General features: G+C 68.3%; 53 protein-coding genes and 1 pseudogene (1 of these 54 running past the window's edge). 25 read left to right on the plus strand and 29 right to left on the minus strand.

Translation table 11 applies throughout. From position 1 onward, the window contains the following. Positions 1-501: 501 nt before the first annotated feature. The 9 genes from HCN56_RS00005 (at position 502) to HCN56_RS00045 (ending at position 6,839) form a co-directional block, all read left to right on the plus strand. Positions 502-1,134 carry a hypothetical protein gene (locus HCN56_RS00005; protein ID WP_167967310.1) on the plus strand — a complete coding sequence of 211 codons (633 nt, stop codon included), beginning with the start codon at positions 502-504 and terminating at the stop codon, positions 1,132-1,134. A 562-nt stretch (positions 1,135-1,696) separates the two neighbouring features. Further along, the gene (locus HCN56_RS00010; protein ID WP_167967311.1) at positions 1,697-2,119 is read left to right on the plus strand and encodes a DUF6409 family protein; all 423 of its coding nucleotides are present in this window, start codon (positions 1,697-1,699) and stop codon (positions 2,117-2,119) included. A 330-nt stretch (positions 2,120-2,449) separates the two neighbouring features. Next, on the plus strand, positions 2,450-3,460 hold the full coding sequence (locus HCN56_RS00015; RefSeq protein WP_312870963.1) for a DUF3560 domain-containing protein: 1,011 nt from the start codon (positions 2,450-2,452) through the stop codon (positions 3,458-3,460). 69 nt (positions 3,461-3,529) lie between these two features. Next, entirely contained in the window at positions 3,530-4,174 is a 645-nt protein-coding gene (locus HCN56_RS00020; protein WP_167967312.1) for a hypothetical protein, read from the plus strand. A gap of 58 nt (positions 4,175-4,232) precedes the next feature. Further along, entirely contained in the window at positions 4,233-4,643 is a 411-nt protein-coding gene (locus HCN56_RS00025) for a DUF6197 family protein (protein WP_167967313.1), read from the plus strand. Positions 4,644-4,687: 44 nt separating this feature from the next. Continuing rightward, positions 4,688-5,086, plus strand: coding sequence for a DUF6181 family protein (locus HCN56_RS00030; RefSeq protein ID WP_167967314.1), 399 nt, complete (start codon positions 4,688-4,690; stop codon positions 5,084-5,086). After that, positions 5,083-5,688 (plus strand): DUF6349 family protein, encoded by a 606-nt coding sequence (locus tag HCN56_RS00035; protein ID WP_167967309.1) that lies wholly within the window; start codon positions 5,083-5,085, stop codon positions 5,686-5,688. Before HCN56_RS00030 ends, HCN56_RS00035 begins: the two co-directional genes overlap by 4 nt. A 176-nt stretch (positions 5,689-5,864) precedes the next feature. Further along, positions 5,865-6,143: a DUF6211 family protein gene (locus tag HCN56_RS00040; protein WP_167967315.1), complete on the plus strand. Its 279-nt coding sequence runs from the start codon at positions 5,865-5,867 to the stop codon at positions 6,141-6,143. A 42-nt stretch (positions 6,144-6,185) separates the two neighbouring features. Continuing rightward, positions 6,186-6,839, plus strand: coding sequence for a hypothetical protein (locus HCN56_RS00045; RefSeq protein ID WP_167967316.1), 654 nt, complete (start codon positions 6,186-6,188; stop codon positions 6,837-6,839). Between the two features lie 254 nt (positions 6,840-7,093). On the opposite strand, the gene HCN56_RS00050 is transcribed toward HCN56_RS00045, so the two are convergent. Both HCN56_RS00050 and HCN56_RS00055 read right to left on the minus strand, forming a co-directional pair. Then, positions 7,094-7,300 carry a hypothetical protein gene (locus HCN56_RS00050; protein ID WP_167967317.1) on the minus strand — a complete coding sequence of 69 codons (207 nt, stop codon included), beginning with the start codon at positions 7,298-7,300 and terminating at the stop codon, positions 7,094-7,096. 592 nt (positions 7,301-7,892) lie between these two features. After that, positions 7,893-8,888 (minus strand): DUF3800 domain-containing protein, encoded by a 996-nt coding sequence (locus HCN56_RS00055; protein ID WP_167967318.1) that lies wholly within the window; start codon positions 8,886-8,888, stop codon positions 7,893-7,895. Positions 8,889-9,640: 752 nt separating this feature from the next. Between HCN56_RS00055 and mobF the strand changes: the two genes are divergently transcribed. Further along, a complete protein-coding gene (mobF, locus tag HCN56_RS00060; protein ID WP_312870964.1) occupies positions 9,641-14,092 on the plus strand; it encodes a MobF family relaxase in 4,452 nt (1,483 codons plus the stop codon). A gap of 265 nt (positions 14,093-14,357) precedes the next feature. Here mobF and HCN56_RS00065 read toward each other — a convergent pair whose 3' ends face one another. Further along, positions 14,358-15,161, minus strand: a complete 804-nt coding sequence (locus HCN56_RS00065; RefSeq protein ID WP_167967319.1) for an SAM-dependent methyltransferase — start codon at positions 15,159-15,161, stop codon at positions 14,358-14,360. Between the two features lie 224 nt (positions 15,162-15,385). Further along, positions 15,386-15,988 carry a 3'-5' exonuclease gene (locus tag HCN56_RS00070; RefSeq protein WP_167967320.1) on the minus strand — a complete coding sequence of 201 codons (603 nt, stop codon included), beginning with the start codon at positions 15,986-15,988 and terminating at the stop codon, positions 15,386-15,388. 400 nt (positions 15,989-16,388) lie between these two features. Between HCN56_RS00070 and hisH the strand changes: the two genes are divergently transcribed. Beyond that, a complete protein-coding gene (gene hisH, locus HCN56_RS00075; protein WP_167967321.1) occupies positions 16,389-17,039 on the plus strand; it encodes an imidazole glycerol phosphate synthase subunit HisH in 651 nt (216 codons plus the stop codon). Next, positions 17,036-17,842, plus strand: a complete 807-nt coding sequence (hisF, locus tag HCN56_RS00080) for an imidazole glycerol phosphate synthase subunit HisF (RefSeq protein ID WP_167967387.1) — start codon at positions 17,036-17,038, stop codon at positions 17,840-17,842. The genes hisH and hisF overlap by 4 nt, the downstream gene beginning before the upstream one ends. A gap of 94 nt (positions 17,843-17,936) precedes the next feature. Here the strand turns inward: hisF and HCN56_RS00085 are convergent, their stop codons facing one another. The 8 genes from HCN56_RS00085 to HCN56_RS00120 all read right to left on the minus strand — a co-directional run bounded on the left by HCN56_RS00085 (position 17,937) and on the right by HCN56_RS00120 (position 27,798). Beyond that, entirely contained in the window at positions 17,937-18,722 is a 786-nt protein-coding gene (locus HCN56_RS00085; RefSeq protein ID WP_167967322.1) for a class I SAM-dependent methyltransferase, read from the minus strand. Then, the gene (locus tag HCN56_RS00090) at positions 18,719-19,501 is read right to left on the minus strand and encodes a HisA/HisF-related TIM barrel protein (protein WP_167967323.1); all 783 of its coding nucleotides are present in this window, start codon (positions 19,499-19,501) and stop codon (positions 18,719-18,721) included. The genes HCN56_RS00085 and HCN56_RS00090 overlap by 4 nt, the downstream gene beginning before the upstream one ends. A gap of 15 nt (positions 19,502-19,516) precedes the next feature. Then, on the minus strand, positions 19,517-20,647 hold the full coding sequence (locus HCN56_RS00095; RefSeq protein WP_167967324.1) for a phosphoribosyltransferase: 1,131 nt from the start codon (positions 20,645-20,647) through the stop codon (positions 19,517-19,519). 191 nt (positions 20,648-20,838) lie between these two features. Then, complete coding sequence (locus HCN56_RS00100; RefSeq protein WP_167967325.1) at positions 20,839-21,624, minus strand: HAD family hydrolase; 786 nt, start codon at positions 21,622-21,624, stop codon at positions 20,839-20,841. Beyond that, positions 21,621-24,593, minus strand: a complete 2,973-nt coding sequence (locus HCN56_RS00105) for a methyltransferase domain-containing protein (protein WP_167967326.1) — start codon at positions 24,591-24,593, stop codon at positions 21,621-21,623. Before HCN56_RS00105 ends, HCN56_RS00100 begins: the two co-directional genes overlap by 4 nt. Further along, positions 24,487-25,122: a phosphoribosyltransferase family protein gene (locus tag HCN56_RS00110; RefSeq protein ID WP_167967327.1), complete on the minus strand. Its 636-nt coding sequence runs from the start codon at positions 25,120-25,122 to the stop codon at positions 24,487-24,489. The genes HCN56_RS00105 and HCN56_RS00110 overlap by 107 nt, the downstream gene beginning before the upstream one ends. Positions 25,123-25,228: 106 nt before the next feature. Continuing rightward, positions 25,229-26,677, minus strand: a complete 1,449-nt coding sequence (locus HCN56_RS00115) for a hypothetical protein (RefSeq protein WP_167967328.1) — start codon at positions 26,675-26,677, stop codon at positions 25,229-25,231. Further along, positions 26,674-27,798 (minus strand): DegT/DnrJ/EryC1/StrS family aminotransferase, encoded by a 1,125-nt coding sequence (locus HCN56_RS00120; RefSeq protein WP_167967329.1) that lies wholly within the window; start codon positions 27,796-27,798, stop codon positions 26,674-26,676. The genes HCN56_RS00115 and HCN56_RS00120 overlap by 4 nt, the downstream gene beginning before the upstream one ends. Before the next feature lie 335 nt (positions 27,799-28,133). Here HCN56_RS00120 and HCN56_RS00125 point away from each other — a divergent pair, with 335 nt between their 5' ends. After that, positions 28,134-29,576, plus strand: a complete 1,443-nt coding sequence (locus HCN56_RS00125; RefSeq protein WP_312870965.1) for an NsdA family TPR-like regulatory protein — start codon at positions 28,134-28,136, stop codon at positions 29,574-29,576. Continuing rightward, positions 29,573-30,085, plus strand: a complete 513-nt coding sequence (locus HCN56_RS00130; protein WP_167967330.1) for a GNAT family N-acetyltransferase — start codon at positions 29,573-29,575, stop codon at positions 30,083-30,085. Before HCN56_RS00125 ends, HCN56_RS00130 begins: the two co-directional genes overlap by 4 nt. A gap of 337 nt (positions 30,086-30,422) precedes the next feature. On the opposite strand, the gene HCN56_RS00135 is transcribed toward HCN56_RS00130, so the two are convergent. Further along, positions 30,423-30,644, minus strand: a complete 222-nt coding sequence (locus tag HCN56_RS00135) for a DUF397 domain-containing protein (protein ID WP_167967331.1) — start codon at positions 30,642-30,644, stop codon at positions 30,423-30,425. Then, positions 30,637-31,512 (minus strand): helix-turn-helix domain-containing protein, encoded by an 876-nt coding sequence (locus HCN56_RS00140; RefSeq protein WP_167967332.1) that lies wholly within the window; start codon positions 31,510-31,512, stop codon positions 30,637-30,639. Before HCN56_RS00140 ends, HCN56_RS00135 begins: the two co-directional genes overlap by 8 nt. A gap of 238 nt (positions 31,513-31,750) precedes the next feature. Here HCN56_RS00140 and HCN56_RS00145 point away from each other — a divergent pair, with 238 nt between their 5' ends. The 9 genes from HCN56_RS00145 (at position 31,751) to HCN56_RS00185 (ending at position 38,396) form a co-directional block, all read left to right on the plus strand. Beyond that, positions 31,751-32,200, plus strand: a complete 450-nt coding sequence (locus HCN56_RS00145; RefSeq protein WP_167967333.1) for an ATP-binding protein — start codon at positions 31,751-31,753, stop codon at positions 32,198-32,200. 661 nt (positions 32,201-32,861) lie between these two features. After that, complete coding sequence (locus tag HCN56_RS00150; protein ID WP_167967334.1) at positions 32,862-33,275, plus strand: hypothetical protein; 414 nt, start codon at positions 32,862-32,864, stop codon at positions 33,273-33,275. A 244-nt stretch (positions 33,276-33,519) separates the two neighbouring features. Beyond that, a complete protein-coding gene (locus HCN56_RS00155) occupies positions 33,520-33,996 on the plus strand; it encodes a hypothetical protein (RefSeq protein WP_167967335.1) in 477 nt (158 codons plus the stop codon). 101 nt (positions 33,997-34,097) lie between these two features. Beyond that, the gene (locus HCN56_RS00160) at positions 34,098-34,565 is read left to right on the plus strand and encodes an NUDIX hydrolase (RefSeq protein ID WP_167967336.1); all 468 of its coding nucleotides are present in this window, start codon (positions 34,098-34,100) and stop codon (positions 34,563-34,565) included. 38 nt (positions 34,566-34,603) lie between these two features. After that, the gene (locus HCN56_RS00165) at positions 34,604-35,398 is read left to right on the plus strand and encodes an SAM-dependent methyltransferase (RefSeq protein WP_167967337.1); all 795 of its coding nucleotides are present in this window, start codon (positions 34,604-34,606) and stop codon (positions 35,396-35,398) included. Positions 35,399-35,489: 91 nt separating this feature from the next. Next, a complete protein-coding gene (locus HCN56_RS00170) occupies positions 35,490-36,593 on the plus strand; it encodes a radical SAM protein (protein WP_167967338.1) in 1,104 nt (367 codons plus the stop codon). A 17-nt stretch (positions 36,594-36,610) separates the two neighbouring features. Further along, the gene (tmk, locus tag HCN56_RS00175) at positions 36,611-37,207 is read left to right on the plus strand and encodes a dTMP kinase (protein ID WP_312870966.1); all 597 of its coding nucleotides are present in this window, start codon (positions 36,611-36,613) and stop codon (positions 37,205-37,207) included. Continuing rightward, positions 37,204-38,031 (plus strand): endonuclease/exonuclease/phosphatase family protein, encoded by an 828-nt coding sequence (locus HCN56_RS00180; protein ID WP_245245766.1) that lies wholly within the window; start codon positions 37,204-37,206, stop codon positions 38,029-38,031. Before tmk ends, HCN56_RS00180 begins: the two co-directional genes overlap by 4 nt. 32 nt (positions 38,032-38,063) lie before the next feature. Then, on the plus strand, positions 38,064-38,396 hold the full coding sequence (locus HCN56_RS00185; RefSeq protein ID WP_167967340.1) for a MazG-like family protein: 333 nt from the start codon (positions 38,064-38,066) through the stop codon (positions 38,394-38,396). 107 nt (positions 38,397-38,503) lie between these two features. Here the strand turns inward: HCN56_RS00185 and HCN56_RS00190 are convergent, their stop codons facing one another. From HCN56_RS00190 to HCN56_RS00255, 14 genes are all read right to left on the minus strand, one after another. Next, positions 38,504-40,441 carry an AAA family ATPase gene (locus HCN56_RS00190; protein ID WP_167967341.1) on the minus strand — a complete coding sequence of 646 codons (1,938 nt, stop codon included), beginning with the start codon at positions 40,439-40,441 and terminating at the stop codon, positions 38,504-38,506. Beyond that, a complete protein-coding gene (locus HCN56_RS00195; protein ID WP_167967342.1) occupies positions 40,441-41,013 on the minus strand; it encodes a hypothetical protein in 573 nt (190 codons plus the stop codon). Before HCN56_RS00195 ends, HCN56_RS00190 begins: the two co-directional genes overlap by 1 nt. Further along, positions 41,010-42,368 carry a dsDNA nuclease domain-containing protein gene (locus tag HCN56_RS00200; protein ID WP_167967343.1) on the minus strand — a complete coding sequence of 453 codons (1,359 nt, stop codon included), beginning with the start codon at positions 42,366-42,368 and terminating at the stop codon, positions 41,010-41,012. The genes HCN56_RS00195 and HCN56_RS00200 overlap by 4 nt, the downstream gene beginning before the upstream one ends. Positions 42,369-42,510: 142 nt before the next feature. Further along, the gene (locus tag HCN56_RS25675; RefSeq protein WP_209312175.1) at positions 42,511-42,948 is read right to left on the minus strand and encodes a hypothetical protein; all 438 of its coding nucleotides are present in this window, start codon (positions 42,946-42,948) and stop codon (positions 42,511-42,513) included. After that, complete coding sequence (locus tag HCN56_RS00210) at positions 42,948-43,463, minus strand: hypothetical protein (protein ID WP_245245767.1); 516 nt, start codon at positions 43,461-43,463, stop codon at positions 42,948-42,950. Before HCN56_RS00210 ends, HCN56_RS25675 begins: the two co-directional genes overlap by 1 nt. Next, positions 43,460-44,908, minus strand: a complete 1,449-nt coding sequence (locus HCN56_RS00215; RefSeq protein WP_167967344.1) for a type IV secretory system conjugative DNA transfer family protein — start codon at positions 44,906-44,908, stop codon at positions 43,460-43,462. The genes HCN56_RS00210 and HCN56_RS00215 overlap by 4 nt, the downstream gene beginning before the upstream one ends. A 46-nt stretch (positions 44,909-44,954) precedes the next feature. Beyond that, on the minus strand, positions 44,955-45,173 hold the full coding sequence (locus HCN56_RS00220; protein ID WP_167967345.1) for a hypothetical protein: 219 nt from the start codon (positions 45,171-45,173) through the stop codon (positions 44,955-44,957). Then, on the minus strand, positions 45,170-45,538 hold the full coding sequence (locus HCN56_RS00225) for a DUF6238 family protein (protein WP_280923204.1): 369 nt from the start codon (positions 45,536-45,538) through the stop codon (positions 45,170-45,172). Before HCN56_RS00225 ends, HCN56_RS00220 begins: the two co-directional genes overlap by 4 nt. Then, the gene (locus HCN56_RS00230; RefSeq protein ID WP_167967346.1) at positions 45,535-46,968 is read right to left on the minus strand and encodes a putative type IV secretion/conjugal transfer ATPase; all 1,434 of its coding nucleotides are present in this window, start codon (positions 46,966-46,968) and stop codon (positions 45,535-45,537) included. The genes HCN56_RS00225 and HCN56_RS00230 overlap by 4 nt, the downstream gene beginning before the upstream one ends. Then, the gene (locus tag HCN56_RS00235) at positions 46,965-48,491 is read right to left on the minus strand and encodes an SCO6880 family protein (RefSeq protein ID WP_167967347.1); all 1,527 of its coding nucleotides are present in this window, start codon (positions 48,489-48,491) and stop codon (positions 46,965-46,967) included. Before HCN56_RS00235 ends, HCN56_RS00230 begins: the two co-directional genes overlap by 4 nt. Further along, on the minus strand, positions 48,488-50,074 hold the full coding sequence (locus HCN56_RS00240; RefSeq protein ID WP_245245769.1) for a TrbL/VirB6 family protein: 1,587 nt from the start codon (positions 50,072-50,074) through the stop codon (positions 48,488-48,490). The genes HCN56_RS00235 and HCN56_RS00240 overlap by 4 nt, the downstream gene beginning before the upstream one ends. Continuing rightward, a complete protein-coding gene (locus tag HCN56_RS00245) occupies positions 50,055-51,137 on the minus strand; it encodes a hypothetical protein (RefSeq protein ID WP_209312176.1) in 1,083 nt (360 codons plus the stop codon). The genes HCN56_RS00240 and HCN56_RS00245 overlap by 20 nt, the downstream gene beginning before the upstream one ends. 228 nt (positions 51,138-51,365) lie before the next feature. Beyond that, positions 51,366-51,704, minus strand: coding sequence for a DUF8827 family protein (locus HCN56_RS00250; RefSeq protein ID WP_167967349.1), 339 nt, complete (start codon positions 51,702-51,704; stop codon positions 51,366-51,368). A 38-nt stretch (positions 51,705-51,742) separates the two neighbouring features. Further along, positions 51,743-52,723 (minus strand): C40 family peptidase, encoded by a 981-nt coding sequence (locus tag HCN56_RS00255; protein WP_167967350.1) that lies wholly within the window; start codon positions 52,721-52,723, stop codon positions 51,743-51,745. Between the two features lie 1,173 nt (positions 52,724-53,896). On the opposite strand from HCN56_RS00255, the gene HCN56_RS00260 reads away from it, so the two are divergent. Further along, positions 53,897-54,808 (plus strand): hypothetical protein, encoded by a 912-nt coding sequence (locus HCN56_RS00260; protein WP_167967351.1) that lies wholly within the window; start codon positions 53,897-53,899, stop codon positions 54,806-54,808. Between the two features lie 226 nt (positions 54,809-55,034). Continuing rightward, a pseudogene (locus HCN56_RS00265) lies at positions 55,035-55,783 on the plus strand (transposase). Here the strand turns inward: HCN56_RS00265 and HCN56_RS00270 are convergent. Then, positions 55,774-56,603 carry the 3' portion of a DUF2637 domain-containing protein gene (locus tag HCN56_RS00270; RefSeq protein WP_167967352.1) on the minus strand. 154 nt of this gene lie beyond the right edge of the window, so the window shows 830 of its 984 coding nt (coding positions 155-984); the start codon falls outside the window, past its right edge; the stop codon is at positions 55,774-55,776. The pseudogene HCN56_RS00265 and the gene HCN56_RS00270 sit on opposite strands and share 10 nt — an antisense overlap.

Below are 56,603 nucleotides of genomic sequence, written 5' to 3' on the forward strand. Positions count from 1 at the left end.
GCGCGCACCGTAGCCACAGGCCGGCGGACATCTCGAACCATCCGCCGGTGGGGTGCCGGCGTTAGTGATGTGTGCCTCCGGCGGGTCCTCTCTCGGAGGGGGAGGGGGCTGGTTGGTGGGGTGCGGGTGCGTTGTGGTGGGGGTGAGGGCGGGGTTCCCTCCTCGGCCGGTCACCCGGGGGGCGTACCAGGAACCCGGGCTCGGCGTCCAGGCCGGGCCGCTTCGCGGTCGCTGCGCGAGCCAGGACACCGAGCCCGGAACCCTGGTACGGCGGAGCTGTCCGACCGAGGAGGGAACCCCGCCCAGGTGTGTTGTGGGCTTGGCCCGGCGGGGCGGGTGCGGGGCGGTGGTGTGTGAAAAGGCAGGTCAGAGCGCCTATCAGGGTTGACCCAACCCCTAGAACATGGTTTAATTAAGCATGCCGGAAGGGGAGGGCAACCCCCGACCGGTGGCCCCGGGCGAACGACCCGGCGGAACCCCCTCTCACCAGGAGAACCAACGATGGAAACCCCCTCTGCTGTTGCCGAACTGGCTCATCCGATCGCTGTCCAGCTCGGCGGGAACTGGCGACCGCGGCAGGCGTACCACGGCGCCCGGGAGCTGGATTACGCCGCTCTCTTCACGCACCTCGACGGCCGACAGCTCCACCTCTCCGAGCGGTTCGACGACCCCGGTCGCCTGCACATCCGGGGCGCATTCCCCGCTACTGACTATCCTTTCCGCAGGGGCGAGCGTGACAGTATCCGAGTCGCCATGAACACCGGCGTGGCGGAAATTGCGGAACTCATCAAGTCCGACCTGATTCCGGTGCACCGTGACGTGCACAGCCGCGTGAAGGAGCACAACCGCAAGCAAGGTGAGATACGGCGGAATGTCGAAGAGACCGCACGTGATCTCTCCTCCAGGCTCCCCGGCGCCCAAGCGCGAATCGACGGATCAAACGCCTACATCTACATGAATCTTGAGCCCGGAGAGGTTCGCATCGGGCTCGACGGAGACACGGTGAACATCGCTCTCAACGATGCACCCCGTGTCATCGCCGACGCCGTCGTTTACGCCGTAAGTCGATTCCTGCCGCACGTCCAAACCCCCGAGGAAGAGTACGGCGAATGCTTCCACGGGCGCGACCTCTAGGTGCCGGTCCCATGGGCGGCGCGCTCTCGCGGCGCGCCGCCCCCCACGCACACACAAGAACCGAAAGGCCATGTGATGAGCGCCGACGTATTCGTCATTCAGCCCCGATGGACCGTCCAGGCCCCGCATTTGCGTTGCACCCTCAAGCGCGCGCTTGCCCTTCAAGCCACGCAAAATGTGTGGTCAAGTACCGAGCACATCAATAATGCTGTGGAGATGACCTACGGTGATCAACTCCCCGACTCTGGGCGGTGGGAACTCACCCGCTCTCAACTCCGCACTCTCAAGATCGCTATCGAATGGCGCAGGGCAAGGCGTTCGGCCAGTGACGGGAGGGTCGCCCCTCACGTCCTCGAACACTGGGCGGAAATAGAAGAGGAGGTGATCGTCGCATATCGAGCCGCGAGTCATGCGGAAGGAATTGACTGGGTCTAAGGGGTTGCTGACCAGTCAGGAACATGGTTTAATTAATGATGTCGCAAGGGGGAGGGCAACCCTCCGACCGACACCCCGTCGGGGCCCACCGGCTCCGACGGAACCTCTCACCAGACAGGGAAACGACATGCTCACCACGCCCCACAAGCGCACCGTCCAGGACTTCCCCACGGCGACGCTCGCACTGGCCGCGCCGTGGTTCCGTGCCCACCAGCTCGACACCCGCCCCGCTCTCGTCGTCGGCCCGTTCGGCGGACCGGAGTGTGCCGACGAGGCCACTATGGCGGTCGTCTGGTTCTTCACCATGGGCGCCCCGGAGCCCGGCGGCAGCCTCCAGGCGATGTTCCCCCACGAGCTGACACCGATCGACGACACGCTGACCACGATGCACGAGGACACGTTCCGCGACATCGTCCGCAGCCTGCGCCGGGGGCGGTTCGCCTACGACGACGGCGGCGCGCTCTGTGACGCCGTCCGCCGGGCGTGGCGCGAGCGGGCCGGACTGGCCGACGCCGACTCGGCAGCGCGGCACACACGCCGCCACAACTGACCACCAGGACCACCGGTCCGGAGGAGGGCAACACCTCCGGACCGGCTGGCCTCCACGCCGAAGCGGACACCCCTTCGGGGCGGCAGGACAGGTCCGGTGCGTTCACCGCCGTCGGCCGACTCCGCCGCAGACGGCTCCGCCGACCGCCGGCGGGCACCGGACCGACAAGGACGCGCCCCGCGGGGGCGCGGCAGCCCCTGCCGTCGCGCAGGCGCGACGGCCCCGCGACCCGCTCGTCCCTCACGGCCCGCGCCGGTGGTGCAGCGCCGCTGCCAACGCACGGTCCGTCCTGCGGCCGGACCACACACTCTCACCAGAAAGACCAGCTCAGTGACTATCGAGATCACCCACACCCGGCGAGAAGGAACCCTGATCGAGGGCACGAGCCGAGGCGACGGATCGGCCGAGATCCTGCGGCTCCGCGAGTATGGCCGCACCCAGCGCCAGCCCTTCCGCTGGAGCCGAAACCTCGACTGCTGGTACCTCCCCCACAGCCGCGACCACGCCACGTACACCCCCTCACTCGAACTCCTCGCGCAGCGACTCCGCGACGCAGGCTTCGAGGTCACGCTGACCATCGACAACGCCGACCGCCGATCGTTCTCCGACGCCGAGCACGACCGGGAGGAAAAGGCCCAAGCCAGGGCCGAACGGTTCGGCAACTACGCCGAGGCCGCCGCCCGGAACTCCGAGGCAGCGTGGAAGAAGAGCCACGACATATCCGAGCGGTTCGCTGGTGGCCAGCCCATCCTCATCGGACACAACTCCGAGCGCCGAGCCCGCCGCGACCACGAGCGGATGGACGGGGCGATGCGAAAGAGCATCGGCGAACGCGACCGCGCCGACCACTGGAGCGGCCGGGCGCAGGCCGCCGCCGACTACGAGCAGTTCAAGAAGAGCCCCGGCCGCACACTCCGCCGCCTCGACAAGCTGCGGGCCGACCTCCGCGCGGTCGAGAAGTGGCAGCGCGGCGAGCGCGCCAAGGGCTACTCCCGCAACCCCGACGACCCCGAGCTGGCCATCCGCCACGAGGAACTGACCGAAGAGATCGAGCACTGGCAACAGGCCATCAAGGATGCCGAGGCTCAGGGCGTCAAGGTCTGGTCGAAGGCGGACTTCTCCCGCGGCGACTTCGTCCTCTACCGCGGCACCTGGTACGAGGTGCTGCGCGTCAACCCGAAGTCGCTCACCATCCCGCACATCCACAACGGCACCGGCCGGCACATCGTCCGCGCCACCGGCAACCAGCACGACTGGACCTGGACAGCCCCCTACGACGACGTGTCGGGACGCATGGGCGCAGACGAGATGCAGCAGCCGCCCCCGGCCGAGGCCGAGTAGCCACCTCCCCGCCCGCTCCGGCGGCCGAGCCCCGGCGCGGGCCGCTCCTCACCAGAACAGGACCCCACCATGACCACGCGACTCCTCGCACGACCTGCCACTGCCCCCGACACCGAAGCGAGCAGGCTCACCGCGCTCGCGACCGAGGGCAGCACCACCGTTCCGCCGTACCGCGTCGGCGCTCCCGACATCCAGTGCCGGTACCCCGTGATCATCGGCGAGAACCAAGTCATCGGCCGCGCCTACCGGTGGCACCGCGACTGGCTTGTCCTCACCACCGAGGGCGAACGCAACCTCCGCCGCCCACCCAAGGGGACACCCGGTACCGAGATGGCAGCCGCCCACCTCGCCCAGCAGTACGCCGCCGGTCAGATCGGCTCCGTCCCCCTGCACCAGGTCCTCGCCGACTCGCCCGCACCGCTCTGTGGCCCGGTACCCCTCCTCCACCCCCGGATGCCGGTCAACGACCGCAACACCGAGAGCGCCGAGACCGCCTTCGGGGGACTCGCCGCCCACCACTGGCGGGCCGTCCTCACCGGATTCCCCGGCAGCGACAACCACTGGTACCTCTCCTGCGAGCTGTGCCCGTGGGAAGGCCCGAAGTTCTGGTCGCACCTGCGTGGCCGCAACGGCCAGCCGCCGAGCCCACGCCGCCACAAGGGCGGGTGCATCGGAGAGGACGAAGTCCGCCGACTGATCCCCGCCTACCAGTAAGAGCCCGACCGGGGCGGCGGCACCGCGCCGCCGCCCCGCTCTCCCGAAGGACAGCACCATGCAGAACAAGCACACCCCCGAAAGCATCGTCATCCCCGACACCCCGGCCGCGATCCTGGAATGGGCCGCCCGCCACATCGAACACGTCGGCATCTACCAGGGACCTCGCCTGTTCGCAGGCCCCGGCCGCACGGCAACACTGCCCTGCTGGCCCCGTGGCGCCATCGAAGTCGCCGCCGGCCACGGGCGCGGAACCGCCGGCCGGACCTACGACTGGAACCGCATCGACCGAGCCCGCAACCAGGCGTTCGCCATCCTCGCGGAAACCCTCACCGGACACCCCCTCGAAACCACGTCCCTGCACCGCGACGCCATCGACCGCTGGAGCGCCGAGCCCGGCCGCACCGCCGCCGACGCCGCCCACGCGTTCCGCGCCGCAGCCGCCCGCGCCGAACACGCACTGTTCTAACCCCCGCCGCCCAACCGCATCACCAGCCACCGAAGGCGCACACGATGGACGAGACGACAGACCACCGCACCCCCACCCGAACACCGAGCCGCCGAGGAGCCGCCACACCCAGCCGAGACGGCATCCACCGGCTCACCGTCCCCCTCCACCCCCGGCTCAGCGCCACCGAGCTCATCCGCGTACTCCTCGCAGCCCCCGGAGAAACCGACCTCACCGCCCTCGACCCCGTAGCCGTCCGCGCCCTCATAGCCGACGTCCTCACCCGGCACGGCGACGCCGTACTCGACCGGTCCCAATACCACCCGGAGCTCGACCACCACCAGGACGCCCGCCGCGCGGTACGCCGCGCGTACGGGCCGCGGTTCCTCGACGCCCCCGACGAACAGGCCGTACTCGCCGACCCGCTCAGAGAAGTCCTCGCCGCCACGAGCAGGACGCCGTGACCGCCACCGACGCCGAGCCGACCGGAGCACGAGCACGGCAGACGTACTACTGGCGAGTGCGCAACGCGCGGACGCGCCACCGTCCCGAGAGCTCAGCGCACCGGTGGCACATCCAGCCCGGACACCCCGGCGGCGCGTACAGCGACCTCGGCCACGAGCTGGAACCGCCGGCACACCACGCCCCAACTCTCCTCTCCCGCAGCCGGCCGAAGCCCCGTGGACACGAGCAGCAGTTCCGGGGCGGATGCCTCACCTGCGCCTGGGAAGGCCCCGTCTACCCCGGCAGTGGGCACGGGGACGGCGACAACTCCGCGATCGAGGACGCCCACGACCACGCCTTCCCCGGCTGGAGAGAGTTGCCCCCGATCACCCGCGCGAGAGACAGACGGCAGACCCAGAGGAACCTGACCCGCTGGACTCAGCTGACCTCTCAGTACCCGCTCGGCTGGGTGGACCAAGGCGCCCCGATCCTGGTCTGGTCCCGACACCGCCGCGAACCCCATCTCCCACCACACAGGGGAAGCCCCCGCTACGAACTCCGCGTCGACCGGCCACCCACCCACCGGGACAAGCGGGCGACCGACCAGGACTCGCTCTTCTGACGGCCGGGACCCCGAAGCAAAGGTGGTTTAATTAGTCCGCCGCGAGCGGACCAGGGCAACCTCCGACCGGCACGAACGTCGAACCCGACGCAGCACACCAGGCAGCAAATGACGGCCAGCGCACAAGGGCAACAAGGCGCTGGCCGTCGCGTTCTCTCACCAGAAAGAACTCCACCATGCTATGCGACCGACACCCCGACCATCCCCAGCCCGGCGACATCACCCAGCTCAAGCCCGGTAACAGCATCGGCGCTGCCCCCAGCGACAGCTTCGTCATCGTCGAGGATTTCCCGCCCAGCGGCCGGCACCTCGTCCTCAACCTCCCCGCCGGCCACCCCCGCCAGGAGGACTGGGCCGCCGCCATCGCCCTGGCCGACATAGCCACACTCACCAGGCTCGAACCGGCAGGCAGCCGCACATGGACGCCGATACGAGACCCGGACGACGCCCCGTGACCCCGCAGAACGGTCACGGCCCACGAAGAACAGGAGACGACCGTGCCCCGCAAGACCGGCCGCGCGCTCTACTCACGCGCGGACCTGCGCCAGGTCCACCGAATCAGCGAATCGACCCTCCAGAACCTCTGGACCGACCGGGAGCGCAACGGCCACCCACCCGTCGCTGACACCATCGACGGCGTCATGCACTGGGACGGCGACGCATGGGCGACGTGGCACCACGAACTTCAGCGACAGCGCGCTGCGGCCAGCACCACCAACCCACCGAAGCTCGACGGCGACCCCGAAGAGATGGTCGGCCCCGCCGAGGCCGCGAAGGTCTGCGGCTTCTCCGACTCCGCCACCGTCTCCCACTACGTCAAGAACCCGCCCGCCAGGTGGCCCGAGCCGGACGACTGGGACGAACTCCCGACCCGGCGCCGCCCCAAGTGGAAGCGCTGGCGACTGTGGCAGTACCTCGCGGAGCGCAAAGGCCGCGGCCACGCCGGCGGACGCCCCAAGGGGCGCCGCGGACTGGCCTACCCCTACCAGGGCGACGAACGGCTGACGCTCGCCCGGCAGGCCCTCGCGGAGAACCCCGGGGCCAAGAACGCCGAGTTGATCACGCTGCTCCAAGGGCAGACGGAGAAGACCTACTCCCGGCCGACCTGGAACCTCATCCTCAAGTCCGCCCGCGAACACCCCGAGGAGTAACCCGTGCCCGACACCCCCTGCCCCCGCTGCGGCGGCCCGCTTGGTGAGCATCCGGCGCGCACCCGGCTGACCCTCGACCGGGACGTTCGGATCTGCACGCCGTGCGGAACGGACGAAGCGACGCGCATCGCCCGAGGCGAGCCACCGATCCCCTTCGGGGACTGGCCCATCCGAGCCAGCTGACCACTGCGCCGCGGGCGATGCCGAGCTGAAGCTGCGAGAGGAGGGGGGGGCCGACGGCCCCCCCCTCCTCGTCACTGCTCCACGTCTCGCGGGAGAAGCAGCGCATACACCCCGAGCGCCAGGGTCATCGTGGTCACGAAGGCACCGGCACCGGTGCCCAGAGCGACGAGCGCGCTCCCGTCGACGGCGTAGAGGAGGAACGCCGCTGCGAGCGCGATCACGAGGGAAAACTGCACGGCGATGACGACGAGCAGCAGTCGTGTCCTGAAGGTTGGCATGCGGGTCTGAACCCATTCCGACTAGCGGAGGCCGGGAGCGGCGCAAGGCAGCCTCAGCCCGACCACCTGACAACAGTGGCCATGAGCTGAGGACGCGCCGACGTTTCACATCCGCACGGAGCCGACCCGCAACTACCGGCTATGACCTCCCGATCTCTATCCGCCCCGGGGTTGGTGTGTGAAGTAGTTGGCTCTCCACGGCACGTCGACCCGTGGGGAGCCGAGACCGAGGTTGAAGTAGTGCCAGTACACTCTCGGCCTCGTGCTCGTAATGCGTAAGCATGCGCATCATGGCACAACCGGCCAGTGGGCAGAGGCCCTTCCGGAGGGGTAGAGAGTGGCGTCACTGTTCCAACAACATCAACGCCGCTCGCGGGGTAGGACGCGCGAGACGGATGACTCGGTCGCGTCAGCAAGGCGACCGTGAACGGCGACGTCTGGTCCAGCCGCACGAGTTGTGGGCGTTGAACCAGCAGGTGGCCTTTCGCCTCAGGGGCACTCGGGGGACGAGCTGCTCGTGTGAGGGCCATCGGTTCCGCCTTCAGGGGCACCTGTGCAGACCCTGCAGGCACCCCTCAGCGCCATCATGAGACTAAGCGTTTGCGGGACGCGGCCAGATGCCGTCGATGAGCCAGGGACGGACAATCTGCTCCAGGCCGCTCAAGCACTGGTCCTCGCTGCCAGCTATCAACTGCAGCGCCCACTGGCGCGTTGCGCCAGCGGCCCAGTCCGCCACCTGGAGCTGCGGGTGGTCCTTGCTGTCCGCGAACTCAATGGTGCCCATGACGGGGGCTATGGACTCGCCCGGCCGTGCCGGATTGGGAAAGAAGTGCGCGGTGTGCAGGAGAGTGGTGTTGCGGTCGACCACCTTCGATGCGTCGTGCACCAGGCGGAACCTGCCCAGGGTCTGACCAAACGTGGTGGCGAGGCAGTACAGGCTTGGGATCGCCGGATCTAGCTCGTCCTGATGCCCCTGGGATGCGATCTCCGCTGTGGTCTCGTCAGCGACGGGTCGGCAGTATTCAAGAAGCTCCAGCCACTCGGCGAACTGCTGGTCCTTCATGGACGCCTTGAGGACAGCTATGGCCGCGTACAGTTCGGCCGTGGTGGCCTTCTGACGAACCCAGTTCACGAACGCGTGGAGCATCCGGTCGTAGGCGTCTGCATCCCCCACGGCGGGTCCGGCCAGGTGCAGCATGTCCGCCAAGGCGAGGGTCTGTTTCCCCTCGTAGAGGTTGTAGCCGTCCTGGTGCGCCATGGGTTCCACGATGATGTCGACCATCTTGGTTATCACCATGAATCGCTTGTGGACCATGTAGGTCCGCACGCTCCCCTCGGGCAGACGCGAGAAGGCGTTCATCAGCGCCTTCCGTCCGCCGCTGGAACGCGCCAGCGACCTGTACTTCGGCTCGCGAAGATTGCGCGGGAGCTGGCCACGGACCTCGTCGACGATAGAGGCTGCGAGGTCGTCAGTGAGGTGGACCCCGGCCAACGTGAAGACGGGCTGGTGCGGGTCGAGGAGGTTCTGGCCCGAGTTGGCGGACTCGTCGACGTAAACGACGGGGGGTGCCGAGGATGAAGTGGACATGGACAGAGAATGCCCCGCCAGCTTCGGGGCGGTCCAGCCGAAGTCGGCGATGGAAGCCGCAGCGGTCGGTTACCCCCTTAGCCTGATCGCGCCGTCCGGCTGGTGAGCCGCGCGGAGGGGCGGGGACCTGCGGCCCCGGAACCCGCGGTTCCTACGCCTTCTGGTGCTCACGGATCAGCTCTTTATGCAGGTCAGCATGATAGCTCGCCCTCCCCGTACGGCGGGTCACCACACCTGTTCAGTTCGATTTATCCACCGAGTAGACGTCTCTCGGTCTCGTGAGTGTCTGCTGCGGTTTCTCGTGAACAAAGCCACCGGGGTTGGGCACCAAGCGCGGCTTGCGACATGCGCGGTGGGGTGAACGGTATGCGGGCGGCTGAACCGTAGAACAGCACGCTGACGTACCGTGACGGCCGCGAGGTCCCTGGCCACGACACGGGCGGAGTGGCTGCCAACCTTTAAGGGGAGGCGCGATCCCCGGGCCGGATCCGCGCCGTTCTGGCTCACGTAGCGATCTACCCCTGCCGGAGGAGCCTGCGTTCTTCGTCGGGGCGTGCCGATCAAGTCGGCACGCGCCGTAGGCACCGCCAGAAGCAGCCCGGTAACAGCGAGGCCGCAGGCACTTCCCGCCCGAAGTTCCACCACAGAGCACTGCCCTTACTAACCGATCTTGAAGACAGAGGACCAAGGTATCGTCACTTCGTGACGATACAGTCAGCCAAGACGACCGGAGCTGGCCGGACAGGAACGGGGTGAGCGGGCCGATGGGCTGGGTGACCATGATCGGCCCGTCCGAGGAGCAGGTTGAGTACCGCCTTACCGGCGGCCACGGCTGCGGGAAGTCCACCTCTGTCGACGCGGCCCCGCTGGTCGCCGCCATCGAGGCCAAGGCCGAAGCCACTGGTTCGCCCGTCGCCTCCCTGCTTGCCAACCGCGAGGCCAAGCGCGCCTTCTTCCGGGCCCGCGGACTCATCCGCAGCAAGGGCACGGCCCGGTTCACCGGATTCGACGCCGTCGAAGTTGCCACCGCCGCAGGGCTCGATGCCCGCGAGTTCTACGGCGAACAGGCTCTTCCCGCCCAGTCGGCAGACGGGCAGGTGGACTACCACCTCGACGCCAGCGAACGCCCACTGGTGTGGATCGGCGGCGGCCTCTCCGAGTTCGGCATTTCTCCCGGAAGCACCCTCGGCCCCGAGCAGTTCCCCGCCGCCCGGCGCCTCATGCACGGCGAGGACCCGCGGAACGGGCAGACCCTCGTCGAGCCCAAGCTGGCCATCGCGCCGGCCGCCAAGCTACCGGCCGCTCCACTGGCCCGCGCCATCCGCCGCGCCGCCGCTGAACGCAGCGTGGCCCCCTCGACGCTCCTGGACTCCAAGCGCAAGCAGGACGCATATCGCAGGCTGGAGAGCCAGCTCCGGCGCTTCGGCGAATCACACCGAGTCCCCGTATCGACCGTGCTGAGGCTCGCCGGTGCCGTCGGCATCGACGCGGTCGAGCTGTACGGCGACCACATCGTGGAGAAGGCCCTCACCGCCGAGGCAGGCGGCCATCTCGACGCGCGCGCACTGCTGCGCGCCGTCGAGGCGCGCGGGGCCGAGACCGGCCAAGCGCCCGCCCACCTGTTCACCGCTGCTTCCATGAAGAGCAGGTACGGCCAGACCGCGCGGGAGGGGGAGCGGCGGCTTCGCGACCTGCCTATGGACGTCCGTGAAGCCATCGCGATGGCCAAAGCAGCAGGACTCGCGCCCGAAGACGTCTGGGACCCGGAGGAGATCAAGGCTGCACTCCTCGAAGGCCGAGTGCAGGTGGGCAACTACGGCGCCGACGTCACGCTGGACCTCCCCAAGTCGAAGTCCGCGTTCCTCGCCTACGCGCCGGACGAGGTCGCCGCCCAGGTCGAGGACATCTACACATCCGCCGGCCGCGAATCCATCAGCGCGCTGGAGCGGTGGACGGCCTATGCCATGCGCGGCCACCACGGCGACGGCGACGAGGCCAAGACGCTGGCGACGAGCGGGTTCTCCGGCTGGATGATGGTCCACCGCGCCGCCCGTCCCGTGGACAGCGCCCCGTACGGAGACCCGCACTTCCACCTGCACTTCACCCTCGCCAACATGGTCAGGGGGACGGACGGCAAGTGGTCCACCATGGCCAGCGGAGGCCGAGACCTCCACCGCCACACCCGAGCCACGCAGTCCCTCATGAACGCCCGCGTCCGCCGCGAGCTGACCGACACGTTCGGCATCACCTTCCGCCGCGAGGAGCGGACCGGCGCCTGGGAAATCTCAGCGATCCCCGAGACGACCATCCGCCTGTTCAGCAAGCGCGACAGCCAGGTTCGGGACCTGCTGACCAAGCTGGGCATCGACTACGGCACCGCCACGACCCGCGAACGCACCGCCGCTTCCATCGCCTCCAAAGCCGCGAAGAACGGGGAAGCCACCGGAGCCGACGACGACGTGTTGCGTGCCTACTGGCAGGCCGAAGGCCGCGCCGCAGGCGACGACCCCGAGGCCATCGCCGCCAGCGCCATGACCCAGCCCCGGGCCGACCAGAACCCCGGCCTCGACGAGCTGTGCGCCCTGATCTTCGACCCGGTGAACGGACTGACCAGCCACTCCAAGGAATTCACCCACGCCGCTGCCATCGCCGCCGTCCTCGACGGTCTGCCGTACGGGGTCGCGGACGCCGAGGAGGCCGAAGAGCTCACCAACGCCGTCCTTCGCCACGCCGGCTACGCAGTCCAACTGAACCCGAAGGGCGCCCAGCACTTCACCCACGCCGACCGATTCACGACGGCGGACATCGTCGCGGCAGAAGCACGGATCGTCTCCGAGGCCACGAGGCGCCGCGACACCCAAACCGCCGTGGTCGACCGAGACACCGTCGAGATGACCCTGTCCGCCGTCGAGGTACAGCAGGGCGGCACCTTCACCTTCTCCGACGAACAGCGCGCGGTCCTCGGGCGACTGCTCACCGATGGACACGGAATCGACGCCGTGGTGGGAAGCGCCGGATCGGGCAAGACCACCATCATGGACACCGCTCGGCAGGCGTGGGAGGCCCACGGACTCGTCGTCGCCGGAGCGAGCACGGCCGCCGTCGCCGCCGCGAATCTCAGGGCGGAAGCAGGCATCGAGTCCCGCACCGTCGCCTCCTGGCTCACCGGCATCCGCACCGGCGGCCCCGGCCTCAACGGTGTGGACGTACTGGTCGTCGACGAAGCCGCGATGTGCGATGACCGTGACATCGCCGAACTCCTCACCCACGCCGCGGATACCGGAACCAAGATCGTCGCCATCGGTGACCCCAAGCAGCTGCACTCGCCCGGCATCGGCGGGTCCTTCGCCGCCGTGCACCACGTCGTCGACGGACTCACCCTCAACCAGAACTTCCGGCAGCGAGACGCGATCGAGCGACGAGCACTGGAGCTGTGGCGCGACGACAACCGCGTAGACGCCCTCCGGGCCTTCGCCGGAACGGGCCGCGTACACGCCCTCGCGGACAAGGACACCACCCTGGCCGCGATGCTCACCGTCTGGGCTGACAAGCGCGCGGCACACACCGACGACCACACCGCCGTCCAGCAGCTCCTCATGCTCGCCGCGACCAACGAGGTCGTCGAGGAACTGAACATCGGGGCCCGCGCGCTGCGCAAGGAGACCGGCGACGTGACCGGTCCTGAACACACCTACGCCTTGCCCGGTGGCGGCGAGCTGACGCTGTCCGTCGGAGACCAGATTCTCCTTCGGATCAACGACTACCGGGGGAAACGGAGCCGAGGCGCCAACGAAGACGTACTGAACGGCCACCGCGGCATCGTCCGCGCAGTGGACGAGGAACGCCGAGTCCTGGTCGAGTGGCGAGAGAAGACCCCCGACGGCCACCGCGACGTGGCCGAATGGGTCGACGCCGACTACATCGCACAGGGCGGCCTCAGCCTTGGGTACGCCATCACCGGCCACAAGTCTCAGGGACTCAGCGTCCAAGAAGCCCTGGTCTACGGCCCCGGCGCCCAAGCGAATGCCCTCTACACGATGATGTCGCGGGACAAGAAGGAATCCCACCTCTTCCTGCCGCTCGCCGTCTACGAGACCGATGCCGACCAAGCCCGTGACGGCGACGCGCTCACCGACCAGCAACAGCTTGACCGCGCCGTCGCCGGCCTCATCCGCGAGATCGAGAACGGCGCCGAGGAACGCATGATCCTCACCGAGCTCCCAGAGAAAGCGGTGCCTGCCCATGTCCGCCAGGCCGCAGCGAACCTCCCAACACATCAGGCCACCGCCGCCGACGACGCGGTCACACCCGCGGAGGTTCCCGAGCGCGAGGACCGTCCCGAAGGGGCGAGCCCCGCCCCGCACGGAGAGCCGACCACACCTGGGCAACCCACTTCGACGGCCGACCGTCCCCACAGCCACCTCAGCGACTCAGCCCTGCGCAACGCAGTACGGAAAGCTGCCACCGCGGCGCGCGCAACCAGGACGGCGGCAGAAAACGCCGAGGCCGCCGCCGCCCGAGCCGAACAGGCAGCCGCAGCCGGGACCGGACCGAACACCCTCGCCCTGCTGCACCGACAGCGGGACGCCGCCCACCGCGCCGAGGCAATCCGAGAACTTCGAGCGCTGGACGACACGATCACGGTCGGCACGGATCGCCTGCACGGCGAACGAACCCGGGTCCAAGAGCTCGAACTCCAACTGGCCGCGACCACCCGCTTCGGGCGCCCCGCGCTTCGTGGGGACAACCGCAAGGCAGTGGAGTCCGCGCACGAGGAACTGCGTCGGACATGCGAGGAGACCGAACACGAGCTGGACCAGCTCACAGGCCGGATGGAAGCTGTCGCCCGGCTGGCCGGACCGGTTGATGAGCACGAAGCTCTGCTCACTGAAGCGGCCATGCCACAGAACCAGAAGACCGCGCTCCTACGACGCGCGAACGAGCAGGACCGCCAGGCGGCTACGAGACTTCGGGCCGAAGCAGGGCTTGCACGGAACCGTGATCGAGCGAGCAGCCACCGAGTCTCCCGACTTCACCGAGAGATGGCCCTGCGGAGCCAGGGTGCGGTCGTGCACCCCGACGAAGGCGAGAGCGTGGCTCCCGCAGCCCCCCGGCCAGAAACGCCGTACATCAACCGGGCCACAGCGGACTTCGCAGGCCACGGGACTCCGCCGGACCCCGCACAGGACGCACCGACCGTCTAGGCAAAGCGCTCCGAAGTGGTCATCCGTGGTCGAGCGGTAGTCGCGGCTTCGCAACAGGCGAGGGCTACACGGTGCCGATCGCACGCCAAACCGCAGGCGGCGTCGACCGCGGGCTGCTCGTCGTCACCGATTGAGGACTGCCCCACGAACGGCACGGACAGCTGACCGAAGACGGCACCTCGGCAAGCGGGCGTGCCCTCGGCTGCCGACCACGCGATGCACCAGGGCTCACTCGACTGGCCGCTGAAGCGAAAGCCGAATCGCTTCAGCGCAGCCGGCCGATCCCGCCCCAGCCGACCCCATCGAAGGTGGCGGGCATCGCCGAGTCCGGGCGCCACTCCGTCAGCGGCACCACTCCAGGCTCGACCAGGTCCAGTCCCGCGAATAGCGTCCGGACCTGTTCCGGCGTGCGCAGTTTGTATGGAACAGCCCCCGTGTCGTCGTACTCCTGCTGCGCGACCGAGGCCCCCGCGCTCACGACGGCGTGGGAAAGGAGCATGTAGCTGCCCGGCGGAAGTCCTGCCAACAGCTGGTCGACCGCTGCTTGGGCCTCGGCGTCGTTCGGGACGTGCCCGAGCACGTCGGACAGGACGAGTGCGACCGGCCGGTCAAGGTCGAGGAGATCGCCTGCGGCGGCAAGGATGTGGTGGGGGTCGTGCAGGTCGGCCTCGACGTACTGCGTGGCCCCCTCGGGGGTCGAGGAGAGCAGCGCCTCCGAATGCATCAGGACCAGCGGGTCGTGGTCGACGTAGACGACCCGGGCGCCCGGGTCGTGGCGCTGCGCCACCTGGTGGGTGTTGTCGACGGTCGGCAGCCCGGTGCCGACATCGAGGAACTGGTTCATCCCGGCCTCGCGGACCAGGTACCGCACCCCGCGCGCGAGGAACCCCCGGCTGGCGCGTGCGACGTCGCGGACCGCGGGGAAGGTGGCGGCGTAGGCGTCGCCGGCCTCTCGGTCGACGGGGTAGTTGTCCGTGCCGCCGAGCCAGTGGTTCCAGATCCGTGCCGAGTGCGGCACGGAGGTGTCGATCCGTCTGCCCGGCTCCGGCCGGTCCGCCTGACGCGTCACACGCCCTCCTTCGGTGGCGCTGCCCGCGCCCCTCGCCGTTGCGTGCGCCCATCCTCGCGGCACCCCACAGAGTCAGCAAGCGGGTGTCGGGGCGCGAGGCACTGTGTCGGATGCATCGAGAACGGTCGGTCCGGTCCGCCGGTAGTGCGGAGCGGAACTCGGGCAGACGGTCGGTTCGCGCCACCAGCTCACCCCGAAGCGGTGGGCCCTATCCGGGGGAGAGGTCACCACAGGGTGGGCTTCTGTTCTGGCTTTGTGGCTCCGGGGAGGCCGGGCGGGACAGCGATGGCCACGAGCTGATCCCAGCTCTCGTACTGGTCGGCCATGGTGATGAGGCGCTGGGCGGCTGCGTAGGCGTCGAAGGCCGCGCGGTGGCGTTGCCCAGGCGCATCGCTCAGGTCCAGCGAGGCGTGCTCGATCAGCGCGTCAAGGCGGTAGGTCGGCAGCCCCGGGTAGGCGGCCTTGGCCAGCCGGAGCGTGTCGATGACCCCGGCCGGCTGCCACTGCGGCAGGTGAGCGCGGAGAACGCGGTAGTCCACGTGGGCGTGGTGGGCGGCGACCCACGCGGTACCGAGTAGGCCGTGGACCACGCCCTCGATCTCTCGCCAGCTCGGCTTGCCGTCGAGGACCTGGTTGGTGAGACCGTGCACGCGCGCGGCGAAGGGAGTGACGGGGCGGTTCGGCTTGGTCAGCCAAGCACCGGCGGTGTCCTTGTCGGGCCGCCCGTCGCGCACCGGAAGCGCGGCCACCTCGACCAGATCGGGCGGGTTGGTGCCCTTGCCTTCGATGTCGACAACCAGCAGCGCGGGCCAGGAGGAGAAGATCATGCGGTTGGTGTCCCGTTCTCCGCCTTCCAGCCGGTGTCGACTCGGCCATGTTGGCGGTCGTAGCGCGGAAACTCGTCCGGCCCTTCAACGATGTTCGCCACGCTCGGTGACGACGGGTGTCCTTGGGGCGCCGCGTTCGCGCGTCTCCTCGCAGTCCTTCATGGCTCCCCGAGTCCCCGGCAGCCCAGCCAAACACCTCGCTACCTGCTGCGAGGCGTTAGCTTGCAGTGGGCGAGCCCGAAGTTTCCGGAGGTCGAGCCGGGCGCCCTCTCGATGTAGCGGAGGGCCGGTACCAGCTTCTGGAGCCGGATAGACTCGCTGAGACATCTGCTGTGCGCATGGCAGCGGCAGGGCAATTCAACCGGGGTTCGCATCCGTGACCCTTAGATTGAGGCGTAGCATGCAGGACGACCGGCCTGTGGTCGGCGTGATCGACTACCGAACCGGAAACAGCCAGAGCGTGGTTCATGCGTTGAACTTCCTCGGTGTTCCGAACCGTCTTCTCACCTCGCCGAAGGAACTGATCGGCGTAGATCGTATTGTTCTACCGGGTGTCGGGTCTGCCGGCACCGCGATGGCGTACCTGTCTGCGGCGGGTTGGCCCGAGGAGCTGAGGGGTCGCGTCGTTGATGGTGACACCCCGTTCCTCGGAATCTGCGTCGGCCTTCAGATCCTTTTTGAGTACAGCGAAGAGCAGAATACGGATTGCCTGGGCTGGTTGCCCGGCAGCGTGCAAGCCTTCGATGGGCTCAATGTTCGAGTGCCACAGATGGGCTGGAACCAGGTACGTCGCACTTCTGGTCACCCCTTCCTGGCAGGACTACCGGAAGCCGGTCACTTTTACTTTTACTTTGTGAACAGCTTCTACGCAGTGCCTGCCGAAACCGGGGACACTGCGGCGACCACCGAGTACGGCGTAGCCTTCACCTCGGCCGTCGCACGCGGAAACATCATGGCCACGCAGTTCCACGCGGAGAAGTCCGGCCCGCTCGGGCTTGACCTGCTCAGCCGGTTCGCCACGACTCCGCAGGAGGAACTGTGTCTGCCATGACAGCCCCCGCGGGGCTCACCACGCGGTTGATCGCCTGCTTCGACATCGTCGACGGCAGGGTCACCAAAGCGCGCCGGTTCGCGGACAACATCGATGTCGGCGATGCGGCCGAGGTGGCCGCTTCGGTGTACGCCGACGGGATCGACGAGATCATCTTCTACGATATTCTCGCCTCCGCTCAACGCCGCCAAGCAGATCTCGCCACGATCCGCAAGGTCGCTGAGATCGTGTTCGTCCCGCTCACGGTCGGCGGTGGAATCCGATCGGTGGAAGAAATGCACGCGGTGCTCGCTGCTGGGGCAGAGAAGATCAGTCTTGACTCGATGGCAGTGCGCAACCCCTCGATCATCACGCAGGGCTCCGACGAGTTCGGCCGCCAGTGCATCGTTCAGTCGATGCAGGTCAAGCGCGTCCCGGCCACGGCTGCGATTCCCAGCGGCTACGAGGTGTTTATTGACGGCGCCCGGCAGGCCACGGGCTTGGACGCCATCGATTGGGCGCGACGGGGCGAGGAGCTTGGCGCAGGCGAGATCTGCGTCAACTCCATCGACCAGGACGGCACCCACGAGGGGTATGACCTGGAGATCACACGTGCGATTGCTGACGCGGTCAATGTTCCGGTGATCGCCTCCGGGGGCGCCGGTTCGCCGGAGCACGCGGCTGCTGCGTTCACCGAAGCAGGGGCGTCGGCGGCGATCGTCAGCTCGCTGCTGTACTCGCCACGGATGGAGCGCACTCTCCCGGTCGGGGAGATCAAGACCGAGCTCGCGAAGCGGCACGGGCTTCCCGTTCGCCTGACGTGAGCGCTCTCTGTCTCTGACAGTGAACTGGGCCCGGTCGCGGTGTGCGGCCGGGCCCAGTTTCTGTTCGCTGTCGCGGTGCCGTCCCGGAGTGCGGTCAGGGCCGGTGAGCGAGGACGAGGTGACGGCTGCTGTCTGCGCTGAGTGGTCTGCCGTCGTAGCCACTCAACTGTGCGTCGATCCTGAATCCTGCGGCCTGGAGCATGCCGGTGAGTTCATCAGGTGTGTAGAGGCGGACGGAGCTGTAGCTGGTCTCCGTGGTGCCGTCGCCGTAGGTGGTCGTGGTCTCTCGGTTCAGCCTGCGCGAGACGGGGTCCCACGTAACGTCCTGAGCCGTGTGGGCGTTGCCGCTCCGCACGCTGCGGGAACCCATGGCGATGGTGTTGGGGTGGGGTGTGAAGTGGTCCATCGCGAAGCGCCCACCGGCACGCAGAACCCGGTGGGCTTCGCGCAGCACGTCCAGGTCCTCCTCCGGTGTGTCGAGGAAGCCGAAGGAGTTGAAGAGGAGGAGAGCAGCGTCCGCGTGGCCGTCGTCCAGGGGCAGATCACGGACGTCGGCGTGGAGGAGGCTGAGCCGTTCACCGGCTGCTTCGGCAGTGGCAGCAGCGTGGCGGAGCATGTCCTGGGAGAGGTCGACACCTGTGGTGCGGCCATAGCCTCGCCGGGTGAGTTCACGGGTGTGCCGGGCGAAGGCACAGCACAGGTCGAGGATCGTGTGGCCGGTTCGCAACCCGAGCCGGCTGACGAGGAAGTCGACGTCTCGCTCGGTTGTGGCGGCGTCGTGGCTGCCGTACCGCTCCACGTAGGCGCTGCCGCGGTAGTTGGTGATCCACCACGGTTCTTCGTCTGGGGCGGAGGGTTGATGGGGGCCGTGCTGGGTCATGTGTGCTTCTCCCCGGGAGGCGTGCAGTGGGTGCGGCCGTCTGGGCCGGAGAGGCCGAGAGGGGCGCTCAGGTAGGCGCGGCCGACGACGGCGCCCCAGCCGGCGTGCCACAGCCGGTGGAGGTCGCTCCAGTTGCTCAGGCCGCCCGCGTACCACAGGGGAGCGTGCGGATGTCGACTCGCGATGTTGTCGAGTGTCTGCCAGGGCGGCGGGGTGCGCTGGGTTGCTGCACGGGCGTCTGTGATCAGTACGGGTTGGAGGCCACCGGTGGCGTCCAGGAGCGCGTTCAGGGCGTCTGACAGGAGTAGTTGGGTGGGACGGGTGAAGCCGTCGGTGATGATTCGCCCTTCGTGCATGTCGACGGACAGCATCAGCTGTCCGTCGCGGGCGAGGGTGGTGAAGTTCGGCCACGCGTGCGGGTCTAGGCGTCCGTCGGGGAACAGGCCGGTCGAGCCGAGTAGGACCCCGGCTGCTCCCGCCTGGAGCAGGCGGGGGACGGTCGGGTCTCGTGGGGTCAGCCGGCCTCCCACCCACAGGCGTCCGGGGTGGCGACGCACCGCGGTTTCCAGCAGCGTTGAACTGGTGGTGGCACCGGTGGAGCGGTCGAGGTCGATGAGGGCTGCGGGCACGTCCTCAGCGAGGAGGGCGGCCAGGAGCTGCGACGGTTGTGTCCCGGGCCGGGCGGGGACTCTTCCGTGGTGGACGTCGAGGTTGACCCGCCAGTCGCCACAGGGGGCGGGGCTGGCGCCGGTGGTCGTGGTGAGCGTCGTGGTGAGCATGCGGGCGGCTCCGGGTCAGGGAGTGGTGGGCGGGGCCGGGCGCGGCACGGGTGGTTCGCGCCAGTACGCGGCGTCGGCGAGTTCGGTTCGCATGGCGTCGAGCTGGCTTGTGCTCCATGCGCCGGTGCTCACCGCGAGGTCGAAGCTGGTCTCCATCTGCTGGTGCAGGGTGCCCGGGACGTGGTGGGCAGGGTCTCGGAGGTAGGCGTCTGCGTCGTTGCGCAGGAGGTGGTCGATCAGACGGTGCTGGATGCTGTGGTGCAGGTTGGGGCGCAGGCTGGGCAGGTCGGCGGCGTTGGCGATGTCGTGCCGGCCCGAACGGTGGTACAGAGTCCAGGCGGACTCCACGCTTCGGGTGATGGCTCGGCCGCCGAGCTGTTCGACAAGGGCCCGCGTGGCGCGCAGTGTGCTTCCGTAGCCCACGTTGTCGTCGACGACGAGGGCGGTTGCTCCCTTGACTGCGGCGGCCAGGTGGTTCCGGTACGCGAGGGGCGCGGTGGCGCGGTGGCGAACGGTTCCGCAGGCGCCGAGGTAGTTGATCGCTGCCTGGTCGTGGAAGCCGAGGCGGACCAGATGCACGTCGATGGGCCGCCCGAGCACCGCGGGAAGCACAGTCCGGGCGGCCAGCGCGAAGGACAGCGACCCGTAGAGCGGGGCGAGGATGGCGGTGATCTCGGGCCGGGGCGCCAGGACACGGTGAGCCAGGAAGCGCAGCTCGTCTGTGATCTTGTCAGGGCTGTCGAGCTCGCGGAAGCTACGCCACCCCGTCTCCAGTGACTCCAGCAGCGCGAGGTCGTCGGGGGCCGGGGGACGCGGGATGGCCCCGAGTACGTCGTGCCGTACGGCGGTCGTTGCCGTGGCGCAGTCCAGGAGCCGGTCGAGCGCGGCGGGCCGCGGATCGCTCTCGGAGCTGGGGTGGTCGGTGAGGTCCTGCCAGAGGGCATAGACCGCAGCGGCGGTCAGGTTGTGCAGGTTGTCGAGCAGCGCGTACCGCAGCGCGGGTGTTCGGTCCGGCGCGTCGCGGTCCAGACGCGAGAGCGCTGTGCCGAGCGTCGTGCAGGTCGACAGCGATCCGCGGGGCAGGTAGTAGGCCCGGCCGCGGCTGAGTCGGACTCTTCGTCCGCCTGTGAGGGTGCTGTCTTTCACGGTGGGGAAGAGTGTGTCGAGGCGGCCGAGGTCCACCCCCGCGCGCGAGGCCCGGCGCAACTCGGCTTCGGGGATGTGTACCAGGCCCAACAGGTCGCAGGAGGGGCGGTGCTCGATTCGAGTTGCGGCGAGTCGAGACGTGCCGGGCGGAGTTGACCGGTGCGTGCGATGCGGCGTGGTGGCGGTGGCGGTCACGTGGGTTCTGCTCTCCGGTGCGGACTGTTCGTGGCGTGGTCGCACAGGGCGGCCAGGCAGGAGGCGAGGTCGCTGAAGCGTGCGGTGGGCGGCGCTCCTACTGGGGGCTGTTCGCCGGCGGGGCTGATCCACACCGGGTGCATGCCGACGTTGCGGGCTCCAACGACGTCGGTTGCCCACTCGTCGCCGACGTACAGACACTGCTCGGGCCGGACTGCCATCTCGGCGCATGCCTGTTGGAACGGCGCGGGGTCCGGCTTGCGGCGGCTGTTGCCGAGGGCACAGACAACGGTCCTGAAGTGGTGCGCGAGACCGCTGTGGACCAGTTTGGCGTGCTGCTGGTCGGTGTCGCCGTTGGTGATCACACCGAGTTGGACGGTGCGCGCGAGTCTGCGCAACGAATCGCTGGTGGCGAGGTCTGGCTTGAGACCGCACAGTTGCCTCTCGGCAAAGTCAGCTGCGTGAGCGGTCAGCTCTCGTTCGGGCATGTCGATGCCGACCTGCTGCAGAGCGAGCTGCCAGACGTACTTCCGTGCTGCGGTGTGCGAGCCGAGTGGAGCGAGGGCCCGGTCGTAGTCGCCCCACAGGGTGGCGGAGGTACGTGTGTAGGAGCTGACGATGTCAGCCGCGGTCACGGCGAGATGGTTGCCGGCGAGGTCGGCGGCGATGTCGGCGAGGGCGCGCTGCCAGACCTGGTGGGTCGGGATCAGGGTGTTGTCGATGTCGAACAGCACGGTGGTGACGGTCGGCGGAAGGACGTGAGCCTGGTTCGGGTGGATCACCGGATCGCTCCGTGGCCGGTCATCCGTGCGGCAAGGGCGAGGGCGGCCAGCCCCTCGGCTGCGGCGGGGGGCTCTTCGCCGCGGGTGAGCCGGAAGTACAGGTCAGGTACGAGCAGACCGAGGATGCGGCCCCGGTCCAGGGGGAGTCCGTCGAAGCGGTTGAGCAACCAGGTGCTGTTGAGCACCTGTTCGCCCACTGCCCCAGTCATCTGGCAGGTGATCTGGAGTGTGCCGTTGCGTTCGTGCACGGCTGCTTCCGTGAACAGGTCGGTGTGCTTCAGGCAGGAGCCGGCCAGCTTGGCGAGGGTCTGGTCGAGGTCGTGAAGACCGGCGAACTCGGCGTCGATCACCCACCACTCCGGCTGGCTCCGGTGGACCACCACGTTGCCCAGGTGGAGGTCGCCGGTCGTGTGAACCAGCCAGCCGCTCGCGGGGGCCGGAGTGAGGGAACGCCGGGCGAGGTGGACGAGGCTGCCGCAGCTGAGCTGGGTCGGTGCGCCGTTGAGGTGCAGGGTGTGCCCTGACCAGGGCTGGAGTCGACGTGCCAGGTCTTCGACCCAGCCGGAGAGGACAGCGGGCGTCTCCAACGAGTGGTCCACTGCCGCATCTGTGCGCGGTGTCAGTGTCGCGGTGGCGCCGTGCACCAGCCGGGTGGCCAGTTCGCCCAGGACCCGCAGGAAGCGGTCCGGGGCGGTGTTCGACAGGGTCCGTAGAGGGACGCCGTCCAGATTCTGCGCCACCAGGGTGGCCTCCTCGCCGCGGTAGTGCAGTGCGGTGGCCGGCACGGGCAGGTGGCGGGCGAGCGCCTGGAGGCCGGTGTGCTCCCGTTCGGCGAAGGCGCGGCTGCGGCCGGGCTTGATGACGACCCTGCCCTCCGTGGTGCTGACGGCGAAGACCGGGGTGCTGCTCGGCCGCAGCTGGGTGAGGCGCCCGTCCGCCGAGGTGTAGGCGGGAGCATCGTCATGGCAGTCGTCTGGGATTTCCCAGTAGCGGCCCGGGACTTCACTTCGGACCCGTTCCACGGCTGCGTCGATGGAGCAGGTCAGCGGCAGCGGGGCGGGTCGTTCGAGCAGCAGCGCCGTGTCCAGAAGGCCGCCGTCGAGCACGGTCCAGCGGGCCTGGTCGTCCTCGCCCGAGTACAGGAGCCGGACGCGACCTGCGCCGTCGGGGAGGACGGCGGGGTAGAACGCGTAGCGGGAGTCGGGAGAGTCGGGGCCACCTCGGTGCAGCACGAGGCCGAGCGGGCGCCAGTTGAGACCATCGCGCGAGTGCGCGGCGGCCAGTGACCGGGAGGAGCCGGCACCGTAGAACATGAGCAGGCCGCCGTTGGTACTTGCGGTGACGGCGGGGCAGTCGGCGGCGTATGCGTCGGGGGCGCCGGCTGGGCCGGTGGTGACGACAACACCGTGTCGCTGCCAGGTCAGGCCGTCGGGCGATGTTGCCACGTGGATGCGCCGGTGGTGGCCGTCGCGCCCCGCGTACCACATCCACCACGTGCCGTCACGGTGCAGCACGGTGGGCAGCAGAACGTGTTCGCTGTCCGTAGCAGCCGCCTGGGTGCTGGGGGCCAGGATGAGCCGAGGCGGGCCCCATGTTGCGCCGCTGTCGCGGCTGATGGTGCGGTAGATCGACCAGCGCCCGCCGTCAGGGCGTGCGCTGAGGTAGGCATGCAGCTCGTTGCGGTGCGTCGTCAGGCTGACGCCGGTCACGTCGTCGCAGCCGTCGGGGGTCGGCAGGGGCCGGGCATCGGCCAAGGACACCGGACCGGCGCCCGGCGCCGGAAGGCGGGCGAGCACGACGCGGTTGCGGCCACCGGTGTACCAGGGCTCGGGCGCTCGGCCGGGCAGCTGGCGAGGAGCGTAGACACGGGCGTCCGCGGGGCCGACGGCCATGGCGATCAGGCGCCGACCCTGGTGGTTCACGACGGCCGGCGCAAAGGCTACGCGGCCCTCGGCACCGGCCAGAAGCTGGCCACCAGCCCCGACGATGTCCGCTCGGCCCGCCGCGCGCCGGGACCGCCGGTCTGCGCGGGGTAGCCTCGCCGCGGCAGCGGACAGCAAGAAGTGATCACCGGCTTCGAGGAGTTCGGCCAGCCGCGTGGTGGAACGCACGGCCCGACTCAGCGCGGTGAACGCCGCCTCGTCGGCAGCGCTGTGGTCCACGTACGGTCGCATCCACGCTGCGACACCTTCCAGCGAGTGCCGGTCGGTGATCTCCAGCCCGGCCGCTTCGAGCAGCGCTTCGCCCTCCACCAGGTGGTGCGTGCGGGCGGGCGGCATGTAGTCCTCGGCCGACACCCGCGGCAGCGGCTGGTAGCGGCCGTGCTCCAGGTAGCCACCGTCCACCAGGGCGGACATCTCTGCGAACCGGCCGCGCTTCAGCAGGTCTCGCAAGATGGATGTGCGGGTCAGGAAGATCGCGTGAAGACGTCCTCCCGGCGCCAGCGCCGACGCTGCACGGCGCACTGCCTCGGCGGCATCCGCATCGTCGAGCAGGTGGTACAGCGGACCGAACATCAGCACGACGTCGAACTGCCCCGCAGGAACCGTCACGTGCTGCGCCGCGGCGTGCTGAGTGCCGAGAAGCTGCCCGTCCAAGCCGGCTTCGACGAACCTGGCACGTGCGCTGTTCAAGCTGGCAATGGACAGATCCACCAGCGCCACCTGGTGCCCGCGACGTGCCAGTTGAAGGGCGTGGGTGCCGGGGCCGGAACCGAGGTCCAGAATGCGACTGGCGCGGGGGAGATCCGCCAGGACCGAGTGGTGAATCACCTCGTTCTCCAGACGGTGGTAAGGCCCGGAGCGGGTCCGCTGCCACTCCCGTTCAGGATCGGCGTCGTAGTAGCCGGCCACCTCCTGCATGTCACAGGTCACGCTGGTGGCCGGTGCCCGTCCCTCCGGGAAGAGACCAGCGATCCCCTTCACGCTGGAGTCGGCGTCGAGCGGCGAGTCGAGCGAGGTGGAACTCAAGGAGATCGGAACCGATGTCATGGCCGAGGTCACGCAGCCTCTCGTCGAACTGGGCGGTTGTCAGTGGGCCGGCGGCCAACAGGCACGCCGCGGTCTGGTCGGCATCACGCAGGACCCGCCAGGGAAGAACCAGCGCAGGAAGGTCCGACATGGTCCAGGCAGCGAAGTGCGGCCCCGGGGCCGCCGTGTCCGAGGCAGCGAGACAGGCCAACTCCGGCTGGTAGTGCGAGAGGTGGTCGAGGAAGAAGCGAGCGGTGCGACCGGAGTCGACCACTTCGTCCACGACGATCAGTGGTTTCCCGGTCTGCGGTTCCCCGGCTCGGAGAAGGCCGTCGGCCGCGGCGATCAGCTCCACGCCGTCGGTGCGCCCTTCCCCGCCTCGGCGTGCGGCGGCGGCCAGCACCGTCGAACCGGGCAGCAGATCGGCGAGAGACTGGGCGGCAACCCACCCGCCCTGCATGATTCCGACGAGCGTCACTGAGCGACCCGGATGGGCGCGGCGGATCTGATCAGCCACGTCGGAGACCATCTGTTGGTAGGCGCGCCACGAGACCATGCGGGCCCGGCGGCCGGCAGCCGCAGTGAACACGAGGTCGGACGTCGGAACTTCGGCCCCGGTTCGTCGGCGTGGGTGGTCAGGCACGTCGGACCTCCGTGGCGTACCGATCCCACAGCAGCGCCAGGAGGCGGTCCGAACCGCCCGCCACGCGCTTGAAGGCCCGCTCGGCGTCCCGGTCGCCGGCCGCTTTCGAGGGCGCAGGGGACTTGCGGCGCGCCCACAGACTCGGGGCTGGGGGCAGCACCCCGCCCACGGCCCGCACGACGGAATCCAGGGCGGCCAGGTGCGCGCCGACGTCGTGGCCGACGGCGGTGATCTCCTCGGGGTGGTTGAACGGTGTGCCGACATCCAGCGTCAGCGGCACCAGGTACACCGCGGCCGGGTCGCCCGTCAGAGCCTGACGCAGGCGGGCGTGGGTTCGTCCGGTGAACACGCTGTCGTCCAGGTGGACCACCACCTGATTGTCCGCGTCAACGCTCCCGGTCCTCCACGCGGTGCCCGACACCCGGGACATCTCCGCCTCGTGGACCGAGCACCGGGCGAGCGCCAACCTGGTACGCGAGCGCTGCCCCGGCGGCAGCATCCCCGCCCACACCGGCCCGGCGGCCATCGCGCCGAACGCCTCGCTGACCAGCAGCACCGGGCGGTCCGGATGCGCGTCTGCCAGCGCCGGCCAGCGGCTGGCGAATGCCGCGGCAACCTGCCAGAGGACGTCGCCCTCACGGATGGCGCGCACCGCATCCGCCCCCACTCCGGGCTCGCACAGCGCCCCGGCCAAACCATCCAGAACCTCCAGCAGCCGCGGACCACCCGTCACCTTCGCAGCTCGGGCCCCCCAGCTCGCCGGATCGCATACCGCGGACGGGAGGCCCGTCGGCTGCCACCGGTTCCAGGCCGCCTCAGCCAACAGTGCCCCGAGGCTCCGAAGCGCCTCGTCCAGCACCTCGGCGGCTTCCCGCCGCGCGAGCACTGCCGCACTCCACCGCGCGGTGCACACGTCCTGCACAGCCGCTTCCAGAAACGCCAGCCAGGCCAGCCATGCGTACCAGTCGGCTGGGTGCCGCGCTGCCGGCTCTGCCAACTGCTCGGCGAACTTCGCGTACCGGGGCCAGCGCTCGCGGATCGCGTCGAACCGATGACCGGCCGAAGGCGCCCGGCGAGGCAGGTACATCTGTTCGTCAGCCGCGTAGTAGCTGAACCCTCGCAAGTACACCCAGCCCTCGCGGGTGACCCGGTCGGCGAAGAAGGAGCACGCCGCCGGGGGCAAGCGGTCGGCCGCGGATTCAGGGAGCCGGAACCCGCCCCCGTCCGCCAGATGCAACGCAGCCGGTACCCCCGCGGGCGGAGGGCCGACGGCGCCGCTTGCCCCGAGGGCCGCCGTCCACCTCTGATCAAGCACCCGGCGCTGGGCGGCCATCTCCCGCGACCAGCTGAACAACCTACGCCGCGCCGCCGGCTCCACGCTCGCGACGAGGTCCTCGGGCGCCGGGGTCGATGCGACATCGACAACCGCAGGAGTGGTCACGCTGCCACCGGTCCGTCCGCGAGGGCACGCGAGACGTCGGCGAAGGCGTCGCCGTAGGCGTCGATCGTCTCTTCCGTGTCGCCTTCGGCGACGCTCACGCTGATCCGGCCCGTGGAGTAGGACGTCTCTCCGTGAAAGGGCCCACACCGACGCGGACGCCAGGTCCTCGCCGCAGCGCGCAACGGGACAGCCTCTGAGAACAAGGGCATCTGGGCCAGCGAGCCGATGGAGGGGTAGTGCGCCGGAACGCCGGCATCCTGCACCCGCGCCAGGTAGGCGTCGACGGTCACCCCGGGCCTCAACTCGTCCAGCTGGATCTGCGGCCGGTAGGAGAACCAGCCGCCCATCGAGGCACCGGGCCGCACAACCGGCGGCCGGACCCCCGGCAGACCCACCAGACGTCGGCCCAGCCGCTCCAGCAGTGCGCGACGTGACGCCAGGCGTTCCGGCAGGCCCTCGGCGTTGGCCAGGCCCACCACGGCGGCCAGCGGATGCATCCTCATCTTCAGGCCCAGACCGGTCTCGCCGTACGCCGCCAGCTCCGGGTTGTCGAGTGCCAGGGCCCGGCCGCGGTAGTGACCGGCCAGCACCGCCCGATCGCGCAACTGCGGGTGCGGGGAGCTGAACAGTCCGCCTTCGCCTGCGGACCACGACTTGCGGTCCTGCATGCTGCCGACGCAGATGTCACCGAAGGTTCCGACTGGCTGCCCGTTGAGAGTGGACAGGTAGGCGTGGCTGATGTCCTCGATCAAGTACAGGCCCCGTCTGCGACAGATCCGGGTGATCTCTTCCATCGCGGCGGGGTGCCCCAGATGGTGGGTCACCGTGACGCACCGGGTCAGCGGTGTGATCGCTGCCTCCAGCGCCGCCGGGCACAGGTTCCCGGTGTCCGGCTGCACATCCACGAGCAGCACGTTGAGGCCGCAGTGCAGGGCCGGGGACACCGAGGCGTGGAACGTGTTGACCGGCCCGATCACCTCCGATCCGGGCGGCAGGTCCAGCGCGAGATACGCCGCGTGGAGCCCTGCCGTGCCCGAGGAGAACGACAACGGGTTCGGTAGGCCCAGCAGGTGCTCGATCCGCCGTTCCAGCTCGCCGATCACACCGGAGCCGTTCGCCACCGACAAGGCCCCGTCTGCGCGAACGTAGTCCGCGACTGCCTGGGCGATGTGGGCGCGCCGCAGAGACGGCGCGGAGCGACGGGGCATGTGGTTTCTCCAACTCCCGCGCGCACAAGCCGGTCAGGGGCTGTACGCGTCATGACGAATGGCGGCGGCGGCCAAGAACGAGGTCCGCCGCGCCGTCGGCGGATGAGGCCGACGGCAGGCACACCAGGACACCGCCGTCGCCTCCACCGCGGGAGAGGGGATCGGAGAGAAAGTCGAGATTGTAGCGGTGAGAACGAGAAGAGGTGAGAACTCTCGGATTACGCCCATACACGACGTAGCTTCCAGGCGTGACGACCCTCCGCGAAGGGGCATCGGTGGACGGCCGCCAGGCGTTCGCACACCCCTTGAACCAGACCCTCGCTGCGGCTCTCCGGGCAGCCCGATGGACACCCCGTGATCTCGTTCGTGCCCTCAACCCCCGGCTCGAAGCCATCGGGCGGCCTACCCTGCATCTGACCGCCGGCCGCGCTTGGCTCAACGGTTCGCAACCGCGCTGCGCGACGGCACGCCGACTCGCGGCCACCGTGCTCACAGAGGCGACCGGCGTGTTCTACAGCTCCGCCGCTCTGTGGGGAGATCCCCCGGCGAACGGCGGGCAGACCCAGAACACCGCAACCGACGACCTCGTCGGCCGTCGCTCTGTCGCCGACGTCCTGGATGCCGCTGCCAACTGGGTAGCCACCGGCGCCGAGGACCAGGCCGTCCTGCACCCCGCCAGCGAGAGCCAGCTACTCAGCGCGGTGTGGGACGCCACGCGGCAGAACACCCTGCTAGCCGTCCAGCCCGGCCGGCACGAGCAGGTTCCGCCCGCGTTCGTCGACGTCCTCGAAAGCCAACTCGCTCGCCTACGACGCTTAGACGACACCACCGGCGGCGGCAAGCTTTCACAACGCTACGTACGCATGGAACTGGCCGGTGTGCTCGACCTGGTCCGTAACAGCCGGTACACCAGCGACGTAGGCAACCGCCTCCTGGCCACCGCCAGCGGCATGGCCCAACTGGCAGGATGGATGGCCTTCGACGCCGACCTCCACGCAGCCGCCCAGCGATACCAGCTCTTCGCGATCCGCCTCGCCCGCGCCGCCGACGAAAGCGCCACGGTCGCCAACGCCTTGGGCATGCTCGCCTATCAGCACGCCGCGACCGGCAAGCCCGTCGCCGCTCTCCGCTACGCCGAGGCCGCCGTCGACCAATCGGCCCGCAGCAGTTCTGTCGTGCGCGCGCGGGCCTGGGGACGCATGGCCACCGCCTACGCCACAGCCGGCGAGATCGGCGCCTTCAGGGAGGCCACGGACCGCTGCCGCGCTCTCCTGGAACGCCGCCGTGATGACGACCCACACTCGCTCTACTACTACACCCCCGAACAGGTCGCCGCCGAGACCGGTCACGCCCTCGTCGAACTTGCCGTCACAAACCCCGCTCGCGCTCGACCTCTACTCGCCGAGGCGACCGCGCTGCTGTCGCCCCTCGCCCAACAGGGGCCCACTGCCGGATTCCGGCGCTCCGCCCTTCTCCACGGCATCCACCTCGCCCGCGCACACCTGATGGCCCGCGACCCGGAATCCACCGCGAGCACCCTGTTGCGGCTCACCGACTGCGTCGAGGGGGTTCAGTCGATCCGCTGTCGCAACCTCCTTCGCCGATTCCGCGGACTCGCCGGCACCCGCATGCAGATGCCAGACGGCACCCGTGTACTGACCGCCGTCGACACGGCACTATCGACGCCATGACCCTCGTGCCCATCGCCTCGGACGGTTCTGTTCTCGGGGCGAATCCCGTGCTGAGTGAAGTTCCGTACGACCACCCCGATGCCCGCAGCCTCACCCAGTCGCTGCGGGCGGAGCAGGCCAGCCTGTACGGCTTCGCCGACGACCCCGCTGACACCCCGTCCGTGGTCTTCGACGCTTCCACGGATGGCAGGTTCGTGGTCGCCTACGTCGGTGGCGAACCGGTCGGGTGTGGAGGGATACGTCGTCTCGACACGCGCACCGCCGAGATCAAGCGGATGTACACCGTCGACCACGCGCGGGGGTACGGGATCGGCACAGGCATCCTCGATCACCTCGAACGTCACGCTGCGAGCTTCGGCGCTGACAAGGTGCTGCTCGAAACCGGTCGGCACAACATGGCCGCCCTGGCTCTCTACCGCCGCGCTGGGTACGGGCCTTGCCGGTCGTACGTTCCCGGACGTGACCTCCAGGTGAACCGGGCCATGACCAAACGGCTCGACAGCGTCTGACGGTGAAGGCGTCCGCTCCCACGTGAGTGGAGCGCGCCTGACGATCCGTGTTGATTGCCGTACTCAGCTCGCCACAGCCAGCCCGGATGGGCGGCCACTGCGAACGGTCGTGCCTGAACCGCAACTGGGGGGCGGGCCAGGCACGACCGTTGGGCTGCGGCCGTTTTGGCGTACGAGCCAGACAGCGAAACACCGTTGACAGGGCCGGGGCTGTCCCTACGAGCTAGCGTCCGAGTGCCGGGCGGGCGGCGTCGAGCCTTTACGGCCCGCGGCAGGGACCCGGCAGAGGGGTAACGGTGGCGGCGAGGTACGCCTGCCCGGGTCAGTAGAGGTGCGCCTAGGAGAAAGCTCCCGACTTGGTGGCGGCCATGAACGCACACCAGGCAGCGTGCGATGCCCGCGCGGGGGCACGCCCGCGGTCCTTTGTGTCCCGCACGGCGATGTAATCGGCGGCACCCGATCCGACCTCGACACAGTTGCCCGCGTTGGCCGTGTAGCTGCTCGTGCGCCACGTGACGCCGGCAAGGTCTACCGCGTCGCGGCCAGTCAGCTCACTCATGATTCAGCTCTCCCTCGATCCGTTTGACCAGCTCATAGCTATCTTCCTCGGTCAGGGCAACCTGCGACAAGTTTGCGAACAGCCGATTCAGGCGTCGTAGGGTCAGCGGGTCATCTCGAAAGCTGACCGCCTCAGCAGACTCGACGAAGGCGGCATCGGGCGGAGAGTCCTTCTCCGTTCCGAAGAGCGTGAACGCTCCGGTGCTGGCGCCTTCAGCGCCCGCGGTGTACGGGATCACGCGGAAGGTGATGTGCGGCTCTGCGGCGAGGTTCGCGACGTGTTGCAGCTGGTTTCGAAGGACTGACGGACCACCCACCTGAAGTCGCAGGGCGGCTTCCATCACCAGAGCGTCCAGCGCCAGCGGCTCGTCCTCACGCAGTCGCTCCTGCCGACGCAACCGCACCTCCACGAGTCCATCGACCTGGTCCGGGCCCATGGCAATGAAGCCCGGACTGGTGATGGCGCGGGCGTACTCCTCCGTCTGTAGTTGCGCAGGGATCAGGAGTGGCTGGTACTCGCGGCACCTCGCTGCCTCGGCCTCGTAGGCCAGGAACTCTGCGTAACTCGCCGAGATCACCTCTTGGTGCGTGTGCCACCAGGGAGGCACGCGCTGTATGCCTCGGATCATCAAATCGCGGAGATCAGCCCGCTTGTCGCCCTGGACCTCGTAGAGGTCCATCAACGCCTCGAAGTCCTTCTTGGTGCAGGCACGCTTGGCCAGCTCCAGCCGGCTCACCTTGGAGTTGTGGCAGTTGAGATGCGTCCCAACCTCCTCGGTGGTCATGCCTTGCTGATCACGTAGAAGGCGCAGGGCGGCGCCAAGTTTCCTGCGGGCGGCCAGTGGGCTTCCGCTCGCGACAACAGCCATCGGTTGCAACCCCCAGTGTGGTCGGACAAGAACGACTGTATCGCCGCTCAGGCTGCGAGCCGACACGGTTTCCCCAGAACTGCCATGCGGAAGATTGGCAATCTGCCACGCAGGGGCTTGACGCGTTGACGGGGCCGCGCCGATGATGGGCGCGTGACGCAGCGCACTCGCCGTGTGACCAGCGGTGTTCCCCTGTGCGATTCCAGCCGGATGTGCGTCCGATAGTCCGGGAGGTGCCATGACGAGTTCTGCGCGGGCCAGGTACGGCGAGGTCGTGGGGAAGCGATCCTTCGGCTGGTCGTTACTCGCTCGCCCGGATGGCATCGGGCATTGGCGTCGGCAGGCGGCTGGAGTCCTCACCCTGTGGGGTGCGCCGGTGTCGTCGGTGGAGCTGGTGCGATTGGGGGTCTCGGAGCTGTTGGGCAACGTGGTCAAGCACGTGGCTGACGAGCGCTGCTATCTGCGGCTCGTTCGTTGCGGGGCCGAGGTGGAGGTGCAGGTGATCGACGCCGACCCGAGGTTCCCGGAGTTCTACCAGCCGGGGCAGCTTTCGGAGTCCGGGCGTGGCCTGGCGTTGGTCGCGGAGTTGGCGGGTGGGATCGGGTGGCAGCGGACGGAGGAGGGGACGGGGAAGCGGGTGTACTTCCGCTGTCCGCTCGTCCAACCCGCGAACGGGACGAGCGGATGAACAGCTCCGGGGACGCCATGGAGTTCGTGCGCCCGCGCGCGGCTCGGCCGGGTGATGGCGCTTCGTGGGTCCGTGGCTGGTGCTGGTTCTACTGCGGTCACACGTTCACGGACGTGCTGTGGCTGGGCACCATCACGAGCGTCGGGGCCTCGGCTCCGCTGTACGCCTGCGGCGGGTGTCTGAGGCGGCTTCACGACAGCGCGTGGGACTACGACGACGCGTTGGGCGACCTCCCCTCGGACCACTGGGGCCGGCCGGTTCCCCTGTACGCCGAGCACGGCTCCGGCGTACCGGTGTCGTTCCGGCGAACGACGCGACGCCCCAGAAGCCCGCTTGGCCGACTGTTCCACCGCTTCGTCTCCGGGCGGCCCGTTCACTGGGAGGAGGTGGTCGGTCGCGGTGAAGAACCGGCAGACCGATGAGCCCGTGGCCGCGGTGCGGGGAGTTCGGGCCCCCTCGGGCACCACCCCGGCTGCGGGGAGACGAGTAGGGGCCGCGGTCCCTCATGGGGCTCGGGGGGCCGACTGTCAAGGCGGGCATCGTGAACTCTTCGTCGCGCTCTCCGATCGGTTCGAGCGACCGCTCCAAGCTCCCGCTCTGCCCCGAACGCCGGAAGGCGCCGGGGGCAGAGCGGGTCATCTGACCTGTGAAAGGGGACGAGATGCACAGATTGGTGAGTCCAGAGGCGCCGGTGGACGAGTTGGCGAGCGCTCTGAAGTCCTCGTTGGCCGTGGCGGGGGTGCCGGCGAGGGTCTTCCTCCACCAGGAGAAGGGGGAGTTCCTGTGCCGGGCGGATCGGGTCGCCGCCGCCGCGCTGATCCGCGCACTGCGGGCGGCTGCCCGGGCGGCGGACACTGCCGCTCCTGCGCTGGAGGCCCTGGTGTGGTGCCGCCGCGCTCGCCGGGTCGGCATCGTGCGGGGCGTGACGGACGGGATGGTCGACCTGGAGGCGTTCATCGACGGCACCACCTTCCGCTCACCTGCGGCTCGCCTGGTGCCGGCGACTCTTTCCCAGATGCGGGCCGCCCAGATGCTGCGAGCGCGACACCCGCGGAGAAAGCCGCCATCGCCGTGACCAGACCACTGCGCGGGTGGGCGTCGCGTCCGCAGAACGGCACTTCGCGGTCCCGGGGCGAGCCTGGACTGCAATCGGCCAAGGCGGTTCGCGAGACCCGGGCGGCGGCGGTGCGGGAGGCGCTTCATGTCGCTTTGCCGTGCGCCGCGGTGGTGGTTGCCCTTGCACTGGCCGCACTGTTCCGCCCCTGACCTCGGCGTCACCACCCACAGCCCACCGCCTACAGATAGTTGAAGGGAGACCCGTGCACGACGTTTCCGAGGGACCTGCGCAGGAGGCCGTCGAGCCGGTTCGCTCGCTCACCTGGGACGGCAACCGCACGGTGCAGGGCCGGCGGCTGGGTGTCGACCTCATCCTCGCGCTCCGTGAGGCCGGAGTGGAGGCCCGGACGTCCTACGTGGGGGAGAGCCATCGCTTCACGGTGCGGTTGGGGTGGGTCGGCGCCGCGGCGCTCGTTCACACTCTGGGCGTCGCCGCGCGGGTGGGGGGCACGGTCCCGAAACGGGGAGCGGTGGCGTGGTGCAGCCGCGCCCGCACGGTCGGCGTGGTGCTGCACGTCGCACGCGGGGCCGTGCACCTCGAAGCGCTGGCCGATGGCAAGCCGTTCCGGTCCGTCCCCGGGCGGCTCTCCCACCCGACCCTTCAACAGATCGATGCCGCGCGCGAGAAGCATCGCCACCACGCCGTCCGGCGAGTCGGCCGCCCCCTCGGCACGGACTGACCCCGAGCCGCCCCCGCCCCCGTCCCCGGGCCGCAGTAGGCCGAGCGCCCTGCCGCCTGGGGACGGGCCCAACCTCCCGACGAAGCGGAGAACGTTCCACGATGACCGACGCCCACCCGACCGACCCACCACGACGGTGGATCACCGGACAGGCCCTCCTGCGCAACGAGGCCGGCGCGGTCCTCCTCACCGAGGGAGCCGGCCCGGCACCCAGCCGTCGATGGAGCCTCGTCGGAGCAGACGCGGACCCCGGCGAGACTGCTCTCACCGCCGCCGAACGCGCCGTCCGGGATCGTCTCCGCCTCCGTCTGCGGGCCAGGCGCCTGCTGTGCGCGGACCACCTCCCGACCAGCGCGCTGCGGCTCCACTCCGGCCTCGCCCTCGTCTTCGACTTCGGCTCCATCCCCGGGCCGGCCGTCCTCAGCCTCGACCTCAGTGATGTCACCGGGTACGGCTGGGTTCGCCCCGACGCCCTCGACATCCTCGACCAACAGCAACGCACCCGCGTCGAAGCCTCCCTGCTCTCCCTGCACGCCGGCACCACCGCGTTCCTCCCCACCCATCCCTGAGCCCCGCGGCCGTGCTGCACCCAGGAGACCCGCACACGATGAGCCCTCACCTTCACGACGAGCCCGCCACCCCCGTGCGCCGGACGCGGGAGGAATGGACCTCGATGTGCTTGACCCCGGCACCCGCCCGCGTGGATGACCGGCTGCGCAACGGCATCGACAACTACGCCGTGGACCGCAAACTCCTCGACGGTCTCGTCACGGAGGCGATCGGAGAACTGCGCGAGGCCATCGGGGCGAGCGACCGTCACACCGCCGGTGTCGCGGAGCAGGCAGCCCGGCAGGGCATCCGACAGGCCCTGGTCCTAGGCGCCGGACTACCCATCCCACGACGTGCCTGCCCCGAGGTGCATGAGGTCTTCGACCGCCACCACGGCGACGACTGCACGGTCGTCTACGTCACCGACGACCCCGTGGCGTGGGCCCTCCTGCGCCTGAAGTCCAACATCGCACCCGGGTGCGCGGACATCATCCTCGGCGACACCCGCCACATCGACACCCTTCTCACCTCACCCCACATCGAAGCGACCGACGTCGACCCGAAGCAGCCGACCGTGGTTGCCCTACCCGGCACCCTGGCCTGGCTCACCGACGACCAAGCACGCCACGCCCTGGCCACCCTCCACCACTGGCTCGCACCGGGCAGCATCCTCACCCTCACCCACCCCACCCCGACCGATGCCACCCGCGACCTCTCCCTGCGATGGGAGACCGCCGGCATGCTGTGGGCGCACCGTCGTCCCGCCGAGGTGGCCGCGCTGTTCCGCAGGGGTGGCTTCGCGGGCACAGTGGAGGCCCCCAGCGGGCTCGTCACTGCCACCTACGCCATCTAGCCCCTCCCCGACGGCACGCCGGTCGCCGACGTGACCGCAAGGAACGGCGCCATTCCCGGTTTCCGACCCGAACCCAACGGGAGTCAAGGTCATGAGCGGACGTAATATCGTCAACGCCGGTCAGAGCTCTTCCTGTTACTTCCGCACCTCCGTGGAAGAGCCCTTCCGGAAGGCATTGGTACAGATCACCGAGCGGTGCAATCTGCGCTGTGCGCACTGCTTCGTCAGCGCGGGGGACTACGGCGATGCCATGCCGCTGGATGAGATCCGTGCAAAGGTCGTGCCCCGCCTGCGTGACGCGCGCGTCACCCGCGTCACTCTGACGGGCGGCGAGCCCTTCGCTCACCCGGACGTCATCGAGGTGGTCGACTCGTTCCGGTCGGCCGGCATGGGCGTGGGCGTGTGCACGAACGCCACGGTCACGACCGACGAGCAGATCGCCGCGCTGGCGAGCATGGGCGTTCACGTGAACGTGAGTCTCGACGGTTTCGCCGCCTCGTCCCACGGCAAGTTCCGAGGCAATCGCGAGTCGTTTTACACGACCGTGGACACCGTCAGGAAGTTCGCCGCAGCGGGCGTCCTCCAGGGCCTGCTCTGCACACCGAACAGCCTGGCGGAAGACGAGGAGTACCGGGAGCTGTGCGTTTTCGCCAAGCAGCAGGGCGCACGCTACGTGCTGATGAACCCGCTCAGCAGCATGGGACGTGGTGTGAAGGCGCGGCGCAAGCTTGCCACTCCGGTCGAGCACATGCGGCGTATCCAGGCAGTCACCGAGGCATTCGACGGAGACGGAATGGAGCTGGTCCACATCCGCTTCCCCAACGACACCAAGCCGCTGGCCGGCTGCGAGGCCGGGCGCATCATCTACGTCTTCACCCCGGGCGAGGTCACGGTCTGCCCCTACCTGGTGTTCGCCGCCCGCACTCCGCAGTCCCAGCACAGCGACCGCGAGTTCATCGTCGGCAACATCTTCCGGGACCCCGACATCGGGACACGGCTGGACACTTACGACTTCCACAGCCGCTACACCCTGGGGGCCAACGACACCTGCGGCGCGTGTTCCATCTCCTCAGCCTGCGGGAAGGGCTGCCCCGCCGCGGTCGTCTCGGCGGGCGAGCGGATCGGGGCCGTCGACGTGGAGGTGTGCCCTGTCTCCTCGGGCGGTCGGCCGCTGCTGCCGGTGGTCGCTCAGTGACCGGGCGTGGCCTGTTTGTGACCGTCGACGGCCCGGGGGGCGTCGGCAAGTCCACCGTCGTGGCCGCCACCGTCGCCCAGCTCGCTGCCGAGCGGCTGCCGGTCCTCTCCACACGAGAGCCCACGGACACCCCGCTGGGCAACCTAGCCCGCCACGGTACCGAGACCTACCGCGGCCTCACGATGGCCTGCCTCATCGCAGCCGACAGGTACCAGCACCTCTCCAACGAGATCAGGCCGGCCTTGGCGGCCGGCGAAGTCGTGGTGTGCGACCGATACCTCGCCTCGTCCCTCGTCCTGCAGCGCATGGACGACGTTCCACTCGACACGATCTGGGAACTCAACCGGCACGCCGAGCACCCGGACCTGGCCGTTGTCCTCACCGCCGAGCCCCAGGTGATCGCCCATCGTCTCGCAGGGCGGGGCGCCCACAGCCGGTACGAACGCATGCCGGACAGCAGCCGCATCGAGCACGAGCTCTACCAGCGAGCCATAGCGTCGCTCGACGTCCGCGGTATCCACACGCTCGTTCTCGACGCAACGAGGGCCACGCCCCAGGCCCTGGCCCGTACGATCGCTGCCGAAGTCGCCGCACTCCGCCAGGGACATCCATGACACCCGAGACGAACGCGGATCACCTCCGCGTCCTCACGTTCAACCTCAACAACCCCTCACCCGAGCGGGCCGAACGGCAGCTCGCCTGGCTCGCGGCCCGACCGGAACACGTCCTGGTGCTGACCGAGACCGCCCCGAGCAGAGGGTGCGATCTCCTGGCCGCCAGGTTCTCTGCGGCAGGCTACGAGGTCAGCTTTCCGAAACCACAGGACCGGGAACGCGGCGCCATGATCGTCAGCCGCCTCCCCTTCGCCGGCCCTCCACCCTGCGAGGTCGGCTACCTCCCGTGCCGCGCCGTCTCCGTCACGGTCAAGACCGCGTCCGACACGGTGGACGTGACCGGCCTCTACGTCCCCTCCCGCGACGCGACACCCGCGAAGACGGAACGGAAGCGCCGCTTCCTGGCAGCCTGCCGCGACAGCATCCCCACCGGAGCCGACCAGGCCGCCGCACGGATCGTCCTCGGCGACCTAAACATTCTCGAACCCGACCACCGTCCCCGGTACCGCTTCTTCAAAGCCTTCGAGTACGAGTTCTACGACTGGCTCACCCAAGCCGGCTACCACGACGCCTTCAGGCTGCGCCACCCGGACGCGGACGCGTACAGCTGGGTCGGCCGGACCGGAGACGGGTACCGCTACGACCACATTTTCGTCTCCGACCCCCTCACGCGGACGGTTGTCGAGTGCAGCTACCTGCACGAACCACGGGCGGCACGACTGACCGATCACTCGGCGATGACAGTTCGGCTGGAGCTGCCCGTCACCAACGCCTTGGTAGTGTCCGACCCCTCCGACCCCCCGCCGGCGGAAGCTCTCTTCTGACGACCCCGCCCGCCATCACGAACGGTGCACACATGGACTCGGCGACCTGGACCACGATCGACCGTCTCGTGGAATGGCTCGACTCCCACGACTCCAACAGCCCGGAGGTGACACGTCTCCTCCGGGTGCTGAAGCTGCAGGAAGAGACCGGCGAGGTCGCCGAGGCGGTACACGGAGCCATGGGATCGAACCCCCGCAAGGGCGCCAGCCACACCTGGACCGACGTCGAGAAGGAACTCTGCGACGTCATCCTCACTGGCATGGTCGCGCTGGCGACCGTCAACCCCGACGCGGGGAAGGTCTTCACACACCACCTTCAAAGCGTTGCCGACCGCTCCCTCACCACGGCGGCCCCGCCTGCGTAGGTCTCAGCGCCCGTTGCGAGACCACCGGTCGACCGGCATACGAAGGAGCTCCGTTCGACGTCCCGACGGCCGGGCCCGTACTGCAACGGCCGATGGTGTCCGCGGGCCTATGCCTCATAGCCGTGTTCGGCACGGTGAACATGTTCAGGCCCAGGGTGTGCGACGCCGGGAACCATGGGGCGGTTGTAGTCGAGGGGGATTGTGCTGAAGGTGTCGCTAGGGATGGGAGCGGTGTCGTTGTCAGCGATGATCAGCTGTAGCTGGTCGCCGTAGGCGTCTGCGAGTGCCTTGAAGCGGTCGTAGATGCGGTTTCCGCGTTCCTGGTCGTCTGGGTTGCTGCCCAATGCCTTGCGCGGGGAGTCGATGATCAGCAGGGAGGGGACGAGGACATCGGGGTGGGTGATCCCGAACTCCAGTAGGGCGAGGCTGTAGGCGATGCTCACGCATGTCGTGATGCCGCCGCCAGAAGCCTGCAGACTCTCGAAGGGACTGCCGTCGATCACCGGCAGGTAGGTTTTGGGGTCAATGGCCGCCGCTTGTACCCAAGGTAGATGCAGCTCGGCGAGCAGAGTGAAGAACTCCTGGCTCAAGTCGTCTACGAGTTGACCGCGGGCTGCGAGGGCCAGGGTGCGACTCTTGACGTCGGCCTGGACGTGCGTGCGGGTCGCCGTGAGGTCCTTGACCTCTTGGCTGATGGATCGTGCGCGAGCCCAGGCATCACGCAGCTGGGTGACGGCGTCGATGCTCGCTCCGAGCGAAGCTACGCGGGCGCTGGAACTGGCAATCGCGTCGAACCGGGGCGCGACTATGTCCCGGGTCTGCACGTCCAGCTCGCGTCGAAGGGTGGTGGTGAGGAAGTCTGCTTGTTGGACGCGGTCACGCGCAGCTGCAAGAACCTGCGCATCAGCTTCGCGAACAGCTTGTGCGTCTTGGAGCTGTCTTTCAAGGGCCTCCCGGGTTTGCTGGATGGCTGCAGGGTCGACGGACTCGTCCGGGGGATCGTGTTGCAGGCAGACAATGCAGTGGTCCTCTTGGACCGGCCGTCCTTCCAACCGCTGCATGCAGCGAGGGCAGACGACGAAGTCGAAGGGAGACAGCTTTTCGATCGCGGACGCGGAGCGCTCCAGGCGCAGAAGATCGAGTTCGACCTGCGCGACGACTGATTCACGGGCTTCGAGCAGCTCGCGTGCGGCCTCGGCTTCTTGGTTGGCGTCCCTCGCGCCAGAGACGGCCCGACGGAGCTCCTGCCGGAGAACGGCATCGGCCGCGCTGCTCTCCTCCAGCTCTGAGCGCAGATCATTGAGGGCACGTTCAGCGAGGGACAGCATCTCCCGTAGCTGAACGAGTTCCGCACGGAGCGCGTCATCACTTCGCGAGTCCGACTCTCGGAGGAAGTTGCTGACGTTGTCGTGCTCAGATCTCTTCGTCTTCATGTCTGTCAGGAGCTGTGCCGAGCGCTGCTTCAGGTCCAGGAGCACGCTGTCCGTCAGTCCGAAGATGATCTCGAAAAGAGCTCGGCGCATTCCGTTGAAGTAGGTCTGCTGATGGCGAACGATCTGGGTGTCGATGTAGATCGCTTCAAGGTAGACGTACACGAATAGGGCCTGGAAGGTCACGTTGGCCTTGGCTGCTTTGCCTTCCCGACGCACGGGAATTGACGCACGAGGGAACCTCAAGGAGCTCAGCAAACGGTCGGACAGGGTTGTCTGACCGGCCTCCGCGCGGATGACGAGGCTTTCGCGGAGTTCCAGTGTGACGGGGTCGAGCACATCCACCCGGTTGCTGCCAGCTTCGCCGATCAGCCTTCGGAGCGCCAGGTGCTCGTCGCCGACGAGGACCTCCGCACACACCGAGTGGACGTGATCGCGCACGGCAGGAGTGAGGATGGCGTCACCGCCGACGGCGTGCTTGAGCAGCATGAGAAGGCTGGACTTGCCGCTGCCGCTCGGTCCACTAATCACGGTGGCCGGCTGGTCGAAACGGTAAGTCTGCTCCGCGTCTGCGGTGGTGAGAGTCAGGGCGAGGAACTTCAGGTTGACCGCCATCAGATATCCGTCCGCCAGGGCCTGTCCACCGCGTCGGGCAGGCGCTCATAGATGAGGTTCTTCAGGGCTGACCCCGACTTGTCGAAGTGCTTCTTCAAGAGCGCCGTGCGTCGCGAGACGAGCACCCAGTCAGGTGTCTCGGACAGAGCCGCCGCGGCCTCAGCGCCTCTGGCCGTGACGCGGAACTCAGTCTGGTCGCCACCCGCGTACGTGATGAGGTCACGGGCCGCCAGAGAGCCGAGGACGCTGTAGTAGCGCTGATCCCACGGCCCGTACTTGTAGCGGGTCATGCGACTCTCGACGGCCCGCCGCTCGGCGGCTGTGGGCTCGATGCCGTGGGGCCAGCTGGAGCCGGTCTCGTCGAGTAGACGCTCCAGCATCGCCGGATAGCGAAGTAGGAAGTCGAGTTTGGCCAGTTTGGTGAGTCCCGCAAGGCCCTTGCGTGACGTAGTGAAGCGTCCGACCAGCAGTAGAACTCTCGCGTCGTGGTAATGAGCCTCACGGCGCTCCTCACTGCGAGCCTGCACCTTGATGCGCGTCTCGGAAGTCAAACGCTCAGAGGCGTTGCTCACGATGCCTCCTCGTCGGAGATCGTGAAGACGTCGGAGAAGTAGTAGTCGCAGTCGTCGCACAGCTGATACGCCAGGCCACGAAGGTGCTTGCCGTTAACCTTGAACGGCAGGGTCGCCGACATCGCTTCAGGAGTCAGTCGCTGCCTCAAGAGCCGGTTCATCCGCGCCCCGTACGGCTTGCCCTCCTCCGTCTCGCTCAGGGCGTCCGCACGGCAGTCGAAGGCGGTATCCAAGACCTCCAAGCGCATGTTGGCGAGGTCGAAACTGTCTCCTGGCAATCCCGACTGGTGCTGTTTCCAGGCGACGTACCATGCCGAGCGCAAACTCTCCGCGTGCGCGACCTCGTCGTCCGGAACCTGCCCCTGGACCAGCTTCTTGCGGAGATTCACTCCTCCGGGAGCGACCATGGGGAGTCGACCAGGAGCGAAGGTCGGAACGGTGATTTCGCGGTAGACGAACTGCTCGCGCACGGTGCGGGCGTGCAGCGTTCGGCGGGCGATGCGTTGTCGCATCTGCACGTTCTGGAGGACCCTGCTCGGCGTCACGATGTACTCGGCTAACTGGCCACGCTCGCCCTCGCCGCGGTTGGCCTGCTCGATGCGCTCGACGATCTGGCGGTAGGTGGCTTCGTCGTCTACGTGGTCCAGCTCCAGAGCCAGGACGGCCGGCCGGAGGAGCTGCTGCAGGTTGTGGTCGGTGATGAACCTGGACGAAGGCACGTTCTTGTAGTCGATATGCAGCACGGCCAGAAATCTTTTGATCGTGGTGACGAAGCCGTCGGGTACGGCGATGTCAGCCATCGCCTTGGTTTCCGGCACTTCGGGGATGTGCGGGTACGGCTGCTTCCAGCGAATTTTCAGGAAGTGCCGCGCGACGGTCGTTGCCATCGCGTCGACGTCCGCAGTGACCTCTGGATCGGGGCCGCACATTCTCGCGAGCACAGCGGCATTGCCCTTGCCGGTGTTCAAGGCGCCGTTCGTGGTGAGGCGCAACCGAACGTTGTCTGCGCAACCACACGCGCGCCAGGTGTTGAACAGGTGTGCCAGGCCCCCGTCTTTGCATAGATCGCCGACATTCCACAGGGTCCGGTGGTACTGGCGGTGTTTCACCGACACAAGTTCGACGGTGCCATCCTTGAAGGCGATGGCAAAGTCCTCGTGCCACTCGCAGACGACGTACTCGATCTCGTCCCGTGTGAGCATGGCCAGGCATGCCTGAGCAGCCACTTCGGCTTGGTACCGATACAGCCGTGAGGTGTCGGTTCCGCCATCCTCGCCTGGCGCCCGTTGAAAGATCGGATGCACGAAGTCGTCGGCGTCATCCACTGCGTCCGCTGTCACGTCGACCACAACCACCCCCAAGCCGTACGCGCACCGAGCCCTGATGGGTGTCGGTGAGCCGAAGATCCTCAGGCTTATCACAGTCCGGATGTGTGACGTAACCGAGTGATGGCATAAATCTGGAACGATCAGATGACCAGATGCTTGGTGTATTGACCTAGAGCGGCGGGGCCTCGTGGCCTGGTTCGGCCAGGGAGGGGTGGTCGAAGGGACCGCCGTGGCGTTCGTAGAGGTGACCGCGCGCCCCAGTTGTAGTCTCGCGGACCGCTTCGGGCATGTCTGGAGCCGCCTGCGTCGCCTGGTGCTCAGCGAACCTCGTGAACACCACCTCCGCGCGGCCGAGGGTCAACCGTGTGGCCCCATAGGGCCCGACGGCATAGCCGGTCCGGTGTCCGTGCCGATGCAGTTCCTCCACGGCGAGCACGCCGGCCTCAGGCTCCGGCGCGTCCGACGGTGGGACGAGAGCATGCAGCTCTTCGTTCCATTCCCAGCCGAGGTCGCGCAGCACGGTGCGGGCCTCCTCACGCTCCCATCCGCTTCGTGCGACCAGACCGCGGCGCGGGTCGGACGCGAACACCACGTCGGGTTCCGGCATCACTGCGACTTCGGCCCCTTCTGGTCGTTCTGCTGGTCCTCAATGCCATGAGCGGGCGCTGCCGGCCAGGCGGCGAGCTGGAACCGTGAGGGCCGATCCTCGTGGCGGCCGACCCTGCACTCATCGGCGGCCTTCCCCAGCACCTTGTTCATGCGGGTGAGGAACCGGTCGTACTGTTCGTGCCAGACGATGGCCGCTCCAGCGTCTCGGTAGGCGTCGGGCCGCGCGAAGGCCAGTGCGGCGATCTCGTAGGTCAGGTTCCCGTGATGTCTCCAGCACGGGGGGATGACGTCCTGTGGCTGCCAGGCGTAGGTCTGGTTGAGCCATCGGCACACCGAGTCGAGCCATGCGGGCAAGGGCGTGATCAGCTCGACTGTCAGCGCGCCGAGGTCCCAAGGCGCCGGGCCGTCGACAAGGGACTCCTCGGCGGCACACGCCGCGATGTAGTCGACGACGAGTGCCGGCGGCTCGGGGAACGGGGCGAGTCGGGCGAGGGCGGTCGAGGGCGGCGTCACCGGACTGCTCCTTCTCTACGGAGTTTCCACTCGGCTGCATGCGCTCCCAGTTGCTGCTTCTCCGCGCTGGCTCGACGCGATCGTTCAGCCTCGTTGGCCGCCCTGAGGGCGGCGACGTGCTGCTGGATGGCTCCCCAGGAGTCCCACGTCCACATGCCGTCGAGGCGGGTGATGACGGGAGGCAGGTTGTCGGCGAGCACAAGGGCGTGCCCGTCGGCGAGGGCCCTGATCTGGTCACCGCGAAGCACCGGCTCCACCGCCATGTGCGTTGCTGTGGAGTGCCCTCCTCGGTCTCCACCGGTGGTCGTCTTCGTCGTCCGTGCGCGCTCGACCTGACCGCAGAGGTCAGACATGTCCTTCAGGAACGAGGGGTCCTTCGCGCCGCCGAACACCACGACGTGGTTCGTGAAGGACGCGAGCTCGTTCGCCGTGTCCTCTCCGAAGCGGGCGCGCGCCGATGCCCAGCCCTGAAGGCCGTAGATGACCGTGATGCCGCGGCCCCGGCCGTCAGCGACCCGCTGCCGCAGCGAGGGGATAGGCGCGGTATTCGGTGCCTCGTCGAGCGCCGCGAGGAGAGGTGGGTCCAGCCTCCCGGCCTGGGAGGTGAGTGCGTGCGCTTCGGCGACGTCCAGGAGGTCTTCCGTGACGGCGGTCGTGAGGGAGGCGACGGAGTTGACCTCCGAGTCCTTCCCCAGCAGGTAGACGGTGCCTCCCTCGTCGAGGAGCTGGCGGAAGTCGGTGGGAGGCTCCCCGCTTCCCTGAAGCGCGCGGACCACCGACTCGTGCATGAGAGGTTCGAGCGCCGCGTCCAGCGTGCTGGCCGTGTTCCCCACCGTGCGGCTGTCCCCGGTCGTTGCGGTCCGGAGCATGTCCGACCACCCCGGGCCGGCGCCGGGGTGGGCGTCGAGGATGCCGACCGGTGCTGGATCTGTCAGCTTGCGCGCCCAGGTCAGCACGCGCTCAAGCGACGCCCCGTCCAGTGCGGCGGCGTGGAGCAGGGCCGCGAGCACCTTGGCTGCCTGCCCCTTGTAGAAGGCGCTGCCTTCGCTGGACTGAGCGGTTGCGCCAGGAATCCGTGAGCCGGCAACGAACGCTTTGGCCCTCATCATGGCGATCTCCGTATCCGCGGCACCGGTGATCAGCGACCAGCGGAGACGGGGGAGCGATGGCGAGATGCCCTGCGGGTCGAAGACCATGACCGGTCCGCTTCGTTGCCGCGCGTCCACCGTGAGTTCGACCAGGTCGGGCTTGGTCGACGTGGCGACGACCGGACCGTCCCAATGACGGATCGTGGGAGCGAAGAAGCGCAGCGTCTTTCCGCTGCCCATGGGGCCGATAACTCGACATGCCTTGTCGGCGCGTGACCACAGCTTCGCTCCCTTCGGCTTCTGAGATATTCCGAGAGAGTATCCGAACCTGTGTGGGTCGGCTGCGTTGCGTCGCATGTATCTCGCCTCCGTTCTGCGTGAGGATACGGCCGTGGTCTTGCGGTCACTTCTTCTTCGGTTTGTCTCTGTCAGGTGAGGGGCGGATTTCCTTGGCCTGAAGTACCGCTCGGGCCGACATGTGGCGGCGAAGGAGTCTCTTGGTCGCGAACCCGGCGTTGCGGCGGTCGCGAATTCCGAGCAGCCAAACCGCGATGAGCGAGAGACCGCAGAGTGCCGAAAGGGCATAGAGGCCGAGCGTGGCCCAGTCCGGTAGGGGGTTCACACGCCTGTCCTCCGGGCGACTCTCGCGGCCAGGTACCGCATCCGGCGTCCGCAGAGTCGCGCCATCGACGCAGCTGGGCCGGCGGCCCTTGGCGGCGCTCTGTGGAACGCGGCGTGCAGGTCCTCCGCCGCGCGCCAGAAGTGCGTGACGGCTGTGCGGGCTCGGCCTCCCGCCGCCGAGTAGTCGCCGCGGTCCAGCTCGCCGGCCAGCTGTCCCGTACGGCGCGCGAGCGACAGTGCGTCGGAGTGGAGCTGGTCGAGGTCGTCGCGCACGCGGAAGCTGTCGGGGGCGAGCGGAGCGGGCATCGGAGTCTTCTCCCTCTGGGCGACTGAAGCACCCGGCTTCTGGATGTGGTTGGGGCTCATGTCTCGTCCGGGGCTGTGGTGGCGAGATCCGTCATGGAGCCTGAGGAGAAACAGAGGTGTTGCTCTGCCTCGACCAACAGGTGCTGGACGCCGGGGTATATGACGTCGCCGACCTTCCATAGGGCGATACCTCGACGCAAGCGCATGATGTGCTCTGCTGTCCACGCTGGAAGGCCCAGGCGAGCAACTGTCTCCTCTGCTTCGGATTTCTTCTGCGAGTAGATGACAATCGTGTCTGCCATCTTCAGCGATGCTTGAGTTTCGGGGCTGTCGTCGATGTCCGACAGGTGATGCACGATGAAGATGCAGGATAGTCCGTATCCTCGTGCGAACTTAAGGAACTTCTCCAGCAGGGCGGCGAGCTGAGGTGTTCCGAGAATATGCCATGCCTCTTCGCACACCAGAATTCGTTTGCGCTGTGTGTAACGTCGGCACTGCGAATCCGGGTTGGGGCCGATCTCCCAGGCGCCGGAGTCGGCGTCGACGACAATGCGCTCGTGGCGGCTGGGTGCGGTCCCGCACTCGCACAGGGGCCGGAGCCAGACCTCTTCAAGGAAAGTGCAGATCACTGCGACGAGGATCGTCGTCGCTACGCCGCCGCTGGGCACCTTCGTGAGGTCGAACACGACCATGTCGGCGTCGAGCTCGACACCGATGCTGGTCGGGCCGTCGAGCATTCCGGTGAGGTCGCCTGTCGCGTCCTGACCCCCGCAGAGACGGTCCAGGACGTAGGAAGCTTCGAGGCCGTCGGCGAGGAGTTCGTCGAGCGTGCGCTGCTTGGCCGCCGCGTCTGCGGGGTCGGGGGCCCGCAGCGCTGCCGCGACGTCTGCGAGAACCGGCTGCCGGGCCGCCTCGGCCGCTCGCTCCCGCGCCCTGCGGATCGCGAGACGCAGCGCGGAGCCGGCGAACTCGTCGAGACGGTTGCCGAGCCCGACCTCTACGATCGTCCGCACCAGCTCGATCTGCCTCTTGCCGGAGATGGCCGGGTCCATCGGGTTGATGCAGGACGCACCAGCCCCGCCCCCTGGGGTGAACCGGACGGGGGCCTTACCCGTGATGGACCGGCCCAGCGCCGCCCACTCGCCTTCTTCGCGTTCCTTCTGCTCCTTGGTGTCCAGCACCACGACCTGCCGGCCGAGGCGTATCTGTCGTGCCGTGTAGGTCTTCGTCAGAGCCGACTTGCCGCGGCCCGTGTCGCCCATCACGATCATGTTGCCGCCGGGAAGCCCGTCGCCGAAAGCTGAGAACGGGCAGTAGATGAACGCCTTGCCGCTGTAGAGCTCCCGGCCGATGATGGCGCCCTCTGTGCCCAGGGTCGGCGGTGCGATGGGCAGGTAGAGGGCCTGGCTGGTGGTCGTCTCGGTGTACAGCGGGCGCCGAGCCGTCTCGTGCATCGGTGTCAGCACACCGACTTCGAGGAGATCCGTCACTTGATGCCTCCGGCGAACGGCAGAGTGGTCGCGAACGCGCGGGCATGCTCCAGGTCCAGCCATTCAAGGCGCAGATGGGCGTTCCGGGCGCGGGATGCCGTGGTCCGCTTGGTGCGGTCCAGCTCTTCGGCGCTGCGTGCGGAGATCGTGATGTAGCCGACGACCGCGGCGCCGGCCGCTCCCGACGAGGCGAGCGCCATACCCCGCGAACCGGTCGCGCTTGCCGCGATCTGGTCGCGCGGGTCCACGTTCTTGCCGCGCTGACGGTCTCGGTGCATCTCCGCCTGGTTGTTCGTGTCCTCGGCCAACATGCGCTCCACGGCCTTGTCGTTCGGTTCCAGCTGTTGAGTGATCGCGATGGTGCGGATCACGTCCGGCATGCCGATGAGCAGAGGTGAGAGGAAGTCCGGGCCCACCGGCGTGGTGGGCCATCCGACAACGGCGGCTGTGGCGTGGAACCAGCTGCCGGCGGAGCCTGCCGCGCGCGTCGCCACGTGTGTGCCCGGTCGGACATCGACGTTCCGCGGGAAGGCGTGGGCCTGCGGAAGGCCCGTGTCCCAGATCGCGTGGTCAGGGTCGTAGCTGTTACGGATGAACGCGGTCAGTCGACCCTCGTCGAGCGGCGCGATCACCGACAGACCGGCGTCCTCCGCGCGGGACCACAGCTCGTCCAGATAGGCCGCCATTGCTGCCGCGACGCCGTGGTCACCAGCTCCCCGCGCCGCGCCGTCCGCCGCCAGGTCCCGCGTGAATCTCGCATGGATGGTCACGAAGTACCGGTGCTCTTCAGCGCTGGTCGAGACAGCGTCTGCCAGCACCTCGTACGACTCCTTGAGCCACTGCGGTGCTCTGTCGGTCGCCGCCGAGTCATCACGTCGGTCGATGAACCGCTGGTGGGCGTGCGGGTCGGATTTCATCTGCCGCGCGAGCACCTGCACCCGCTTGACCGGATGCTCCTCGACGTTGCCGAAGGCATCCAGCAGTTCGCCCCAGCGCTCCAGCGCGACGACCTGCTCCTCGACCTCCTTGCCTCCCAGGCCGGGTGATGCGATCTCCAACGATGCGGTCACGCAGCGGGCCTCCGGCTGAAGGACGACGACAGCGCGTTGTCCGCGCACTGCGACGGGAACCCAGGTCATCCCCGATACCCCCTCCGGCGCCGCGAGCGCTGCGTCCGGGGGTGTACCACCTCGCCGAACCCCCGCCTCGACAGCAGGCGAGACCCACACCCCTCCGGTACGGGCGAGCGCACGCCGGTGGTAGCGGTTGATCCGCCACCAGCGGTAGAGGGTCCGACGCTGACCGGTGCCACGTGGGCGGTAGGGCGCGTACACAACGGCAAGCGCCACCAAAATGGGCGTTACGAGGCCAGCAGTGGCCAGCGCGGTCACTCCGCTGAACAGGTAGCCCAGTGCCACGCCAGCCGCCGCTCCACCGCCCAGGACGACCTGTTCCCCGAGGTCTCGGCGGCCGACGAGACCTGTCGGTCGGTGGCGGCCGAACTGATACGTACGCGCGGTCATGAAGCGTCCTTGGTGTTGGGGGGCCGACCGGCGGTTCCACCGGGAAGCGGCGCACTCGTCGGCTTAGGAGCTGCTGCTGGCCGTGTTCCAGGGGCCGGCCCCGAAGCTGCGGACGGGAACCTGCCGGCACCCGGAGGTGCTGTTCCTGGCGGAAGAGGGGGCGCCCCCAGGCGTCCCGCGGGCTGACTCGTCCCCCCTGGCGCTCCCGTGCTGGACGGAAGCGGAGGCGTGGCGCCCTTCGCCGTCGCCGGCTGCCCGCCGAGCGTCTGCGGCGTCGCGCCACGGGAGTGGTCGCGTCCCTGGCCCTGGCCGGGCCCCTCACCGGAGGCCCCGGCTCCTTGCGCGCCGGGCGACCCGGCCGCCTTGTCCTTGGCGAGGTTCACTCCGGCCTTCGCTGCGGCTGCGGCAGCCCCGGCCGGGCCTGCCGCAGCAGTGCCGCCGCGACCCACGGACGCGGTGCCTCTGGCTGCGCTTCCCCCGGCCCTGCCTCTCACCAAGGAGTCCTGGACGTGGGAGTTGATGGCCCTGTTGGCGTGCTGGCCGGGGCCGTCGATAGCGGACGCAGGGCCCGACATCTGCGCGCGCCTACGGTCGTGGTTCAGCGATGCCATCTCGTCACCGAACGCGGGCAGCCACTTGTAGAGGGTGGCGGAGGCGAACACCGCCAAGAGCAGGATCAGCGCACCCACGAGCGTCGTTGACACAGCATCCGACATGTCCCCGGTGGAGTCGCTGAGAATTGCGCCTCCGAGCCCCAGCAGCGCGAAAAGGATCGGCTTGCTGAGTCCGATCGCGAAGATTGCACCGAACCACTTCTTGCTCTTACCCCAGAGATCTCGGTCGACGAGACCCGCGTTGACCACGGGGCCGAGGGCAACCGCCACGTAGATGGCCGCGCTGCGGATGAGCAGTTCAACCCACATCAGCAGTGCGCCGAGCAGCATTACAAGGTTGACCACGAAGAGTTGGCCGATCCCCTCGGAGGGGTTGGATGCCATGACTCCCAGGACGTTCTCCAGGAACGGCGTGAAGTTCGAGACGGCGTATGGCTCGAAGATCGCTGTCACTTCGTCGATGGCTTGCATCAGGAGGGCGATCGCGCCGGGTGTCATTGCGTTGACAACGAATTGCAGCAGCAGGAAGCCGATCGCCTCGGAGACTGCGGTGGTCACGGCAACGCCGCGGATAGCGCGCTTGGCTACGGCAATGAACCACAGAGCCACGGTGAAGATGCTCGACGCAGCAAAGATGATCGCGTACTGCTTCAGGAACTCGGGACTGGTGAGGTCAATCCTCGTGGTGTTCTGCATTAGTTCCAGCATCTTGTGCAGGAACCAGATGTTCGCCTCCGTCAGCTTTTGCAGGAGGAAGCCGAGCGGGTCAGTTGCGAAATCGACAGCCGACGCCACCTCGCAGACCATGGGGATGTAGCACAGCGGGTTCGCAACCGCGACGGGGACAAAGGCGAAACTGATCGTCACCGTTGCCCACAGCACCGTTCGGAGACGCCGCTGCCACGGCCCCGGCTCGCCGCGCTCGATCGTGATGAGTCCGGGAGCGTCTTCACGCAAGAGCAGGCGCATGGCTGGCACCTCCCATGCCGGCGAACCGCTCGGCAGGCGCGGACTCATGCAGCGCGGGCGGTGCAGGAACAAGCGGTTCGGAAGGTGTCACGGCCGTCGTCTTCCAGGTGCCGTCGCTCCAGACAAGGTCGACGGTCATGCGGAGGAAGCCGATCTGAGGGCGTTGCGCTTCGTCGCTGCCTGCGAAGCCGCCGACAGAAGCCGTCCACAGTTCGACACTCGCGGCGTGACGCGACTGGGCGATGGTTCGCGTGGCGAGTACCGCGGTCCTCGTGATCAGCTCACTGCCGTCCCTGGTCTTCCCGTCGGTGCCCAGCCCCCGGTTCTCGGCCACCAGCTGTCCGGTGGCCTCCGCGTCCGACATGGCTGAGTCGAGGACGCTCGGTGCCGCCGTGGCCGCGAGCATGCGGCTTCTCCACGTGCTGTCCGCGAAGAACCGCGGATCGCCGTACAGCATCACGGCACTGACGGCCGCTGCCTGGGCTCCGACCTCCTCTCGGGCGTATCCCGCGGGAAAGCCGTCATCTCCGGTACTGCCGCTCAGCACCGGGTCACTGGCGGATGTCGCAACGTAGTCCGAGAAGTCCTCCGCGACGTTCGACGCCTGCCGGACGTCGATCGGCGTCACCAGGCCGGTGGTCCGCGACATGTCGTGCAGCTTCCAGTCGCCGGACTCCCAGACCAGCGTGACCGTGACTGACTCGAACGCGGCAGTGGGCGGGGGCCCGGACAGGTTCCCGCGGACGTTCGTCGTCCACAGCCTCATCATCGCTTCGTCCTCGTCGTGGCCCAGAACGTGGGTAGAGAGCACCGCGGTTCTGGCGATTGCCTTGTCCGGCCGACGGGAGTCTCCCTGAAGGGCATCGGCCACGCTCTTGGCGTCGCGGTCCGCCTTCGCCGTCAGCGTCTCCTTGGCGCTGTCGGCCGCCATGACCGACAACGCGCGATGTCGAGCAGCCTTCTTGGTGAGGACGTCGGTACTTCCGCCGGTCGTCACGTAGTTGGCCGCCGCAGCCTTGGCGCCTGCTTCTGTGCGGGGGTGACCGACGGGGACGCCGTTCACGACACGAGGCCGCTCGCTGCTTACCGCGTCCTGAACGTACTCAGGCACCGGAGGCGGGGGAGGGGCGGCCGTTGTCGAACTGCCCGTGACGAGGCTGACGGCGACGCCTCCTGCCGTGAGCGCAGCGGCGCCGCCGGCCGCGAAGCTCCAGAACCTCGTCGGCCGTCCACGTCTGGCGGGTCGACCCGCGTAGCTGCCGTTATTCGTTCGGGATCGAAACACCATAGGTCACACACCCATGCCGTAGGTGATGGCGAAGATGGTCCCGAAAGACGCCACGAGGAACACGGACACAAGTCCGCCGACCATCATCCCCTTTCCGCGTGAACTGTCCATTGTGCTGTGCCCTTCCCCGAACCACCCCCTGCTCTTCCCGATGCCTGCGAGGAAAGCCGCGCCGCCGATAACCAGAACAGCAGCCGCGATCACACCGAGAATGACCTTTGCCGTCGCGCCAAGCTCCCCGAACGGGCCCCAGTCCGGCCGTACGCCGCTCACGACGTCCGCGCCAGACGCCAGGAGTGAGTGAGACGAGTGGTCGACCGCCATGGACAAGATGTCGTACATGTTTCACCTCGTGATTATCGTGCGCTGAACTGGGGAGGTTATCCGATGTGCCGCATGGCGATGATCTGCGGTTTCCAGTAGCTGAGTGGTTTGATGCGCACCTGTGCCCCGGTGCGTGGGGCGTCGATGACGCGGCCGTCACCGATGTACATGCCGACGTGTTCTGGCCCGGCGGTACCAGGGACCGTGAAAATGAGATCACCTGGACGAAGCTGGGATATGCTCTCGACCGCGGTCCCCGCGTGCACCTGGTCGTACGTGACCCGGGGCAGATTTACCCCGGCGGCCGACCAGGCCATTTTGGTGAGAGAAGAGCAATCGCATCCAGTCGGCCCGACGTAGGGCGCAACGCAGGTTCCACCCCATTGATACCAAGTGCCCAGTGCGGTCTTGGCCGCGGAAATCGCAATACTCGCGCTCTCCCCGGGCGGAGAATCCGAGGTGTCGAGTGCTGCCCATTCGGCTGCCAGCTCACGAATACTTCGGACGTAGTCACGTGTTTCAGGGAAGGGTGGAACTCCGTTGTACTTGTGCACCGCCCCACCACCGGCGTTGTACGCAGCGAGCATGTTGTCGGTCGAATCCCCGGGAACCGACTCAACCTCGCGCGCCAGGATGCAGTTGTACTTCGCCTGCGCGGGGACCGCGTCGGCAGGGTTCCGGGCGTCCTTGATCCCGTCGCCGTCGCCGTCGACACCGTGGGCCAGCCACGTCGCGGGCATGAACTGAGCGATACCGACAGCGCCGACAGGGGACGTCGCCTCCGGGTCGAACCGCGACTCCTGCCAGAGCTGCGCCGCGAGAAGCGACGCCGTCACCTGAGGACACTCATCTGCATGCCGGTTGACCAGCTCGCGCACCCAGCCGGGTACGGGAGCATCAGCGGAGAGGGCCCCGCCCGGCCCCGCGGCGCCGGCGGCAGCGCTGTCCGCCCCGCCGAAAGTCGTCAGGAGTGTGGTCCCCGACAGGACGACCCCCGCCACCAACACCAGCGCGGCTACCTGTGAACCCTTGCTCATGCCTGGCTCTCACGCCCATGGCAGGTCGGTTACCTGCCAGCCGTCGGCCCCGGCCTCCAGGCGCAGGGCCAAGTGGACGCTGCTCGTCCGAACATGACCCGACTCCGGAGTCGTGGTCAGCGTGTAGCCGACCCGGACAATCGCAGCCGAGTCGGTGACAGCGGGGGCACCGTAGGGGACGCGCACCGAGGTGATCTCTACCGTCTGACGGGCTCCCTCGGAACGCAGGGCGGCCCAAGCGGCACCCTGACTCGGGCGCTTCTGCCTCAACACTGAAGCCAGGGGACCGGACGCGTGCTCAGCGGCTCTCGTGCCGGCGTCAACGTAGGAGCTGTCGCCGCCGTCCCGCGCGTCGTGTTCCGCGTAGGCCGCTGTGAAGGAGCGCGCCACGCGCTCAACCTCCCGGGGGACGGCAGGCGTCGATGTGGCCGCAGCTTCGGTACTCGGGGCGGACGGCTCTGGGGCGTCGGTCGAACCGGAGGACGACTGCGCTGGCGGGCTCATGACTTCACCGCGAGTCGAGCTGGAGCAGCCCGTCGACAAGGCAACCAAGCAACCTGCCACTCCTATAGAAGCTGATATGGGTACGAAGCTGATAGATCTAGGCATGTCGGTACCAAGGTCTTGATGCGGGAAGTCGGACTTTCGAACGGCGCGGCCCCGCAATGCTTGGGGCCCTGCTTATTAACAGGACGGTGTCGCATCGGGGTTGGCGGCGAGCTGGCCTCGACGTCCGAAAGCCCTTGGTGTGCTCGTCACGTCTGAATCATGGCAGGAGTGCGCGGACAACTCGAGGTAGACGACAAGCGGGAACTTGATTCCTGGAACTAACTTCCAGAATGCTTGGCTAGCAATCCTCGATTACGGGACGCTCAGGTCCATCGTGCGCGATGAGTGGGGCCCGAGTGGGCTCCGTCGTTTCCGCTCGGGGTCCGCAGATTGGGCGCCCTGCGCCTCTCTGCTGGCCGTCTTGCGAGAGCAGCGGCAGGCGGACCGCTGCTCTCACAAGACGTTCCACCGGCCGGCACTTCAGGGCGGCAGTAGGCGAGTGGTTGCAGCGGCAACGGGGAGTCGCGACATGTGGCAGCCCTCGGGGCTGCGGTACGGCTCGGCAGGTAGGAGTCGCCCTCGCCGACGAACGCAACACGCTCGATTGCCGATATGATCACTGCCATGAGATCGCAGATCACCTTTGAACAACTGCTGTCAGGAGCACAGTATTTCGCGCATCTAGCGTTGGCCGCGCATGCAGATGAGGCGACCGAGGTCTTTCTGCTTCACGCAGGCGTCAGCGTTGAACGCATGGCCAAGGCGACGCTGGTCCAGGTGCATCCCACCCTCCTCGCGGAGGTGAAGGGGAGCGACGACATGCTGCTGCACTTTGCGGGTGCGACCTCTGCCCCTCCCCGCCGCTTCCACACGGTGGGAGCTTCAGTCGCGATCAGTCGTCTACGGAAGATGGGCGTCCTGCCTAGGTCGGGGGATCTGGACGCTCTGATCGAGTTGAGAAACGGCGTCGCCCACCTAGGGGCAAGCACGGCTGAGGACTACCTCCTCCCCTTCCTTGAGGCCAACGGAAAGCTTTTGGAACACACAGACCAGGAGCCTGCCGTTTTCTGGGGACCGTGGGCAGACTTCGTCAAGACCACCGTCGATGAGAACCTCGGCCGTGCTCAGAGAGAGACCCAGCGACGTATCTCGCAAGCCCGCTTCAGGATGAAAACCCGCTTCGAGAGAATGCCAAAAGGGGCTGCCGAACAGCTCGCCACTGCCGTGACAGAGCCAGGGTTCGTCATTGATGGGCGCGTCCCCAGTGGGGTGCTCTTCCGTACCCCGGTCAGGTGTCCCGCGTGTGACACACAGGCTGCTGAGCTCCTCCTCTGCGCTGACAACGATGCCTTGCTCTTCGAGATGGAACTCATGGTTGAGGGGTTGCTGTGCAGGCTTTGTGGCCTTGGCCTCGTGGGTCCGGAAGAGGTAGAGAGCGCCGGGCTTTCTCCGACTGTGCGTTACAGCGTTGAAGACCTCACCGATGCTGAAGAGGCCCTAGCCCACGAGCAGCAAGCCCTCTACCGCAGCTGGTAGACCGGCGTCTCCGTGGGACTGCAAAGAGAGCGAAGTCAGACCGTCCGGGGAGTTCTGTTCCAAGTTGTGAGCGGTGCCGGCTGTTCTCGATCGGTCAAGGGCTGCTTCATTGAGCTTCTTCGAATTGCCACCGATCGGGTGATGAGCCGTGAAGCGCAACGAGCGAGGCCCCCGGGCCTGTTGATCGAGATGTCTGACGTCTCAATCACGTTGTTCGGGGGCCTCGTTGGTCGTCCATCCTGGCGCACTCGACCTGCCGCATGCACTCGTGGAGGCGGTCACGATGCTGATCGTCACCCGTGAGGGCGACCGGCGCTGCAAGCTCCGTCCGTCTCAGCGCGCGATGGTGGCACTGGTGTACCTGCGCGAACACACCACTCTCGCGAAGATCGCCGTCGGGTTCGGGATCAGCGATTCCACCGCCCACGCTTACACCAACGCGGTCGTCGACCTGCTCGCCGAGCGTGCCCCCGGCCTGTTGAAGACGCTGCGCGAGCACGAATCCGACCACGTCGCACTCGACGGCACCCTCGCCGAGTGCGACAGGGGCGGCGACGGCCGGGCCGACTACTCCCACAAACACCGGCGCTATGGTGTGAACGTGCAGGTCGTCACCGAGCCCGGTCGGCCGGATGCTGTGGCTCTCGCCCGCCCTGCCGGGCCGCGCCCATGACCTGACCGCGGCCGGTACCCACCGGTTCATCGGGATCTGCGAGCGTCAGGGCGTTCCCATCCTGGCCGATCTCGCCTACCAGGGCGCCGGCCCGTGGCTGAGCACCAACTTCAAACGCAGGCCCCGCAGGGAAACACCCCCACCGAAAGACCCTCAATTAAGTACTGGCCGCAGCGCGAGCACCTGTTGAACGCGGCGCCGCTCGGCTGAAGTCCTGGCAGATCTTCCGCAGGTCCCGCTGCAGCCCCATCCGTATGACGTCAATCGCCAGAGCCATCCTCGCCCTGGAGCGTCACGGCTGAAGAAGCTCGTTGTCCTCTTCCTTCAGGCGGGCCAGCAGCACGCCAAGTCGGTCGTTGCTGATCGCCTGGTGCTTGCGGACGGCGCCTGCAACGACTTCGCGGCTGGTCCGTCCGGCCTGTCGGGTAGCGCCTCGCGCAATTGGTAGCAGCTCCTCCAACCAGTCGTCGACCGAGTCTCGGGGCTGGGGACATTCCGCGTTGTCCGGGACGGTCGACTCCTCTCCGTCCGCAGGAGCGCGGACCGCTGCGGACCCTGTGGATTCGGCGTCCCCGGGCGCCGCCGTAGCCGGCGCCTGGTCCCCACTCCCAGCATCCGGTCCGTCCGCGCCTCTGTCTCCGGCCCCCTCCACGTGCGCTACTGCGGAGGGGCGGGCCGCTGGGTCAGCGGCCCACGCTGCTGTGGCGAAGCCCCGCGGATCGGACGGGCCACTCTGCGACGGCTTCGTCGGCATCGGTGCTGGTGCTCGCTGCGGTCGAGGGCCGGGCTCGGCCGTGCCGCGTTGAGGTGGAAGGGCCTGCTCTCGGACCGGTCCGGGAACAGCGTCGGACCGGTCCGGGACTGCTCTCTCTGCGGTCCGCGCCATCAGGATGTAGAGATGGACGGACCCCGCCAGTGCCAGGGGCGCCAGCATCGACAGCGCACCGACGATGTTGTCCGTGAGATGCAGAGTTGATTGCTCCGCGTGGGGAGAGCCGTTTACGGTGACTGCGTGCAAGGCGTTCGCGCCGAGGCTTGCACCGGTCGCCGCGAGGAACAGAAACCATGCGTACAGCCGCGCGGCGAACCGCTCGTGCCTCAGGTGCACGATCGCGCGGACGC

It is taken from the genome of Streptomyces lonarensis, assembly GCF_012033735.1.
GTDB lineage: Bacteria > Actinomycetota > Actinomycetes > Streptomycetales > Streptomycetaceae > Streptomyces > Streptomyces lonarensis.

Excerpts from the sequence above, each read along its gene's own strand:
- HCN56_RS00005 (WP_167967310.1), top strand. The coding sequence starts at position 502 with ATGGAAACCCCCTCTGCTGTTGCCGAACTGGCTCATCCGATCGCTGTC.
- HCN56_RS00010 (WP_167967311.1), top strand. The coding sequence starts at position 1,697 with ATGCTCACCACGCCCCACAAGCGCACCGTCCAGGACTTCCCCACGGCG.
- HCN56_RS00020 (WP_167967312.1), top strand. The coding sequence starts at position 3,530 with ATGACCACGCGACTCCTCGCACGACCTGCCACTGCCCCCGACACCGAA.
- HCN56_RS00025 (WP_167967313.1), top strand. The coding sequence starts at position 4,233 with ATGCAGAACAAGCACACCCCCGAAAGCATCGTCATCCCCGACACCCCG.
- HCN56_RS00030 (WP_167967314.1), top strand. The coding sequence starts at position 4,688 with ATGGACGAGACGACAGACCACCGCACCCCCACCCGAACACCGAGCCGC.
- HCN56_RS00040 (WP_167967315.1), top strand. The coding sequence starts at position 5,865 with ATGCTATGCGACCGACACCCCGACCATCCCCAGCCCGGCGACATCACC.
- HCN56_RS00050 (WP_167967317.1), bottom strand. The coding sequence starts at position 7,300 with ATGCCAACCTTCAGGACACGACTGCTGCTCGTCGTCATCGCCGTGCAG.
- HCN56_RS00055 (WP_167967318.1), bottom strand. The coding sequence starts at position 8,888 with ATGTCCACTTCATCCTCGGCACCCCCCGTCGTTTACGTCGACGAGTCC.
- HCN56_RS00070 (WP_167967320.1), bottom strand. The coding sequence starts at position 15,988 with ATGATCTTCTCCTCCTGGCCCGCGCTGCTGGTTGTCGACATCGAAGGC.
- hisH (WP_167967321.1), top strand. The coding sequence starts at position 16,389 with ATGCAGGACGACCGGCCTGTGGTCGGCGTGATCGACTACCGAACCGGA.
- hisF (WP_167967387.1), top strand. The coding sequence starts at position 17,036 with ATGACAGCCCCCGCGGGGCTCACCACGCGGTTGATCGCCTGCTTCGAC.
- HCN56_RS00085 (WP_167967322.1), bottom strand. The coding sequence starts at position 18,722 with ATGACCCAGCACGGCCCCCATCAACCCTCCGCCCCAGACGAAGAACCG.
- HCN56_RS00090 (WP_167967323.1), bottom strand. The coding sequence starts at position 19,501 with ATGCTCACCACGACGCTCACCACGACCACCGGCGCCAGCCCCGCCCCC.
- HCN56_RS00110 (WP_167967327.1), bottom strand. The coding sequence starts at position 25,122 with ATGGTCTCCGACGTGGCTGATCAGATCCGCCGCGCCCATCCGGGTCGC.
- HCN56_RS00130 (WP_167967330.1), top strand. The coding sequence starts at position 29,573 with ATGACCCTCGTGCCCATCGCCTCGGACGGTTCTGTTCTCGGGGCGAAT.
- HCN56_RS00135 (WP_167967331.1), bottom strand. The coding sequence starts at position 30,644 with ATGAGTGAGCTGACTGGCCGCGACGCGGTAGACCTTGCCGGCGTCACG.
- HCN56_RS00140 (WP_167967332.1), bottom strand. The coding sequence starts at position 31,512 with ATGGCTGTTGTCGCGAGCGGAAGCCCACTGGCCGCCCGCAGGAAACTT.
- HCN56_RS00145 (WP_167967333.1), top strand. The coding sequence starts at position 31,751 with ATGACGAGTTCTGCGCGGGCCAGGTACGGCGAGGTCGTGGGGAAGCGA.
- HCN56_RS00150 (WP_167967334.1), top strand. The coding sequence starts at position 32,862 with ATGCACAGATTGGTGAGTCCAGAGGCGCCGGTGGACGAGTTGGCGAGC.
- HCN56_RS00160 (WP_167967336.1), top strand. The coding sequence starts at position 34,098 with ATGACCGACGCCCACCCGACCGACCCACCACGACGGTGGATCACCGGA.
- HCN56_RS00165 (WP_167967337.1), top strand. The coding sequence starts at position 34,604 with ATGAGCCCTCACCTTCACGACGAGCCCGCCACCCCCGTGCGCCGGACG.
- HCN56_RS00170 (WP_167967338.1), top strand. The coding sequence starts at position 35,490 with ATGAGCGGACGTAATATCGTCAACGCCGGTCAGAGCTCTTCCTGTTAC.
- HCN56_RS00180 (WP_245245766.1), top strand. The coding sequence starts at position 37,204 with ATGACACCCGAGACGAACGCGGATCACCTCCGCGTCCTCACGTTCAAC.
- HCN56_RS00185 (WP_167967340.1), top strand. The coding sequence starts at position 38,064 with ATGGACTCGGCGACCTGGACCACGATCGACCGTCTCGTGGAATGGCTC.
- HCN56_RS00190 (WP_167967341.1), bottom strand. The coding sequence starts at position 40,441 with ATGGCGGTCAACCTGAAGTTCCTCGCCCTGACTCTCACCACCGCAGAC.
- HCN56_RS25675 (WP_209312175.1), bottom strand. The coding sequence starts at position 42,948 with ATGCCGGAACCCGACGTGGTGTTCGCGTCCGACCCGCGCCGCGGTCTG.
- HCN56_RS00215 (WP_167967344.1), bottom strand. The coding sequence starts at position 44,908 with ATGCGACGCAACGCAGCCGACCCACACAGGTTCGGATACTCTCTCGGA.
- HCN56_RS00225 (WP_280923204.1), bottom strand. The coding sequence starts at position 45,538 with ATGAGCCCCAACCACATCCAGAAGCCGGGTGCTTCAGTCGCCCAGAGG.
- HCN56_RS00235 (WP_167967347.1), bottom strand. The coding sequence starts at position 48,491 with ATGACCGCGCGTACGTATCAGTTCGGCCGCCACCGACCGACAGGTCTC.
- HCN56_RS00240 (WP_245245769.1), bottom strand. The coding sequence starts at position 50,074 with ATGCGCCTGCTCTTGCGTGAAGACGCTCCCGGACTCATCACGATCGAG.
- HCN56_RS00250 (WP_167967349.1), bottom strand. The coding sequence starts at position 51,704 with ATGTACGACATCTTGTCCATGGCGGTCGACCACTCGTCTCACTCACTC.
- HCN56_RS00255 (WP_167967350.1), bottom strand. The coding sequence starts at position 52,723 with ATGAGCAAGGGTTCACAGGTAGCCGCGCTGGTGTTGGTGGCGGGGGTC.
- HCN56_RS00260 (WP_167967351.1), top strand. The coding sequence starts at position 53,897 with ATGAGATCGCAGATCACCTTTGAACAACTGCTGTCAGGAGCACAGTAT.